General features: G+C 39.4%; 59 protein-coding genes and 4 pseudogenes (2 of these 63 running past the window's edge). 21 read left to right on the top strand and 42 right to left on the bottom strand.

Features of this window, described 5'->3' with window-relative positions; all coding sequences use genetic code 11:
- The 9 genes from hemA to pgsA all read right to left on the bottom strand — a co-directional run.
- Positions 1-401 carry the 5' portion of a glutamyl-tRNA reductase gene (gene hemA / locus V3I05_RS10535; protein ID WP_343353590.1) on the bottom strand. The gene continues 922 nt to the left of window position 1, outside the view, so the window shows 401 of its 1,323 coding nt (coding positions 1-401); its start codon is at positions 399-401; its stop codon lies beyond the left edge, outside the window.
- A gap of 9 nt (positions 402-410) precedes the next feature.
- Complete coding sequence (locus V3I05_RS10530) at positions 411-1,322, bottom strand: polyprenyl synthetase family protein (protein WP_295702018.1); 912 nt, start codon at positions 1,320-1,322, stop codon at positions 411-413.
- Positions 1,323-1,745, bottom strand: a complete 423-nt coding sequence (locus tag V3I05_RS10525; RefSeq protein WP_300448997.1) for a hypothetical protein — start codon at positions 1,743-1,745, stop codon at positions 1,323-1,325. It abuts the gene before it with no gap.
- Positions 1,738-2,001, bottom strand: coding sequence for a DUF2018 family protein (locus V3I05_RS10520; protein ID WP_295702014.1), 264 nt, complete (start codon positions 1,999-2,001; stop codon positions 1,738-1,740). The genes V3I05_RS10525 and V3I05_RS10520 overlap by 8 nt, the downstream gene beginning before the upstream one ends.
- Before the next feature lie 2 nt (positions 2,002-2,003).
- The gene (gene hisD / locus V3I05_RS10515; protein ID WP_343353587.1) at positions 2,004-3,314 is read right to left on the bottom strand and encodes a histidinol dehydrogenase; all 1,311 of its coding nucleotides are present in this window, start codon (positions 3,312-3,314) and stop codon (positions 2,004-2,006) included.
- Positions 3,315-3,453: 139 nt separating this feature from the next.
- Positions 3,454-3,843, bottom strand: coding sequence for a hypothetical protein (locus V3I05_RS10510; RefSeq protein ID WP_343353586.1), 390 nt, complete (start codon positions 3,841-3,843; stop codon positions 3,454-3,456).
- Between the two features lies 1 nt (position 3,844).
- Positions 3,845-4,510: a YggS family pyridoxal phosphate-dependent enzyme gene (locus tag V3I05_RS10505; protein ID WP_300448995.1), complete on the bottom strand. Its 666-nt coding sequence runs from the start codon at positions 4,508-4,510 to the stop codon at positions 3,845-3,847.
- Positions 4,511-4,519: 9 nt separating this feature from the next.
- Complete coding sequence (gene rseP / locus V3I05_RS10500) at positions 4,520-5,587, bottom strand: RIP metalloprotease RseP (protein ID WP_295702008.1); 1,068 nt, start codon at positions 5,585-5,587, stop codon at positions 4,520-4,522.
- A gap of 3 nt (positions 5,588-5,590) precedes the next feature.
- The gene (gene pgsA, locus V3I05_RS10495; RefSeq protein WP_300448994.1) at positions 5,591-6,130 is read right to left on the bottom strand and encodes a CDP-diacylglycerol--glycerol-3-phosphate 3-phosphatidyltransferase; all 540 of its coding nucleotides are present in this window, start codon (positions 6,128-6,130) and stop codon (positions 5,591-5,593) included.
- 165 nt (positions 6,131-6,295) lie between these two features.
- Here pgsA and corA point away from each other — a divergent pair, with 165 nt between their 5' ends.
- Both corA and V3I05_RS10485 read left to right on the top strand, forming a co-directional pair.
- Positions 6,296-7,264 (top strand): magnesium/cobalt transporter CorA, encoded by a 969-nt coding sequence (gene corA, locus V3I05_RS10490; protein WP_295702003.1) that lies wholly within the window; start codon positions 6,296-6,298, stop codon positions 7,262-7,264.
- Positions 7,264-7,995, top strand: coding sequence for a TerC family protein (locus tag V3I05_RS10485; protein ID WP_295702001.1), 732 nt, complete (start codon positions 7,264-7,266; stop codon positions 7,993-7,995). The genes corA and V3I05_RS10485 overlap by 1 nt, the downstream gene beginning before the upstream one ends.
- A 61-nt stretch (positions 7,996-8,056) precedes the next feature.
- Here the strand turns inward: V3I05_RS10485 and V3I05_RS10480 are convergent.
- The 27 genes and pseudogenes from V3I05_RS10480 to V3I05_RS10350 form a co-directional block, all read right to left on the bottom strand.
- A pseudogene (locus V3I05_RS10480) lies at positions 8,057-8,305 on the bottom strand (hypothetical protein); the annotation flags it as partial.
- 498 nt (positions 8,306-8,803) lie between these two features.
- Positions 8,804-10,897: a methyl-accepting chemotaxis protein gene (locus V3I05_RS10475; RefSeq protein ID WP_343353583.1), complete on the bottom strand. Its 2,094-nt coding sequence runs from the start codon at positions 10,895-10,897 to the stop codon at positions 8,804-8,806.
- Positions 10,898-11,119: 222 nt separating this feature from the next.
- Positions 11,120-11,677: a Fe-S-containing hydro-lyase gene (locus tag V3I05_RS10470; protein ID WP_300447035.1), complete on the bottom strand. Its 558-nt coding sequence runs from the start codon at positions 11,675-11,677 to the stop codon at positions 11,120-11,122.
- A 10-nt stretch (positions 11,678-11,687) separates the two neighbouring features.
- A complete protein-coding gene (locus tag V3I05_RS10465; RefSeq protein WP_295700601.1) occupies positions 11,688-12,533 on the bottom strand; it encodes a fumarate hydratase in 846 nt (281 codons plus the stop codon).
- Positions 12,534-12,593: 60 nt separating this feature from the next.
- Positions 12,594-13,406, bottom strand: a complete 813-nt coding sequence (locus V3I05_RS10460; protein WP_343353581.1) for a hypothetical protein — start codon at positions 13,404-13,406, stop codon at positions 12,594-12,596.
- A gap of 9 nt (positions 13,407-13,415) precedes the next feature.
- Entirely contained in the window at positions 13,416-13,694 is a 279-nt protein-coding gene (locus V3I05_RS10455) for a hypothetical protein (RefSeq protein ID WP_300732505.1), read from the bottom strand.
- 64 nt (positions 13,695-13,758) lie between these two features.
- Positions 13,759-14,916, bottom strand: a complete 1,158-nt coding sequence (locus tag V3I05_RS10450; protein ID WP_300447025.1) for an aminotransferase class V-fold PLP-dependent enzyme — start codon at positions 14,914-14,916, stop codon at positions 13,759-13,761.
- A gap of 15 nt (positions 14,917-14,931) precedes the next feature.
- The gene (gene oadA / locus V3I05_RS10445) at positions 14,932-16,731 is read right to left on the bottom strand and encodes a sodium-extruding oxaloacetate decarboxylase subunit alpha (RefSeq protein WP_343353580.1); all 1,800 of its coding nucleotides are present in this window, start codon (positions 16,729-16,731) and stop codon (positions 14,932-14,934) included.
- A 68-nt stretch (positions 16,732-16,799) separates the two neighbouring features.
- Positions 16,800-17,534 carry a YaaA family protein gene (locus V3I05_RS10440; RefSeq protein WP_300451606.1) on the bottom strand — a complete coding sequence of 245 codons (735 nt, stop codon included), beginning with the start codon at positions 17,532-17,534 and terminating at the stop codon, positions 16,800-16,802.
- Positions 17,531-18,649, bottom strand: a complete 1,119-nt coding sequence (locus V3I05_RS10435) for an RsiV family protein (RefSeq protein ID WP_300451609.1) — start codon at positions 18,647-18,649, stop codon at positions 17,531-17,533. Before V3I05_RS10435 ends, V3I05_RS10440 begins: the two co-directional genes overlap by 4 nt.
- A 339-nt stretch (positions 18,650-18,988) precedes the next feature.
- Entirely contained in the window at positions 18,989-20,473 is a 1,485-nt protein-coding gene (gene mqo / locus V3I05_RS10430) for a malate dehydrogenase (quinone) (RefSeq protein WP_300447014.1), read from the bottom strand.
- Positions 20,474-20,655: 182 nt separating this feature from the next.
- Positions 20,656-21,387 carry a bifunctional demethylmenaquinone methyltransferase/2-methoxy-6-polyprenyl-1,4-benzoquinol methylase UbiE gene (gene ubiE, locus V3I05_RS10425; RefSeq protein WP_295700583.1) on the bottom strand — a complete coding sequence of 244 codons (732 nt, stop codon included), beginning with the start codon at positions 21,385-21,387 and terminating at the stop codon, positions 20,656-20,658.
- A gap of 25 nt (positions 21,388-21,412) precedes the next feature.
- The gene (argH, locus tag V3I05_RS10420) at positions 21,413-22,819 is read right to left on the bottom strand and encodes an argininosuccinate lyase (protein ID WP_343353578.1); all 1,407 of its coding nucleotides are present in this window, start codon (positions 22,817-22,819) and stop codon (positions 21,413-21,415) included.
- Between the two features lie 9 nt (positions 22,820-22,828).
- Complete coding sequence (gene hemJ, locus V3I05_RS10415; protein ID WP_295700577.1) at positions 22,829-23,269, bottom strand: protoporphyrinogen oxidase HemJ; 441 nt, start codon at positions 23,267-23,269, stop codon at positions 22,829-22,831.
- Between the two features lie 167 nt (positions 23,270-23,436).
- Positions 23,437-24,708, bottom strand: coding sequence for a hypothetical protein (locus V3I05_RS10410; RefSeq protein ID WP_343353576.1), 1,272 nt, complete (start codon positions 24,706-24,708; stop codon positions 23,437-23,439).
- Between the two features lie 21 nt (positions 24,709-24,729).
- Entirely contained in the window at positions 24,730-25,866 is a 1,137-nt protein-coding gene (locus V3I05_RS10405; RefSeq protein WP_295700571.1) for an Opr family porin, read from the bottom strand.
- A 258-nt stretch (positions 25,867-26,124) separates the two neighbouring features.
- On the bottom strand, positions 26,125-26,322 hold the full coding sequence (locus V3I05_RS10400; protein WP_295700568.1) for a DUF5408 family protein: 198 nt from the start codon (positions 26,320-26,322) through the stop codon (positions 26,125-26,127).
- Entirely contained in the window at positions 26,319-27,131 is an 813-nt protein-coding gene (locus tag V3I05_RS10395) for a metal ABC transporter permease (protein ID WP_300742581.1), read from the bottom strand. Before V3I05_RS10395 ends, V3I05_RS10400 begins: the two co-directional genes overlap by 4 nt.
- Positions 27,124-27,912 carry an ABC transporter ATP-binding protein gene (locus tag V3I05_RS10390; RefSeq protein WP_343353574.1) on the bottom strand — a complete coding sequence of 263 codons (789 nt, stop codon included), beginning with the start codon at positions 27,910-27,912 and terminating at the stop codon, positions 27,124-27,126. The genes V3I05_RS10395 and V3I05_RS10390 overlap by 8 nt, the downstream gene beginning before the upstream one ends.
- Before the next feature lie 5 nt (positions 27,913-27,917).
- The gene (locus tag V3I05_RS10385; RefSeq protein ID WP_300446996.1) at positions 27,918-28,808 is read right to left on the bottom strand and encodes a metal ABC transporter solute-binding protein, Zn/Mn family; all 891 of its coding nucleotides are present in this window, start codon (positions 28,806-28,808) and stop codon (positions 27,918-27,920) included.
- Entirely contained in the window at positions 28,808-30,145 is a 1,338-nt protein-coding gene (locus tag V3I05_RS10380; RefSeq protein ID WP_343353571.1) for an SH3 domain-containing protein, read from the bottom strand. Before V3I05_RS10380 ends, V3I05_RS10385 begins: the two co-directional genes overlap by 1 nt.
- Before the next feature lie 12 nt (positions 30,146-30,157).
- On the bottom strand, positions 30,158-30,547 hold the full coding sequence (locus V3I05_RS10375; RefSeq protein WP_295700554.1) for an arsenate reductase family protein: 390 nt from the start codon (positions 30,545-30,547) through the stop codon (positions 30,158-30,160).
- 3 nt (positions 30,548-30,550) lie between these two features.
- Positions 30,551-31,042, bottom strand: a complete 492-nt coding sequence (locus V3I05_RS10370) for a low molecular weight protein-tyrosine-phosphatase (RefSeq protein ID WP_300451634.1) — start codon at positions 31,040-31,042, stop codon at positions 30,551-30,553.
- A complete protein-coding gene (gene mqnF, locus V3I05_RS10365; RefSeq protein WP_300859890.1) occupies positions 31,039-32,307 on the bottom strand; it encodes an aminofutalosine deaminase family hydrolase in 1,269 nt (422 codons plus the stop codon). Before mqnF ends, V3I05_RS10370 begins: the two co-directional genes overlap by 4 nt.
- 2 nt (positions 32,308-32,309) lie before the next feature.
- Complete coding sequence (gene mscS, locus V3I05_RS10360; protein ID WP_295700548.1) at positions 32,310-33,125, bottom strand: small-conductance mechanosensitive channel MscS; 816 nt, start codon at positions 33,123-33,125, stop codon at positions 32,310-32,312.
- 8 nt (positions 33,126-33,133) lie between these two features.
- Positions 33,134-34,366, bottom strand: coding sequence for a metal-dependent hydrolase (locus tag V3I05_RS10355; protein ID WP_295700545.1), 1,233 nt, complete (start codon positions 34,364-34,366; stop codon positions 33,134-33,136).
- Positions 34,367-34,391: 25 nt separating this feature from the next.
- A complete protein-coding gene (locus V3I05_RS10350; RefSeq protein ID WP_300451640.1) occupies positions 34,392-35,102 on the bottom strand; it encodes a cytochrome c biogenesis CcdA family protein in 711 nt (236 codons plus the stop codon).
- 158 nt (positions 35,103-35,260) lie between these two features.
- Between V3I05_RS10350 and V3I05_RS10345 the strand changes: the two genes are divergently transcribed.
- Together V3I05_RS10345 and V3I05_RS10340 are read left to right on the top strand one after the other, a co-directional pair.
- Positions 35,261-36,868 carry a DEAD/DEAH box helicase gene (locus tag V3I05_RS10345; protein WP_343353568.1) on the top strand — a complete coding sequence of 536 codons (1,608 nt, stop codon included), beginning with the start codon at positions 35,261-35,263 and terminating at the stop codon, positions 36,866-36,868.
- Positions 36,819-37,475: a hypothetical protein gene (locus V3I05_RS10340; protein WP_343353566.1), complete on the top strand. Its 657-nt coding sequence runs from the start codon at positions 36,819-36,821 to the stop codon at positions 37,473-37,475. Before V3I05_RS10345 ends, V3I05_RS10340 begins: the two co-directional genes overlap by 50 nt.
- Before the next feature lie 113 nt (positions 37,476-37,588).
- Here V3I05_RS10340 and ligA read toward each other — a convergent pair whose 3' ends face one another.
- Complete coding sequence (gene ligA, locus V3I05_RS10335) at positions 37,589-39,544, bottom strand: NAD-dependent DNA ligase LigA (protein ID WP_343353565.1); 1,956 nt, start codon at positions 39,542-39,544, stop codon at positions 37,589-37,591.
- A gap of 107 nt (positions 39,545-39,651) precedes the next feature.
- Between ligA and V3I05_RS10330 the strand changes: the two genes are divergently transcribed.
- The 3 genes from V3I05_RS10330 to V3I05_RS10320 are packed head-to-tail and all read left to right on the top strand — an operon-like array spanning position 39,652 to position 42,732.
- Positions 39,652-40,620: a chemotaxis protein gene (locus V3I05_RS10330; RefSeq protein ID WP_300446972.1), complete on the top strand. Its 969-nt coding sequence runs from the start codon at positions 39,652-39,654 to the stop codon at positions 40,618-40,620.
- Between the two features lie 42 nt (positions 40,621-40,662).
- Positions 40,663-42,411: an aspartate--tRNA ligase gene (aspS, locus tag V3I05_RS10325; RefSeq protein ID WP_343353564.1), complete on the top strand. Its 1,749-nt coding sequence runs from the start codon at positions 40,663-40,665 to the stop codon at positions 42,409-42,411.
- Between the two features lie 9 nt (positions 42,412-42,420).
- Positions 42,421-42,732, top strand: a complete 312-nt coding sequence (locus tag V3I05_RS10320) for a YbjQ family protein (protein WP_295700528.1) — start codon at positions 42,421-42,423, stop codon at positions 42,730-42,732.
- Between the two features lie 56 nt (positions 42,733-42,788).
- Here V3I05_RS10320 and V3I05_RS10315 read toward each other — a convergent pair whose 3' ends face one another.
- The 3 genes from V3I05_RS10315 to obgE all read right to left on the bottom strand — a co-directional run bounded on the left by V3I05_RS10315 (position 42,789) and on the right by obgE (position 44,968).
- Positions 42,789-43,130, bottom strand: coding sequence for an outer membrane beta-barrel protein (locus V3I05_RS10315; RefSeq protein ID WP_300446968.1), 342 nt, complete (start codon positions 43,128-43,130; stop codon positions 42,789-42,791).
- Positions 43,108-43,389, bottom strand: coding sequence for an outer membrane beta-barrel protein (locus V3I05_RS10310; RefSeq protein ID WP_295700521.1), 282 nt, complete (start codon positions 43,387-43,389; stop codon positions 43,108-43,110). Before V3I05_RS10310 ends, V3I05_RS10315 begins: the two co-directional genes overlap by 23 nt.
- Positions 43,390-43,924: 535 nt before the next feature.
- Positions 43,925-44,968: a GTPase ObgE gene (gene obgE, locus V3I05_RS10305; protein ID WP_343353562.1), complete on the bottom strand. Its 1,044-nt coding sequence runs from the start codon at positions 44,966-44,968 to the stop codon at positions 43,925-43,927.
- Positions 44,969-45,064: 96 nt separating this feature from the next.
- On the opposite strand from obgE, the pseudogene V3I05_RS10300 reads away from it, so the two are divergent.
- Positions 45,065-45,199 (top strand): annotated as a pseudogene (locus V3I05_RS10300) (glycosyltransferase family 2 protein); the annotation flags it as partial.
- Positions 45,200-45,435: 236 nt separating this feature from the next.
- Here V3I05_RS10300 and rpmA read toward each other — a convergent pair.
- Positions 45,436-45,693 carry a 50S ribosomal protein L27 gene (rpmA, locus tag V3I05_RS10295; protein WP_034589087.1) on the bottom strand — a complete coding sequence of 86 codons (258 nt, stop codon included), beginning with the start codon at positions 45,691-45,693 and terminating at the stop codon, positions 45,436-45,438.
- A 12-nt stretch (positions 45,694-45,705) separates the two neighbouring features.
- On the bottom strand, positions 45,706-46,020 hold the full coding sequence (gene rplU, locus V3I05_RS10290) for a 50S ribosomal protein L21 (RefSeq protein WP_295700511.1): 315 nt from the start codon (positions 46,018-46,020) through the stop codon (positions 45,706-45,708).
- A 128-nt stretch (positions 46,021-46,148) separates the two neighbouring features.
- On the opposite strand from rplU, the gene V3I05_RS10285 reads away from it, so the two are divergent.
- The 13 genes and pseudogenes from V3I05_RS10285 to V3I05_RS10220 form a co-directional block, all read left to right on the top strand.
- A complete protein-coding gene (locus V3I05_RS10285) occupies positions 46,149-46,976 on the top strand; it encodes a M23 family metallopeptidase (RefSeq protein ID WP_300732861.1) in 828 nt (275 codons plus the stop codon).
- A 15-nt stretch (positions 46,977-46,991) separates the two neighbouring features.
- Positions 46,992-47,996 (top strand): NAD-dependent 4,6-dehydratase LegB, encoded by a 1,005-nt coding sequence (locus tag V3I05_RS10280; protein ID WP_300446962.1) that lies wholly within the window; start codon positions 46,992-46,994, stop codon positions 47,994-47,996.
- A 79-nt stretch (positions 47,997-48,075) separates the two neighbouring features.
- Positions 48,076-49,128 (top strand): radical SAM/SPASM domain-containing protein, encoded by a 1,053-nt coding sequence (locus V3I05_RS10275; protein WP_300599622.1) that lies wholly within the window; start codon positions 48,076-48,078, stop codon positions 49,126-49,128.
- A gap of 14 nt (positions 49,129-49,142) precedes the next feature.
- Positions 49,143-49,395 (top strand): annotated as a pseudogene (locus V3I05_RS10270) (glycosyltransferase family 2 protein); the annotation flags it as partial.
- A 258-nt stretch (positions 49,396-49,653) separates the two neighbouring features.
- On the top strand, positions 49,654-50,436 hold the full coding sequence (locus tag V3I05_RS10265) for a glycosyl transferase (RefSeq protein WP_300450951.1): 783 nt from the start codon (positions 49,654-49,656) through the stop codon (positions 50,434-50,436).
- Positions 50,437-50,495: 59 nt separating this feature from the next.
- Positions 50,496-51,680, top strand: a complete 1,185-nt coding sequence (locus tag V3I05_RS10260; protein WP_343353559.1) for a LegC family aminotransferase — start codon at positions 50,496-50,498, stop codon at positions 51,678-51,680.
- A 1-nt stretch (position 51,681) separates the two neighbouring features.
- Entirely contained in the window at positions 51,682-52,326 is a 645-nt protein-coding gene (locus V3I05_RS10255; protein ID WP_300732870.1) for a NeuD/PglB/VioB family sugar acetyltransferase, read from the top strand.
- Positions 52,327-52,444: 118 nt separating this feature from the next.
- Positions 52,445-53,146, top strand: a complete 702-nt coding sequence (locus tag V3I05_RS10250) for a class I SAM-dependent methyltransferase (protein ID WP_343353558.1) — start codon at positions 52,445-52,447, stop codon at positions 53,144-53,146.
- Positions 53,147-53,149: 3 nt separating this feature from the next.
- Positions 53,150-55,105, top strand: coding sequence for a formyltransferase family protein (locus V3I05_RS10245; RefSeq protein ID WP_343353557.1), 1,956 nt, complete (start codon positions 53,150-53,152; stop codon positions 55,103-55,105).
- Positions 55,098-56,156 (top strand): methionyl-tRNA formyltransferase, encoded by a 1,059-nt coding sequence (locus tag V3I05_RS10240; RefSeq protein WP_343353556.1) that lies wholly within the window; start codon positions 55,098-55,100, stop codon positions 56,154-56,156. Before V3I05_RS10245 ends, V3I05_RS10240 begins: the two co-directional genes overlap by 8 nt.
- Complete coding sequence (locus tag V3I05_RS10235; protein WP_343353555.1) at positions 56,144-56,374, top strand: acyl carrier protein; 231 nt, start codon at positions 56,144-56,146, stop codon at positions 56,372-56,374. The genes V3I05_RS10240 and V3I05_RS10235 overlap by 13 nt, the downstream gene beginning before the upstream one ends.
- Positions 56,374-56,953, top strand: a pseudogene (locus V3I05_RS10230) (VOC family protein). The gene V3I05_RS10235 and the pseudogene V3I05_RS10230 overlap by 1 nt, the downstream one beginning before the upstream one ends.
- Positions 56,953-57,671, top strand: the 5' portion of a protein-coding gene (locus V3I05_RS10220) for an HAD-IIIC family phosphatase (RefSeq protein WP_343353552.1). Its footprint extends 394 nt past the window's final position; the window shows 719 of its 1,113 coding nt (coding positions 1-719); its start codon is at positions 56,953-56,955; its stop codon lies off the right edge, out of view. The pseudogene V3I05_RS10230 and the gene V3I05_RS10220 overlap by 1 nt, the downstream one beginning before the upstream one ends.

Below are 57,671 nucleotides of genomic sequence, written 5' to 3'. Positions count from 1 at the left end.
GCAAGTTTATAAGCACTCTTAAGCTGTCCTGTGATTTGCGTCTCCCCGATGACAAGGCTATCAAGGCTTGAAGCCACACCAAAAATATGATAAATCGCATATTCGTTCAAGCGCACAATCGCCATTTCTTTGATTTTTTCTAATGCCATAGTGCTAAAATGCGCAAAACACGCATAAATATGCTCTCTAGCCGCCTTTCTATCGTGCATACTCACATAAAGCTCTATGCGATTACAGGTGCAAAGCAAAATACTCTCTCTAATAGATTCGCACGCATTAATCTCTTGCAAAAAAGGGATAATCTGCGCTTCTTTTATGCTAAGCTGCTCACGCGTAGCAATATCCACATTTTTATGAGAAAAACTCACTACCATATATTGCATTTGAATCTTTTCCTGCATCACACTCTCCTAAAATGTCCGCTGCAACATCTGCTTAATCATCTCGTTAAGATGTTCATTGCCCTCATTAGCAATCGCCTCTAAAGCCTTATTTGCGTAAGATTGAGCTTTAGTAATACTTTTGCTTATAACATTATAATTACGCATTTGGGCTTGTATCCACGCTTCTTCTGCCTCATTTAAATCCACGCCACAATATGCACTTAGCCTTTCTTTATCACCATCATCAAGACAATCATACAAATCCATATAAGGCAAAGTCGTCTTACCCTCCTTAAAGTCGCTCATTGAGGGCTTACCGAGTGTTTGAGAATCTTGCGTAATATCTAAAATATCATCAATAATTTGAAAGGCTATGCCTAGATTTTCTCCATAGATTCGATAAATATGCTTATTTAAGCCTTTAAGTATCGCACCACACTCTGCTGCGGCAACAATTAGCGCGGCTGTCTTATCCGCACACATACGAATATAAGATTGCCTATCTGTGTGAAAGGCAGTAGAAAGTCGCACATCTTCAATCTCGCCAATGCTTAAGCGCACTACAGCAGAGGAGATACTTTGTGCGATTTCTGTATGAAATGCACTTAGCTCACAAAATGCCTTAGAATACAGCACATCGCCTAGCATAATGGCATTTTTATTACCAAATGTGGCATTGATAGAGGGTGCACCTCTGCGCGTTTGTGCATTATCAATCACATCATCGTGCAAGAGTGAGGCACTCTGTATCATCTCAATAAACGTACATACCCTTAATGCCTCTTCACTCATACCGCTAATACTTAGCAAAAGCTTACTGCGAAGCATTTTACCATATTGCAAATGTCCGCAAAGAGTACTAATCTCCTCATTATTGCATTCTGCAATGTATTCATTAATATAAGCCTTAATCCGCCCTATTGCAAGTTCCATATTCATTTATGCTCCCTCTGTTTGCAATAGAGAATCATCAAGCACAGCCACCCCCTGCCCTTCTATATACAGATTCAAATGCGCCTTTTCATCGCTAAAAGATTTAAAATACATCACCAAATGTGGCTTATCTTTATAGGCTCTATCCTCCATACCAAGCGGGATTTTATAAGCATTGCGTTGATAATCTGTGTAAAGCACTATTTGGTGATTAAATTTATCATAATTAAGATGGAGTACTAAACCATAGTTTTTGAACAACGTCCAGCGGAATCTCAACTCTTTTTGCACCCCACCGACCTTAAAATGTGCTGTATAAACTTGCTCTTTTTCAAGAGAAAGACTCTTTTTCCAAAGCCACACAGGAGAAGCTGCATGCATAGATTCAAAACATATCAAAAACAAAAAAATCAAAATGATTTTATTCATGATTGCTCAATATTTTTGCCATAGAATCTATAGCAAGATTATTTTTCATCTCTTCTAATTCTACAAGAATACTTTCATCAAAGCGAGATTGCTCGAGGGCGAGCTGTGCATCAATGCCCTGCTTATGCAAAAGCATTTCATAAATAGCAATCCGCTCTAGCAAAGATTCTAACTCTAAGCTAACAAGCGTAGGCGATGCATTATGTATAATCTCCTGCCATTTTTGCAAAGGTGTACCTTCAAAAAATGCGTCCATTCCTACTCCTTTTGTGATTTTATAGAATCTAATCGTGCTAAAACTGCTTGTGCGTGTGTGTCAAGAGATTCACATTGGGCTAATCGCGCACAAGATTCACCCATTTCTTTAAGTGCCTTGGCAGAAAAGGCAATAATAGAGCTTTTTTTGACAAAATTTTCTACACTAAGGGGTGAAAAAAATCGCGCGCTGCCGCCAGTAGGCAAGGTATGATTAGGACCAGCGAGATAATCCCCGATAGGCTCACTTGCATATTCTCCCAAGAATATAGCTCCGGCGTGTTTGATATACGGAAGCGCCTCAAATGGTGTAGCAGTAAGTATCTCCAAATGCTCAGGTGCAAGAGTATTAACTATATCTATACTCTCTTGTAAATTGCGTGTGTGTATCATCACGGCGCGATTTTCTATACTTTTTTGCGCGATGGCATTTCTAGGCATTGTGGGCAAAAATGCCTGAATATGCGAGCGCACAGATTCGATAAGTCGCATATCATCACTCACAAGAATGGCACTTGCCATTTCATCGTGTTCAGCTTGTGAGAGCAAATCATAGGCAACATAGGTGGGATTTGCGCCCTTATCAGCGATAATGGCAATCTCGCTAGGACCGGCTATCATATCGATATTGACCTCCCCGAACACCAGCTTTTTCGCACAAGCGACAAAAATATTGCCCGGACCGCTAATCACATCAACCTTTGGAATCTCCTTACAACCATACGCCATAAACCCTATGGCACTCGCCCCGCCTACTTTGTAGATTTCAGTAATGCCACATAAATGCAAAGCGGCGAGCAAAAGGGGATTAGGGCTATTGTGCGGTGTGGGGGAGCATACCACAATTTCTTTCACCCCTGCGACAATGGCTGGAATGGCATTCATCAAAAGTGAGCTTGGGTAAGCTGCCTTACCACCGGGTATATACAGCCCAGCTCGCTCTATGGGGGTAACCTTCACGCCGAGTATACTGCCATTATCTTCACAATCAATCCAACTTTGTGTTTTTTGCTTTTGATGAAAGGCGTAAATTCTATCATAGGCAAGGTGGATGGCGGATTTTAGCTCAGCAGATAGCTCATTATAAGCCTTAAGGCACTCTTGTGGCGTGATAGCTATATCTTGCAAAGTATGGGCTTCCCATTTATCAAACCGCGCAATATGTGCTTTTATAGCCTCTAAGCCATTTTGTTTTATCTCATCAAGTAAGGATTCTACGACAGAGGATACCTCTTTTATATCCATTTTGCCACGTGCTAGAAGTGCTTTGAAGCTAGTTTCAAAGTCTTTTGAGCGCACATCAAGGATTTTCATCATCTCCCCCATAATCATAAAGTAATTGGGAATTATATATTGCTACTCTAAACAAATGGGCTATATTGCTACGCCATTGCGACACATCAAGGGATAATCCTGCAAGCATCACATCTTAAAGGATAAAAAACGATAGATTCTATAGAGGAGTTGTGCGTATGAGATTATGACAACTAACGCACCCAGCGAGAATTCTTCCATATACGGCAGCGCCCTTTGCAATCTCATTATTCTTAAAAAACTTCTCTAATACTTCTATGTTTTCAACTTGCCGATTAATGATTCCACTCACTACATTGGTATCGCGTCTTTGCGATGCTTCAAGATATGTATTAGGATCAACTTGTCTTAATTCTTTATTAAGGATTTTAAATTTTTGCAAACCTTCATCAAGCCATACCTGATTACTATACAAAATGCCCTTTTCAATGAGACTCATTGCATACTCCATATCTTGCATAATGCACGTAAGTCTCCCTTCTGCAAATACCAAGCAAGCACATATACCCATAAGCCATAATATTTTCATCTTACTTCCTCTCAAATAATTTTGAGCCAATTCGCACGAGATTCGCCCCATACGCAATAGCCATTTCAAAATCCCCACTCATTCCCATAGAAAGTATTTTCGCACCCTTATCTTGCAAGGTATCAAACACATCACGAGTACGCTTGAAACTTGCTTCAATATCAGCCCTATTCTCACTATGTGCGCCAATACACATCACGCCTTCTAGCATAATACTAGGGCAAGTGCTCAAGATTTCTTCATAAATTGTCTTAGCAGTTTCTGCGCTCACGCCGCTTTTACTTGCTTCATTTGCCGCATTCACTTGCAATAATGCTCTTAGTTTTCGCTCTCCTAATCGCTTTTGCAATGCTTGAGCAAGTTTAAGAGAATCTAGGCTATGCAAAAGCGTGGGCTGCAAAGAAAGCAAAGTATTGATTTTATTTTCCTGCAAGGAACCAATAAAATGCCACTCTAATGGCAAATCCTCTAACTCCTCGCATTTAGCACGTAAATCTTGGACTTTGTTTTCTCCAAAGGCTCGTTGTCCGCATTCATAGAGTGCGCGTATATCTGCTTGGGTTTGATATTTACTCACTGCCACAAGCGATACGATATGATGTGCATTATATGCCAAACGTGCGCGTTCAATCCGCCGCAAGATTCTCTCAAGATTTAATGCTAACATCTGCTCTCCCTAAAATGACAAACGCAATATATCATTATACAATCCTAATAACATTAATGCCAAGAGTATCGCCCAGCCACAAAGTGTAAGATAATACATCACATTTTCATTCGGAGGGGTGTGCATAATCATCTCATAACAATTAAACATAATATGCCCTCCATCAAGTGCAGGGATAGGCAGGAGATTCAAAATCCCAAGATTTACAGATATAAGTGCAGTAAGCCAAAATAATGTAACCCAGCCGTTATTAGAAGCTGAGCCTATCACAGATACAATGCTCACCACGCCGCCAACCTCACTGCTAGGCACTACACCGCTTATAAGCTTTACAATACTCTGCGCGATGAGTGTGCTAGCCTTAAACGTCTCATCTATACCATAGCTTAGACTTTCTAAAGCATTATATTTGACCTCACCCGTAACACCACTGCTTGCAATACCTATCATATTACGCATAATAGGCTCACCAAAAATATTTTTACTCCCCTGCTGTATGGGAGTAAGGGTAGTTTCAAAAAGATAGACTACATCATTTGTATTTTTGCGTTCAATCTGTATGTGTAGCTCACCATCTGTGTGGATAATCATAGAATCCAACTCTTCCCACGTCTTTATCCCTTTACCATTAATGCTTAAGATTCTATCCCCTGCTTGTATCCCAGCTTTTTGCGCGGGGAAGTCTGCTCTCACTTCACCCACGATAGGTAGCAAACTTATCTTGCCCCCCATACCCACAGCCACATAGAGCATAAATGCCAAAAGCAGATTAAACAAAGGTCCAGCGAGTAAAATCGCTATACGTTGATAGGGGGACTTTGCCAGATATGAATCTGGCTCATTGTTTTGTGTTTTTGGATTTGTGTCATCTTGCCCTTTGAGCTTCACATAGCCACCAAGCGGGATAAGAGAGAGGGCGTATTGTGTGTGTCCTATATACACACTTGCTATTTTTTTACCAAAACCAATACTAAAGACTTCTACACTCACCCCACAAAGCCTTGCCACAATAAAATGCCCTAACTCGTGGAAAAAAACTAAGAAAGATAGAATCAAAAGTGCAATAAAAATACTCATAAATTAAAGACTCTTCATATATTTAAGTGTATAGTCTGCCCCAGAATACAATGTGAGTGCGACAGCAATCCACAGAAGGACTTCCCCGCCTGGAAAGAAATCGGCTAATAAAAATGCAATAGCAGTAATTTGTGCTCCTGTCTTATATTTACCAGTATTACTTGCTGCTACACTCGCTCCGCTTCCAGCCACCATTACACGCAATCCTGTGATAAAAAACTCGCGTGAGAGGATAAGAAACGCCGCCCACGGAGAAGCCCTATCCAACATCAATAATGCAATAAAAGCGGATAAGATCAGCATTTTATCCGCCAATGGGTCAAATACCTCACCAAAACGCGAGTGCAGATGATATTCGCGTGCAATATAGCCATCAAAAAAATCCGTCAAAGAGGCAATACAAAAAATCAAACAAGTGAGATAATTCACCCAACTTCTATGAACACAATCAGGCAAAATACTATCATAATGCAAGGCAACAAAAAGCAATAAAATAGCTAGAAAAATCCGCGATATGCTTAATATATTAGGGAGATGCTTCACTTAGTTCCTTTAAATCTCTTAAATCGTTCATTGAGATTAAGATTTTACAACGGATTCTTTAACTTAAGCGCAAAAGCGGCGAAAGTTATCGTAGGGTTGGGCGAGTTTTGCTACAATCACGCCTTTATAGCCATATCTCCAAATTTTAAACAAAGGAGGCATATAATGATTAATATTTTTATTAGGCGCAATGGGCTTATTGTACGTGAAAGCCTACATTTAAGCGATGAAAAAGTTAAAATCCTTCAAGAGCACGATAAGATTCTCTGGATTGACTTATTTCAGCCATCAAGCGAAGAAGTGAATTATATTTCATATACTTATAATCTTGAAGTCCCCACCAAAGAAGAGAGAGAGGAGATTGAACAGTCTGCTCGTTATTGGGAAGATAGCGGAAGTATTACGATTAATACCTACTTCCTTGTGCGCTCTTTAGAAGCTGAATTGCGTAATGAAACTATCACCTTTTTACTCTGCAAAAATATCCTTTTTACTCTACGTTATAGTGAATTCCGCGTTTTTGATGAGATTCAGCAAATCGTCCTTGCCACGCCTAAAGTCTTTGAAGATGGCTTTGATTTACTTGGCAAAATCTTTGAAATCCGTGTAGAGAAGGATGCTGATTTGCTTGAAAGCGTGGCGAAAAACACACGTACCTTGCGCAAAAGGGTGTTCAACTCCTCTGTAATTAATTATGATGAAATGCTAGAGGACTTCTCCTCCTTGCAAGAGCTAAATATGAGTGTGCGGGATTCTCTCTTTGATAAACGGCGCGCTATCACGGCATTACTTAAGAGTGATAAGGCAGATTCCGAAGTAAAGCGCAATATGGGTATTGTGCTAAAAGACTTAAATTCGCTTGTAGAATTTACCACAGCAAATATGTATGCCCTTGATAATATCCAAACCATTCTTACCAACCAAATTAATATCGAGCAGAATAAGACCATCAAGCTTTTTACAGTGGTAACCGTGGCAATGATGCCCCCTACGCTTATAGGGACGATTTATGGAATGAACTTTGATAATATGCCTGAATTGCATTTGGACTTCTCCTACCCTGTGGTATTAGTCATTATGATTCTCTCTACCATTTTTCCTATTATTTATTTTAAGAAAAAAGGCTGGATTTAATGGATTTTTTATTTAATAGCGTTTTGTATTGGGTTGGGGATTTACAAGCGTGGGTAGCTCTAGGCACACTTGTATTCTTAGAGATTATTTTAGGCATTGATAACCTTATCTTTCTTGCTATCATTATCGCACGTCTGCCAGAATCTCAACGCGATAAGGCGCGGATTATTGGCTTATGCTTGGCTATGCTTTCACGTATCGTACTGCTTGTATGTCTTTTTTGGATTATGAAGCTTACCACACCGCTTTTTCATATCGCTGATTTTGCCCTGAGCGGACGAGACATCGTGCTATTTTTGGGTGGATTATTCCTTGTATATAAAGCCACAGGGGAGATTCACGCTATGACTGCGCAAAAAGAAGAACACCACAGCACAAAACAATATGCTGCCTTTGGCTTAGTACTTATACAAATTATGGTGCTTGATATTGTATTCTCGCTAGATTCTATTATCACAGCAGTGGGTATGGTAGATATTCTCCCGGTAATGATTATTGCCATTGTTGTAAGCGTATTAATTATGCTATTTGCCTCTAAAGGCGTTTCACATTTTATAGAATCTAATCCAAGTATCAAAACCTTAGCCCTAGCGTTTCTCATTCTTGTAGGGGTAATGCTTATCGCTGATAGTGCGCATTTTCATATACCTAGAGGATATATTTATTTTGCTATTATTTTTTCTTTAGGTGTGGAGATTCTTAATATTTACTTTATTAAATCACGCAAATAAAAGTGAGGATATAGGTGTATAATTCCCTTAAGACTTTTGAATCTTAAGGGAATTATAATGCTTAGAGGCTATAAATATGGCGCGCACTGACATTATATGTATATCCTACCATAAGTTTCCCTGTCCATCCTTGTATGAAGTATCCTTGTTTATAGATATATTGCTCCTCAAAAGGCACACGAGCAGCAATCTCTTTGCCCTGATATTTAACAATCACCCTCCTTAAACCAAAATTGAAAGCAAAATCAAAGCTCGTCCTCGTTATTGGTATATCGCTAGGAATCTCATCAAATGCCTTTCCACCACAAGTATTTACCCAGCTCCTATTCCTACAAACACAGCAAAGTTTGTACTCCTTGTGATAAAGTTATAGAGTGCGTCAAAATTGATATATTTGCCCTTACATTTTCCCCACTTACTGCACTTTTATGCTTTGCATCGGTATAGATAAAGTTTGCAAATCAACGGAGTGAGAAAGCGCTTATATCCAGCTAGGATTTCAAAAGCTGCACCTTTTTCTTTAGAATCAATGTAATGACTATAATTTTGAGATAAATATTGGTCTTTGATATTAACAACACCATAGCCTGCACCCGCCTCGTTTTTTACTTAAAAGCAAAAAAGTCAAAGTTACATTTAGATTTTATATGTAAAAGTGCAATGATTAAAGAGTCTCCCCTATAATGACTTGGCTTGTAAAGATAAAGGGGATTGTCGTTAGGAGGATAACAAGACAAGCCATTTGTGATAAAATTTAAGAATCCTTAAAGATTCTTAAATGCAATATCCCTCTAATTCAACATCCCCCCTAAAACTTCTTCTTATTCACATCATCAAGTATATCTCTAGCTACACTATCTACTCTCTCACTGATTTGAGCACTTGCATTCGCTATTTCTACATTCTCTTGTGTTACAGATTCTAAATGAGAGATAGCTTCATTGATTTGAGTAACACCTGTAGTTTGCTCTCTAATAGATTCTCCCATATCATTAATACTTTGCACTAAAAGATTTGTATTCGCTTCTATCTCTCCTAGAGATTTTTGAGTTCTCTCTGCTAGCTTTCTTACTTCATCAGCTACCACTGCAAATCCTCTGCCGTGTTCTCCTGCTCTTGCTGCTTCTATTGCTGCATTAAGAGCAAGTAAGTTTGTTTGGTCTGCTATATCTCTAATAATACCTATAACATTTTTAATATCTTCACTTTGTTGAATGACTTCTCCTGTTTTACCACTTACATTTTGCATAGATGAAGTAATCTCTTCTACAGCTTGAGCAGTTTGCTCTAAGCTACTTGCTTGAGAGTTAGTGAGATTTGTGAGATTATTCACTGCTTCTTGGAGACTTTGTGCTTCTTTACTTAATGTATGAGCAAAGTTTGCAGAAGTGGTAAGCATTTTTCTAATTTCTTCTCCTAGAGTATTTGTAACAACTTCTACTCGTCCTTTTGCATCTTTTACTTCTGTGGTGAAATCTAACTTGGTGTAGGTGTCAAAGACCCTTGCTATTTCATTGGTATCACTGCCTATTTTTCTTTGTAAATCATCAAGCATATGATTAAGCACATTTTTGAGTTCATTAAGCTGTGGGTTATGAGGAGTTTCTGTGATTCTTGCTTTTAGGTTTCCTTCTTCGATGGTTTTAGCTGTAGCCACAGATTGCTCTACGGCTTTAGCATCTTGTGCTAAGCCTATTCTTGTTTTTTCTATGTTTTCATTGATTTCTTTTGCCATTTGCCCAAACTCATCATTTGCCTTTGGAATTAATAAGGTCGGTGGTGTTTCCACTTCATGGCGGATATACTTAAAGAAGTCAAAAAGCAAGTGCGAAATATTTCTTAATCTTGCAACGACTTGTGTGCGAATAAAAACAAATATTATAAGTGTTACAAGAATAACAACAACAATATTTGCAGCTATCATTATATATCTAAGCTTCAAAACAGATGCATAAATAGAACCCTCTGGAGCCGAAACAATGATTGTCCATACCGCTGCTGTATCATCACTATCGCCAATATGGACATTTGCCACAGCGGCATAGCTCATCTCACCTAGTAAATTAATATAGCTAAAGATTCCCTCAATTTGATTTTCAATTGCATGTTTGAGTTCATTCATTGTAGGACTTTGATTTACTTCTCGTAAAAATTTACCCAAAAATTCTTTTCTTCCGTGAGCAGCAATAGTTGAATCTGTCGCATACACACCCTTAAAGTCGCCCTTATAAATAGAATTTTTTGGGTCTTGGAGTATGGCTGAAATACTTGCCAAATCAATAAATACACCCAAAACCCCATATACAACACCCTTTTTATCAATAAGAGGCTGATTTATCCCCATACCAAAATATTCTTTACCATCAATAGTTTGCCACGAGGGTGAACCTACCACTGGTTTCCCTGTCTCTAAAGCTTTTTTCACACTCTTAAAATTTGCAATGGATTCACTTGCTTGAATAATGTAACTTTCATTATCCCCATCGCTAATGGCTAAAACCATAAAATCACCATTAGGCAACCTGTGCTTAGGATTTACAATCCTCTCACCTCTGTATCGCTCATCTTTGGCAATATATATATAAGCAAAATTTCCCCATTCATTGCTATCAAACATATCTATAACATCATTTTCTAAAATACTCTGTGCGCCATTTTGCACATCACGTAATATAAACCCTTTTGAGGCGTTCATAGCAGTATAGATTCCATTAAAAATCCCCTCTGCCCAATTTGCCTCGCGTTTGGCGGCATTGATAAGCATTTTATTTGATTCTTCTTCTTGAATATTATGTGAAATTGTTACAATAATTGTTGTAACAATAAACATACAAACAACCAATATACTTGAAAAACCAAGCATAATCTTTGCACCAATATTTAAAGAACGAAAAAAACTCATTGTATCCTCCTGCATTTTTAAACTTTGAATTCTAGTATAAAAAATAAAAAAATACCATAAAATATAAAAATAAATTTAATTTTATTAAAAGTAGAAAGAAAAGGAGACAATATTTAAAACAATAATACAAGCTAAAATTATGGAATTCTCAAAATAAGGCAAAGCAAGATTTATCTAAATAGCCCTTAAACTCCTTCAATAAAGGAATCTATGGGGAAAACGCTAAATTTTCTTATACGGAGCTTGCCCTACTTCATAGTAATTATTACCCTCTGCATCAATAGCGACAATGGCAGGGAAATTTTCAATCGTAAGTCTAGCGACTGCTTCAGGTCCTAGCTCGGGATAAGCTAAAACCTCGTATTTTGTGATACATTTAGAGATGAGTGCCGCTGCACCACCCACAGCTACCATATACACAACCCCGTGTGCCACCATAGAATCTATCACTTCTTTGTTACGATAGCCCTTGCCAATCATTCCGTGAATACCCTGCTCAATAATCGTAGGCGTGTATTTATCCATTCTCCCGCTTGTCGTAGGTCCTGCTGAACCAATCGCATTGCCGGGCTTTGCGGGAGTAGGTCCTAGATAATAAATTGTCTCGCCTTGCAAATCCACAGGGAGCTTTTCTCCTCGTGCTAATGCTTCGGTAAGTGCCTTATGTGCTGCGTCACGTGCGGCTAAAATAGTCCCACTGATAAGCACACTCTCTCCTGCCTTAAGGCTCTTCGCCACCTCTTTGCTCAAAGGTGCAGTGATTTTTTTTGCTTCTGCCATTTTTCCCTCCTCATAGTTCAATATCTGCGTGTCTTGCGGCGTGGCAGTTGATATTCACTGCCACAGGCAATCCTGCAATATGTGTAGGATACCACTCTACATTCACAGCAAAGGCGGTTGTCGTGCCTCCTAGCCCTTGTGGTCCCACACCTGTTTTGTTCGCAATCTCTAGCAATTCCTCTTCAAGCTTTGCGTATCGTGGGTCTGGATTTTGAGAATCTATCTCCCGCACTGCTGCTTGTTTAGCAAGAATCGCCGCCTTTTCCATCGTTCCGCCAATGCCTACTCCAATCACCATAGGTGGACAAGCATTAGGTCCTGCGAGTTTTACCGCTTCGGTGAAAACCTTTTTCACGCCATCGATTCCATCAGCTGGGACAAGCATTTTAAGCACAGATTTATTTTCGCTTCCAAAGCCCTTAGGGCAAACCTTCAAACGCAATTTATCGCCCTTAATAATGCGTGTGTGGATAACAGCGGGCGTATTATTTGTCGTATTTTTGCGCTCATAGAGGGGTTCAGCCACGACTGATTTACGCAAGTAGCCATTTGTATAGCCATCGCGTATGCCCTCATTTATCGCATCTTCGAGATATCCCCCAACGATATGCACATCTTGCCCAATTTCTACAAATACTACAGTCATACCCGTATCCTGACAAATAGGCATCATATTATCTTTAGCAATTTTGCCATTTTCGATAAGGGTATCAAGGATATTTTGCCCTAAGGCTGATTGCTCTGTCTTTTTTGCCTCACTAAAAGCGTGGCGGATATCGGGTGTTTGGATACAGCACGCGTCAATGGCAAGTTTTGCAACAGCGGATTTAATATCCTCATATCGCACTTCTCTCATATTCTCCTCCTTGTATTTGATAAACCACAAGATTTTACTCTACTCAAAGTAAATCTTACATTAAAACCATTTATTGAATCCAAAGCCAAATTCTAAGCCAAGCATTGCCTGTGTCGCCTGTGGATAGACACTAGAGACGCCATCGCGATTAATGACACTAAAAGCCGCAGCATCTAAATGGGTAAGCGTGAGATGAAGCTTACTATAAAGCCCATAGAGCTTGTTTTTATGCAATCCTATAAAAGCGCGGATTTGATGATTGTTGACTTCTAAGCGGGAATAACTTGTAGAAGTGCCAAATCGAGCAGGTGAGTATTTTTGATACGTCTCAGGATAGGTATAAACCCCATAGAAGCCATAAAGATAAGAGATTCCATACTCTAGGGCGAGATTATTTTGCATTAAATATGAGCCGCTTAATCCAAGCCCCAATGCAAAAAGTGCAGAATCTGGCACGCCATATTTTTCATCAAAAATAAAACCCCCTAAGCCCAATACCACACCTAGAAAAAGTGGATTTTGCATATCATTTTTTACATTTTTGCCTAAAAATATCGTGCTATCTATATATGCACCATAGGTATTAAATCTATCCTTATCATAGGCTATCACATTATTGTTACCATTCTTTACATTGGCATTAAGGAAGCCAAAGGTAAGATTCCACATAAAGCCATATTTTGCGCTGTATTGAGAAAAAAGTGTATTTAAAGTAATGCCAAGCATTGACATATCGTGTAAAGAAGTATTATGAATCCCCGCTAATGCACCTAGCCCGATTTTATAATCGCTGCATTTAAATTCATCGCAGCTATACTCCGCCCTAAGTATACAGAGAAAGCAGCACAAGAGGGCAAAGATTCTGTGAAGCATCGATTAAAACTACCAATTTATAGGCGGACTTGTAAAACTAATATCCTTACAACTTTTGTTGAATATGCAATTAAGTCCCCAAGTAAGCCCTGTAATACCTATTGCAGTTAGCCAAAGCTCGCCTTTTGTTTCCTCCATTTCTGCATTATCTAAAAATGCTACATTTACTTCAGCATTGCCAAAGAGTAGCTCTTTATCGGTATTTGAAAGTGCTTTTTGAGATTCAATTCCACTAAGAGTAGCCACACAAAAAGCCAAAGCCAAACCTATACTCAAAAACTTTTTCACAAGAACCTCCTTAAAGTTTTTATAGATATTTATTGTAATATGTTTTAGATAAACTATGGTTTCTTTAAACATAAACTTTTGCTAAAAATTCTATAGCTCTCAATGTCTGCTCTATCTCTGCGTGTGTATTAAACGCTCCTATACTTAAGCGCACACTTCCCCCACACTCGAAGCTCCCCATACTCTTATGCGTTAATGGTGAGCAGTGCAGCCCCACACGTGAGAGAATCCCAAACTCCCTATCAAGTCTCAATCCCACCTGTGAGGGAGAGGCATTAATAATATTAAAAGACACATTAGCCACACATTGTGGAGATTCTATCTCATAAAGCAGGACACTACTTATCGATTTTAAACCCTCATAGAGCTGCCTATATAAATCCATTTGCCTTGCGTGAATCTGCGCTATGCCCCCGCTTTGCTCTATCCACTCTAGCGCAGCTCTAAGCCCAGCAATAGCGCACATATTAGGTGTACCACTCTCATATTTATCAGGTAAGAATCTCGGCTGAATGCTCTCTTCACTTTGTGAGCCTGTGCCACCCTGCATAAAGCTTTGTAACACATTTTCATCAAAGGCAGGATTCAAACTCATAAAACCTAAGCTACTAGGTGCATACAAGCCCTTATGGCACGAGCCACAAATAATATCCGCATCATTTGCTGATAGTGGCAAATGCCCTATGGCTTGGGAACTATCAAGGATAAAAATCACCCCATACTTTTTGCAAAGCGTATAAATCTCTGCTATGGGTAACACCGCGCCACTTACGTTGTTTGCATACACACATACGCATACCCTAGCATTTTGTAAGGTAGATTCTAAATGCGATAGATGAATAGCGCAGGTTGGGCTTGATTGGATTATCTCTACTTGAATGTGACGTGTGTTTTTTAACTCCATAAGCGGACGAATCACACTATTATGCTCTAAGCTTGTAGTTACTACCCTATCATTTTCTTGCAAGATTCCATACAATGCGCTATTTAGCATCATCGTGGCATTTGCACCAAATATTACTCGCTCCTCTCTGCTCTGCCCTAAGAGTTTTGCCAAAGCCACACGCGCCTCATATAGAATCTGCCCAGAGGCGATAGATAGGCTATGAGCACTTCTTGCAGGAGAAGCCCCAATATGGCTAAGATAAGCACTCACGCTATCTATCACGCATTGAGGCTTAGGGAAAGAGGTAGCAGCGTTGTCTAAATAAATATAATCCACATAGAATCCAATAGACTAGCCAAGCAACATAATCGCCACATCGCTCCCTATTTGCATACCCTGCGTGGCATAAATCTCTTTCACCACGCCATCTATGGGGGATAGCACTTCATTTTCCATTTTCATTGCTTCTACGATGGCTAATGTATCGCCTTGATTCACCTTATCGCCTACTTTTACCTTAATCTTAGTGAGTGTGCCGGGCATTGGGGATTTAGCGTGTCCGGGAGCAGTAACTTGAGGTAACGCACCTGCCTTTTGCTCTTTTTGAATCTTACCCTCTAGGGATTTATCAACACTCTCCACAAACACCTCTTTTAGCTCACCATCAACACGGATAAAAAACGGACGCACTTCATCTGTCTTTTCTCCGCTGCCCTCAACCTTAATCGCATAATGTTCGCCATTAACGACAATTTCAAATTCTTTAGGCAGTTTATCATCACATCGCTCCTCAAAGGATTCTAAAGGCTCTGGGCTTAGGGTATTGCTATTGCGCTCTTGTAAAAATGTCTCCGCAATAGAGCCAAATATCGCATAGGATAGAACATCTTGCGGGCTTTTCGCAAATGCTTTACTCTCCTCTTTTGCCTTCTGTAATTCAGGTTTTAGTAAATCGGCGGGGCGCACAGAGAGCATTTCCTCACCCTCATTTAAAACTTTTTCAACCAAAGCTTGATTTAAAGGTGCAGGGGTGCGTCCATACAGCCCTCTAATCACATTGCGCGTTTCAGTCGTAATCGTCTTATATCTCTCTCCCATTAGCACATTTAACACCGCCTGTGTACCTACAATTTGGCTTGATGGCGTTACCAAAGGCACATAGCCAAAATCCGCGCGGACATTGGGAATCTCACGCATAACTTCGTCCATTCTATCAAGCGCATTTTGCTCTTTGAGCTGATTTGCCATATTAGAAATCATACCTCCAGGGATTTGGCTAACAAGCACACGTGTATCAATTTGATTATATTGGGATTCAAATTTCTTATACTTTCTGCGATTTTTACGCAAAATATCTGCTGCCTCCTCCATAGGAACTATATCAAGCTTACTATCCCATTGCGTGTCTTTCAATGTGGCGACCATAGATTGAGTGCAGGGGTGGCTTGTGCCTTCACTCAAGGCAGAATTTGCTAAATCTAAGACATCAACTCCAGCTTCAACGGCCTTTAAATGGGCTCCAAAGGCAAAACCAGCCGTAGAATGCGTATGCAAACTCAAAGATACATTAATCTCTGCTTTCAAGGCTTTGACAAGCTCATAAGCCGCAAATGGCGTAAGTAATCCAGCCATATCTTTAATAGCAAGAGAATCACAGCCTATAGACACAAGCTCCTTAGCATAGCTCACAAAACGAGCAATACTATGCACGGGCGAAGTCGTGTAGCAAATCGCCCCTTGTGCGTGTTTGCCATATTTTTTAACACTTTCAATGGCTTTTTTAAGGTTACGTGCGTCATTAAAGGCATCAAAGATTCTAAAAATATCCATACCCGCCTCGGCAGAAAGCCGCACAAACTCCTCCACCACATCATCGGCATAATGGCGATAACCGATGAGATTTTGCCCCCTTAGCAGCATTTGCAAAGGTGTTTTAACACATACCTTTTTAAACTCATTTAACCGCTCAAAAGGATCTTCTTTAAGATAACGCAAACAGGTATCATAAGTCGCCCCGCCCCATACTTCTAAACTATGAAACCCAATAGAATCAAAGATTTTTGCTGCTTCTATTAAATCCTCTGTTCGCATACGCGTAGCTAAAAGTGATTGATGCCCATCGCGTAAGCTATTTTCTGTGATTTTTACCATAAGCCCACCTTAAGTTGAAATGTATGAGAGATTCTATCGCATTTGATATTATAAAACATAGAATCCCGCTAAGAGAATGCCTCATAAGTTAATATAGTAGCATTTTGTGAGTGCTGAGTAGAGAGAAGTTTGAGAGAATCTAGCTTTAGTCCTGCTAATTGCTCAATGCTAGAAATACCCTGCTGTGCTATTGCCCTTGCATACAAGCCACGATAAAACTTTGCATAATGGCTCACTTTCTTACCATTTTTGAGAAACACCACTTGAGCAGATATTTTACAATGCTTCAGGGGATAGACCTTGATATATGCTTCCGCACGTAAATCTAGCACTTCACAATCTTGAAAAAATATATCAAGTGCAGGCTTTAAGCCCTCATAGAGCGTTTTTAACGCAAAAACCTCTCTACCCTTGCCTTGATGGAGATTATAGTATGCCAAAGGCTCATCTGCCCTCACCATACCAAAGAGATTGCTAAAAATATAAAGATTCTCGCGGATATACTCTTGAGCAGCACTCTCTAGGCTTTCAAAATCTAATGCCTTATACGCTACACCGCTATAAAGCCTGATAGCCTCCAATGTAGGGGCTTGAAGTAGATTTTGACAAAGGGCTAAATCCTGCAAATCAAGGCTCTTACTCCCAAAAACCGCCATAATCTCACTTTCACTTGCATTATGTAAAAACTGCAAATATGCATTCAAAGCATTTGAATGCAAAGTATCTGCAATATGTGAATTAAGGCAATATGGGCTATTGTGAGGGATATTTTTAGATTCACTAGGGGCAAAGAATATTTTCATTGGAATAAATACCCATAGGGAGATTGCATATTGGCATAATCTTTTAGTTCCTTATATGAAATCCCAAGGGTGATAATCCCTGCTGCATAAGGGGTTATGTCATATTCCTGCCATACAAAGACAATCCCTCTTTCATTCATAAAAAATACTTCGGGAATCTCGACTTCATCGAGATTAAAAAACATATCCTTACCATACTCTTTCACAAGATGTTCAATGATTTTTGTCCGCACTTGCACTAAAGATTCAGCCCTAAAAAGGCTCTTTATGTCTTGAGGCAAAGATTCTCCACTTTGCACGCTAAAGGCTTGCATATTCATACTTTTACTGCCGTGTGCGCCACCCTCATAGCGATATGTATCATTTCTAAGCATAATGATATGCTTATCAACAAAATATACAGACTGCTGCTGTATGCTATCTGTATCCCATTGCATATTCTCATCATAATCTTTTACTACCTCTGCTTGTAATGCTTCGCCCAAAGCCTTTGTGTCTTTATTGTCATTGAGGGCTGTGTTTATCTTCTCACAACTTGCAACACTCATTGTGTTGTTGCATTTGATGATGGGACGCTCAATATATTTGTAGTATTTTTTCTCTTGTTTATTTTGCGCCTCAAAAGAAGCATTTATCACATCCGCTTGATTAAGTGGCATATCCATATCTTGGGTTAAAATAAAGACTGAATGCTCATTTTCACCCTCAAACTTATCTAGTCCCTTATCGCTAGGGGTTTTTTCCTTATCACTCCACTTACCTTTCACACTTAGCACATTGTGATCAATATGAAAGGCTAGATTCTCTATTTTATACACAGCATAATGATAGGCATCATCGACAAAAGTTATCCTCGCTTGCATATCTAGTGCATTTAGAGTATCTTTATGATAAAGCGCTATCGGCGGGTAAGCTAAAGTCAAATAAGCTTTAATGGGCTTTTTATCGAAAGTGCCTTTCATAACAAATGTTCGCTTCTCATTTTCACCAAAATGCAAAATCTGCGTTAGTTCCTGTGGATTTAAGTGCTCAAACTCTGCTTCTTTATGCGAATCCCCACAACCCACAAACCACACGCCTACACATAACATTACAAATATCACCATATAACGCATAAGAATCCTTGTATTTATTTATAATGAATCATACCTTCTTTAAGGTAAGTGTTTTTAAATAGAGCATAACACAGATTTTTATTTACCACCCCACGAGATTTGCCTTACTTAATGTATAAAAATATAGCCCTATACAATAAAAGTAAAATACTACACTCTACAAACCCTAGAATCTTAAGAATAGAGTTTTTAATCTTGGAATATACCAATAATGAAATACAATATATTTTGCCCATACGCTAGATTTATCATTTTATAGAATCTTTAACTTTAAAAATAAGTCAAAGATTCATTTAAAACTCTTGCGATGAAAATGCAATAAAGAGAATGTAATCTTAATTAAATAGCACAAAATGGCATTTGAAGAACTTGCGCTGTTTGAGAGCGACATTCGTTAAAATGTGTGATATTCTCCTCAAGTGAGCGCTTATAGGAGGGCACCATTTGGATTAGTTTATCTTTCCACTCATTTGATTGCATTTCTGTGCCAAAACAACGTTCAAGCACTTGCAACATAATATCCACCACCGTAGAGGCTCCCGGAGAGGCACCAAGCAAGGCTGCCAACGAACCATCACTTGAAGTAATCACCTCTGTGCCAAATTGCAAACTTCCTCTGCCCTTAGCATCTTTTTTGATAATCTGCACCCTCTGTCCTGCAAACATTGCTTTCCAATCTTTCAACTCCGCAGCCGGCATAAATACATTGAGCTTTCTCATACGCTGCTTATTTGACATCAAAATTTGCTTAATAAGGTATATCGTAAGTGGCATATTATCGATTCCTGCCTGAACCATAGGGAGAAAATTGCTTGGTCTTACTGATAAAGGAAAATCAAGCAAACTGCCACGTTTGAGGAACTTTGTATTAAATCCCGCATAGGGTCCAAAGAGTAGTTCCCTTTTGCCATCAATAATACGTGTGTCTAAATGTGGCACTGACATAGGGGGGTCACCAATAGAAGCCTTACCATAGATTTTAGCGTGATGTTTATCGATAATCTCTCGATTTTTACACACAAGCCACAGCCCTCCTACAGGGAATCCACCATATTCTTTGCCTTCAGGTATGCCACTCTTTTGCAATAATGGAAATGAACCGCCTCCACCGCCTAGAAATACAAATTTCGCCCTAATCTGCTTTCTCTCTCCACTTTGCTTATCTAGCACATCTAGTCGCCACTTATTGCCCTCTTTTTCTAAATCATACACTTTATGATTTACATACACATCAAAGCCATCTTTTTGACTAAGCTTATTTCTAAACTGCCGCACCATTTCGCCAAAATTAACATCACTACCCTCTTCCATATAAGTAACGGCTATGTGCTGCTTATCATCTCGCCCTTCAAGCAAAAGCGGCGCCCATTGCTTAATCTGCTCTCTATCTTCGGAATAGTACATATTGGCAAACAATGGAGAGGTTTTCAATGTCTCATATCGCTGCTTCAAATAAGGCACGATATGATCTACCACAAAGCTTAAATGCGGCACAGGATTAATAAATGTGCGTGGCTCTTTGAGAATCCCTACTTTCACGCAATATGCCCAAAACTCCTTGCTTAGCTCATACTGCTGATTGATTTTCAATGCTTTAGTAATATCAATACTGCCATCTTCTTTTTTAGGCGTATAGTTTAACTCACATAATGCCTGATGTCCTGTCCCCGCATTATTCCAAGTCATACTGCTCTCTAATCCCACATCTTCAAGCATTTCATATATACTAATATGTGTAGAAGGACTAAGTTCCTTTAACATCGCTGCTAAAGTAAGGCTCATCACGCCCCCACCAACCAAAACTACCTCTGAATCCTCACTCATTCCTTCTCCTTACTTTCGCGCAAACTCATATCTATTTAAGATTCTCATTGTAAAATTCTCCTTATAGTAAAGCATTTTTGTAAATAGATCTTACAAAAAGTAAAATAAAATGATACCTTGTTACTAAAATAACATTTTATATCCATATTTCAGTTTAAAATTATTGAGAGCTTTACTTATTTTTAAGATTTGATACCTATATATAATGTAGAAATATCCGCACTATATCCTTTCACAAAATAGCTGCTCACACCTCGTGCCTGAAGCTTTTCCTCTAGTTGCTCAATACTCACAAAATCTTTGATAGAATTAGGCAGATACTTATACGCTGCATAATTACGCGAGAGTAACCCCCCAACCAAAGGCAGAATCTTGCGTGTATAAAAGCGCATAAGAGATTGCAAAAGCCCTTTTTTTTCATTATTCATAAATTCTAAAATTACCAAAACCCCGCCACTTTTTAGCACACGTACAAATTCATCAAGTGCCTCATCAAGTGCCACGACATTGCGTAATCCATAAGCAATAGAGAGGATATCCACATTTGCAGATTCTATGCCAAGAGCCTTTGCCTCGCCAACACTAAGTTGCAATCTATCCTCTGTAAATAAAGGGTTAAGCTTTTGCCTTGCGACTTCAAGCATTCCCCTTGATGGGTCAATCCCGCACATTTTTACAATCTGCTTATGCACCTTTTTTGACTCTTTATCCCAATGCCACAACATATCGCCCGTGCCACACGCCACATCAAGCACACAGCCAATTTCATCTCTACCCAACGCCTCAAATGCCTTCTCACACGCTACCTTGCGCCATTTAACATCTATGCCTAGGCTCATCACGCGATTTGCCTTATCATAGCTTGGAGCAATCTCATCAAACATACTTACGATTTTTTCTTGCTTTTTACTCATATCTACCCGCCTGTTTTGCTAGATTCTATAGTGCTTGTTCTAATTGTGCCTTGATATTTTTGACAAAATGCGTGAGGGCTTCTATTTGTGCGTGTGTTTGAGAAGTAGCAGTGCCGCCCAGGGTGTCGCGTGCGTTCATTGAATATTCTAAAGACAGCACCGCCTTTACTCCTGCTTTAATACGTGAATCTAGTGCCATAATCTCCACCTCATTTAAATCACTTATATCCACACCCTTAGATTCTGCATAAGCCACCACCTGTCCAGTAATATGATGTGCATCACGAAATGCCACATTGCATTCCCGCACGAGAAAATCCGCTAAATCAGTCGCGCTCAAATGCCCTTTTTTTGCCATTTTATACATATTATCTGTGCGAATCTCCATCGTGCAGAGGCATTCCCTAGCGATTTTTAAGCAAATCATTACATTTCTAATCGCATCAAAGACGCCCTCCTTATCCTCCTGTATATCTTTATTATACGCTAGGGGCAGTCCTTTCATCACACTTAAAAGCCCCATTAAAGCCCCATACACACGCCCACTCTTACCGCGCAAAAGTTCAGGCACATCGGGATTTTTTTTCTGCGGCATAATCGAGCTACCCGTCGCATACGCATCACTTAGAGTGATAAATGCAAATTCCTGTGTGCTCCATAGCACGAGTTCTTCAGCCACACGCGAGATGTGCATCATTATCATAGAAAGGCTATAAAGCATATCAAGGGCAAAATCCCTATCACTTACAGAATCCATCGCATTAAGCGTAGGTGCGCTAAATCCTAGCTCTTTAGCAAGAAAATTTCTATCATTTTTATAGGGTGTTCCTGCTAATGCCCCACTCCCAAGCGGACAGAAGTTATTACGTTTAAAATCCGCTTCCAATCGCTCTATGTCGCGCTTAAAATTACACGCCCAAGCCACGAGATGAAAGCCAAAGCTCACAGGTTGAGCGTGTTGTAAATGTGTGAATCCGGGCATAATGCTTTGTGTATGTGCCTTTGCGATTTCTAAGATAGATTCTATAAGTTCTACAAGCAAAGATTGAATAATGAGATTATGCCTTAATACGTAAAGCCGAAAATCAAGCGCGACTTGGTCATTGCGACTTCTTGCGGTATGGAGCTTTTTACCCACATCACCAATAAGCTCTGTAAGGGCAGATTCTATTGCCATATGTATATCTTCATCACCTGCCTTAAACTCAAAACGCCCCTCTTCAATGGATTGAGCGATACTCTCTAAGCCTTTGCAAATCGCCTCTACCTCATTTGGTGCCAACACACCGATATTACCAAGCATTTTTGTATGAGCTTTTGAACCACTTATATCCTCACGCCACAAGGCTTTATCAAAAAAAATCGAAGCATTAAATTCCTCTAAAAGTGAGCTAGATTCTAAACCAAATCGCCCTCCCCATAACTTCGCCATATTGCCTTCCTAGAATGGTTTGCATACTGCTAAAATAGCAATAATGATAAGTAAAAGTGTGGGAATCTCATTAAAAAATCTAAAGAATTTATGGCTTCTTTTGCAGCTGCCATTCCCCAATGTCTTAATAAAATATCCGCAGAGTAAATGATAGATTACAAGTATTATCACAAATGTGAGTTTAATATGTAGCCAAATACCCGAAGTCGCCACTTGAAGTAATGAGGGGTGGAGGGTAATCATTGCTATGCCTGTAAGCAGGGTAAGCACAATAGCGGGTGTGCCGATATATTTATAAAGTTTCACTTCTTGTATTTTAACAACACTCACAAAGCCCTCATTGTCTCTATTTTGTGCGTGATACACAAATAATCGAGGTAAATAAAATAACATCGCCATCCACGATACAAGCACGATAATATGAAATGCTTTGATATACGCATACTCCATCTTTTCTCCTTGTTCTACTCAATGCAACAAAAGCGTTATTATACATTGTTTTGAAGCATTTTTAAGAAAGTTTTTTTCTAAGAGATTTTAGAGCGTTAAGAAATGGGGGACAATAAGGAGGGGGGGGGTACTAGGCTAAACTAGCCTAGTAAGATTGTTAAGATAAATTAGAATCCAAGCTTAGCAAAGACATAAGCAGAGTCTTGCCATTTAGTTCCATCAGTAATACCTGTTAGCGCACTGCCTAGAGTAGTATCATCGTTGCTACCATAACCTGTGCCTACATAGCCACCACCGACTGAAAAGTGCATTTGCCCACTTTCCCATAGTTTAAAAGCAACGATAGCAGAAATTTCTTTGTAGTTACCACCTGCATAGAGCAAGTCAAGTGCTATACGTTTAGCTTCTAAACCACCAAAGACATACCAAGTTGAAGCATTATTGTTTATACCCAAGGAATTACCCACTCCAGCACCACATAACAATCCTGCTCTATAGCCATAGAATCTTGCCCTATCACCATAGTTAAGCAAGAAAGTATCTTTACTTGAAGTGATATATCCTGCTCCAAGCTTCCATATCTCGCTAAAGCGTAATTCTTCATCAAGCCAAAAAGTAGTGCCACTATTGCCGCTGCCATCTTTTACAAGATTTGTTGTGCTAAATATACCTCTTAACGTAGTAATAGATTTTAATCCGCCATCGCCAAGCTCAAGTTGTGCCTTTGCTCCAGCATTAAGAACATCTATACCACCGCTATTTGCTCTTGTATCCGTGCTTGTAAGATATGAAGCAAAAGGTGAGATTCTAAATGCGCCAAAATTCACATCTACGCCTCCAGAGACAAGCTCACCTTGATGGTTTTTTTGCCCTTGATATGTATCAAAGCTTGAAAGCTCATAACCTATTCTATTGAAGGCTTGTCCTGCACCAAGTTGTGAATTTCTCCAATATGCCCAGAGGCTCACAGCTCCACCATCAACATTTAAAGCCGCACCTTGTGTATTACCATAAATCCAATCTACACCTGTATAGTTCTTGCGGTCTTTACCCATATAAAATTCACCAATATCAAAGCGTCCGCCAATTACTCTTAAACGTCTGCCATCATAGCGCAAATATGCATCAGATACATCAACATTTCTAGGAAACGCTATATCGCCTACATTCTGGGGGCTATCACCTGTAGCGTAGAATGGATAACCACCCCATGCACCAAGCCCTATGCTGAAGGCTGAGCCTAAACCTACCTCTACACCTACTCTTGCACTCACATTAGCATAAGCTCTTTGCACTTCCTTGCCATTATTTTGCACGCCCAAACCACCAAAACCTTGATGATAGAACGCACCTAAATGTCCAAAGGGTGTTACTTCTACAGCACTTGCACTTGCAGCCATTGCACCCACGAGCGCGAGTGATACATAGACTTTTTTCATATACTCTCCTTATAAAGTAGTTTAAAAACTAACCTGTCCAAATACACGGGCTAGCAAATAATTCCTGCCATCATTGGCGAAAATAGAATTATCGAGCGTAAAATCGGCATTATTTATCATTCCTATAACTTTTACACCCAATTCAATATTATATTGGGGTTCAGATACAAGCCCTATCTCCCAATTAAAGATATGTTTAGTCCCAATAGATGTATGACGGATAGCCGAATCAAGCTGTATATATTGCTTCAAGTCATATTGTAAAAATGCGTAAAGTGTAGTAGCATCATTATAAAATAAACCTTCTCTTCTCTCAAAATAGCTACTTTGCCCAAAGGCATCAATACCTCTTGCACCATTTTCAGTAACAGAAATCACACCTCCACCGACATTAAAGCCAGACCATTTTGCACCACCCTCTAGCCATACAAATCCACCATCACCATTTGTAACAGCATAATCTATAACCCGATCGCTTTTACTCACAAAAGAAAGAAAGTGCATTTTACCATACAGCGTAGCCGATGGTGCAGGGACAGCAACAAGCACCTTAAGCCCAAACGCGGTAAAATCGCTAGGGGCAGCATAGATATAAGGTGTAATTTGCAATGGGGAATCTGGCAATGTTGCAGCTGCACTCAAGTATAGAGATCCCACACCCCCAAAAGGATTATAAAAGTCGTCCATTCGATAATTTGTAACATAAGCACTTCTATTCGCCCAAATAAAATCAATCTTAAGATTCTCTATATCCTCATAGCTTAATGCCGCACCTTGTGTATAATACTTAATCCATTCACTATCAATAGCAAAACGTCCCAGAGATGCGCTAATACGATTAGGATTTGTAAAGTTTGCATAGAGCTCTGTAAAAACGAAATTGCTCTTCACTTGCGAAAAATCTCCAGTATTGAGCTGAAAAAGCTTTGTAGCAGCCCACATAGAAGCACCAAGAGCCACACCACGTAATCGCCGAGTTTGATAGGCAAGTGAAACATTCGCATCGACAAAACTAGGCGCACCACCTGTCATACCTTGATAATACAACCCCATATGCCCACTTGGCTTCCCTGTAAGGAGTAATTGTGCGATGTCATTTGTATATGCACTCTGCAATAAAGCACATATAAATACAAAAATACGTAATGCTCTTTTCATAAAATCCCTTGAATTTCTCAATCCTTTTAGAATCTCACTTTACGTAAATGTATTAGCAAAAATAATTCCATATCAAGCCATCATCATAGTGCCCTTCATCAAGAAGGAATGTTCAAAGCATTAATAGCAATACATTTATTCTCTCTATTTAATGCCTGCAAATAATCTTGTTTTTTCATTTAAGCCAAAACAAGAAAGAAAACTCACTCTCTGCTATCTTAACGCTCTGCTGCCCTATCCTCTAATCAATGCAAGATTCTACTCTTGTGGTATGTATCGCGTAATTCCCGCTTGTTCTTGTAATTCCTTGATTTCCTTACTCATCGCAGCAGTAGCACTTGCCTGAATGATAAGTATGTAGATATTAATAAGGCTTAAAAGCAAAGTAACAAACACGCAAAAAAGCGCGATTTTTACCGCTCGTTTGGCAATCTTTTGACTTTCTTCTTCTTTCATAGAATCCTCCTTATAAATTTGTGAAATATAATAGCCCCAAACATCGCAAATGCAAGTAAAACAACGATACACGCCCCTATACTGACATTACACCAATATGCGACAAAAAATCCCACCCATATAGAAATAAGCGAAATGAGCCACGAAATACACATCATAAATGCTAATGAATGCGAAAACAAATGAGCGATATAAGCGGGGATTGAGAGAATAGCTAGAATTAAAATTAATCCTCCCACACTCATTGAAAGCACTACTCCTATGGCAATAAGCACGAAAATAATGCTCGTCCAAGCATATACATTTAAGCCCTTAAGTGTGCAAAACTCATTATCATAAAAAAGTGCTAACATTTCATAATAATACAATGCCACAAAAAGCACTAAAAATACATCAAAAATACCCATAGCAATCATTTCTTCTAAGCCCACAGCCAAAAGAGAGCCAAAAAGATAGCTTGATATGTCGCTATTATAGCCGGGTGTGATGTCAATAAAAATTACGCCTATTGCCATACCAAAAGCCCAACTCGCCCCCACATACGCATCAAGCCGCTCTTTTTGATATAAAAACGCATAAGAAAGAAATAAAGCCATTATCACGCCAAAGAGCAATGCTCCAAATGTCGTGCTAAAGCCAAAAAATAACGCCGCACCCACACCGCCAAATGCGCTATGTGCCACACCTCCTGCGACAAAAACATTTTTATTGGCGACAATGATTGAGCCAATAATCCCACTGCAAATACTTACCAAAAAGGACATAAAAAGTGCTACCCACACAAATTGATAGGAGAATATTTCAGCCATTTGCCGCTTCCTTGGCATTTGTCTGCGGTGCCAAAGACACATTCAATTGAGAATCTTCGCTTAGATTCTGTACTTTTTGCGCAAAAGAGTTAAGAATATCCACCTCGCAAATATGCCCTTTTAAGTCCAAATCGCATTGAAGAATATTATGAGTAAGCGCGTATTTATTCACATAAAGCACCTTTTTTGCATAGCCTAGAATAAAGCTAATATCGTGGCTCACTACGATAATGCTTATATGTTTATTAAGTTTTAAGAGTAACTCATAAATCTCCCCTTGCGCCTTGACATCGACACTTGCAGTTGGCTCATCAAGGATAAGAAGCCTTGTGCGATTAACTAAAGCGCGGGCAATAAGCACCTTTTGCCTCTCTCCACCTGATAAAGCGTTAATAGGCTTTTGGGCAAGATGGGCGATATGGAGCTGCTCCATTGCATCTTGCACCGCTTTGAGATGTTTGCGGACTCTAAAGCCTAATATGCTAGGCTTTAGCAAACCTAATGTAATAACATCTCTCACACAGATAGGAAAATTCATATTGAAATTTGTATTTTGCGGGACATAGCCAATTTGTGTTAATTCCATACCCTGTGCAAAGCTTATGGAGCCACTTTGTGCCTTAAGAAGCCCTAAAATAAGCCTTACTAATGTGCTTTTACCTCCACCATTTGGTCCAATAATCGCCCAAAAATCCCCATCTTGCACTTCAAAATTCACATTTTCAAGCACATTATGCGATGTGTAGGCAAAACTAAGATTCTTAATATCTAAAAGCGACATAACTTCTACTCTTTAAAATATTGCTGCATACACGAAGCAATCTCATCTAATGCGAGATTAAGCGCGATTTGACAGGCATTGCTTTGCAGGGACAAAAGCCACGATGGAGCCAAAGGGTCAAGCTCGATAATACGTAGATTAAGCTCTTTAGCCAACATCTCCACACGTGATTTTGCATATTGAGGTTGGATAAAAATGGCTTTTATATGATGATTTCTAGCATATTGCATAAGTGCGCTAAGCTCCTTACCCTTTGGCTCCTTGCCCTCATTTTCTAGGCTTTTTTCATTTAGGTTAAAATCCTTAGCAAAAATCTCAAAGGCTGGGTGATAGACGATAAAATGCTTTTGTGCCTGTGGAGTACCAAAGAGCAAACGCGTTTTGTCCGTGATAGTTTGCAATGTTTTAATAAGCTCTGTGCTATTGTGTTTGAATATATCCTTATGCGCCACATCTGCTTTGCTTAAAATATCCGCGATAAAAGCCACTTGTGGTTGCATACTTTGTGCAGAGAGCCAAATATGCGGATTGTGTATGGGTATATGGGTGGTATGTGCGTGGCTTTGCGGCATTTGTGCAAGCGTAGAGAGATTGTAATATATGAGTGAAGGATTTGCAAGGCTAAATCGCTTAAGCCACGGGGATTCAAAGGGCATACCTACGCCAAAAAAGATATCCGCTTGAGCGATATACTTCATCTGCGCGATACTTGGCTCATAAATTTCTGGGGATTTTCCTTGAGGAACAAGCACTTCTACTTGCACATATTCGCCACCAATACGTTCTATCATCTCTTTTTGCGGCAGCACACTCACTATGACTTTGATAGATGTAGCTTGGAGCATAGCAAAACAAGTGCATAGAAGAAACACATATCTTAGATAGGTAAGTTTCATTACTTTGCTTGTATTTGCTTGGCAAGGATTGAGAGGTCAGACATTGCACCGATTTTATCAATAAGCAGCGGCGATTTCGCAAAAGTGCCATTATGCTCCTCACCTACGTGAAGCGTGGTAATCACTACACCACCTAACATATTCTCATATTTTTTGCCTGTGGTTACGCTCCACACACTATGGGCGATAAGTGCTTTCCCCTCAAAGTGCCCAATATAAAGCATAATATGTCCACTCTGCCATAAAAGCGTTTGATAGGGTGTAGCATTAGCGATAATAAAAGCTTCTTTTTCCTCACGTGTAAGCGTGCTTAAATCAACGCTATTTTTGCCATAATTCACTTGTGCTTTAGAATTGCGCGGTAAATGTATGCCATATTGGGAGAAAATATCCCGCACAAAGGCAGAGCAATCGCGATTTTCAAGCAATCCTCCCCAGCCATATCGCTGCCCTAGCATTGCATTAATAGTTTTAGCGATGTTTTGCGTATCTAATTCAAGAGGAAATGGGCTAAAATGCGATTTTAGCCCATAGAGAATCTTCTGCTTTGCATTGCCATTGGGCATTCTTGTATATGTAACAAGCGCGATTTTATCACCCTTTGTATGACTTCCTGTTTTAAGCGCAAAGATTTGCCCGATACGCGCTTGTGTGGCAAAATCACCCTTTGCATTATAGAGCAGAATTTTATCTTCAATGGGTGTAACATATTGTTTAAATCCTCTAATCTCTTTAATCTGCTCCTTGCTTAATATACCAACATGCTCTGCTTTCACCCAGCCATACACAAAGCTTGATTGAATATGCACCCACGATTTATCGCGGCTTGTATGTGTAATCAGCACCGGTGTGCCAACAAAAATCAATGAGTTTTGCCATCTATCAAAAGGATAGCCATCAGGCTTATTAAACATAGGTTTAATCGTAGGCACAGCACGCACATCAGTGGTAGTAGTGATAATAGCCCTAATGGCTTTACTTGGGTAAGATTCAATATCCATAGAATCTAAAATTTCTTTTGTATAAGAGAGAGGGTTGGCTTGTAGATTCTCTCCAAAACCCGCATTTTTAAGCAGTGAAGGCTTAATCCAAAATACTTCATTTACATTAGGATTAGGCTTTTCCTGCCAGATAGAATAATATTTTTCCAAATAATCATTTTTAAGCACAGCAAGAGCCTTGCTATCAACTTTTATTTGAGAAGATTCATCAATATAAATAAGCGCATCTTGGGGAAGCTGTTCTAAATCCTTGATTTTCGTGATTTGAATCACCTTTTGCGAACACGCACTAAGATAAAGCACATAAAGCAAAAGGGCAAAGATTCTATACTTCATTTACTCACTACCTTAAAGTTTTTTATTTTGATATGTATGAATAAGCCCTATAATCGCTTCTTCCTCATAGCCGATAATAAGTGTCTTGTCATAGGTAATCACAGGACGTTTAAGAAGCAAAGGGTATTGCGTGAGTAATGCTATCTGCTCCTCAATCAATGCCTTAGAATCAGTAATTAGCCCCTCTTTAATCAGTCCTTCTTTTTTAAGATTCTTATATGTTGTGCCTTTGGTATTTAGCACCTTGCCAATGCCCCTTTGCTCTATCCACCCACGAATAAGCGGAGCAGAAGGCACTTGCACCTTTAAATCAATAAAGCTAAAGGGAATGCTATGCTTGTCTAAAAGCGTGGTAGCCTTTTTGACACTGCCACAAGTTTTAATACCATAGAGTGTAATCATTCTTTACCCTTTTGTGACTAAATCTTGGGATTCTACCATAGGATAATATATAGAGAGTAGATTCCGCACACAAAACTCTAGCATTTGATAGATTTTCTCAAAGCTCTCCGCGTCCCTATATTTATAAGGGTCGGGTATGTCCGCGCCCTTTAGTCCAAAATCTCCAAGCTTTTTCACCTTTGATTTATCAAAGCCAAGTGCGAGTAAATCCGCATAGTTATGCCCATCAAGCGCGATAAGCAAATCAAAGCTATCATCGGCATATACGCTCACACGTCTGCCCTTAAGCTCATCAATACTAAATCCGTGCGCCTTAGCGACATTACGTGAGCCTACACAAGGTGACTCATCGATATGCCACCCGCTCGTCCCTGCAGAATCTACCTTAAGATCGATATTATGTTGCCTTACTAGTTCCCTTGCAATCCCCTCCGCTAAGGGAGAGCGGCATATATTACCTAAACACACAAATAATATACTTTTTATCGCGCTCATATTACTGCCTTTGCATTGACATAAAGATGTGTGGGCTTAGTGGCGTGGAGGATAAAATGCAGAGGGGCTTGGTTTACGTGGTTTTGAGCTTCATTGTAAAGTGAATCTTTGAAAGCAAAAATAGCAAAGTCGACATTTTTACCCGCTTGTAATATACCATTATTTAGTCCTAAAGCCTTTGCTCCGTGCAATGTGGCATTGAGAATTAATGCTTTTCCAAGGGCATTAAGATTCGCTTTTTCATAGGCATAGAGACTCACTCGCAATTCATCAAGGAGATTGACATTATTATTTGAGCTTTTGCCATCTGTGCCAATGGCTAGAGGAATGGCAGCAGATTCTATAAGATGGCGCGGGAAAAAGGCATTGTTCAAGAGACGATTACTGCGCGGACAAGTGATAATGGCTGCCTTAAGTGTCTCTATATGCTCTACTTCTGCAGGGCTAATATGAAGGCAATGTGTGAGAGATAAGGGTTGGTTTTGCAAAGGAGAAAGCATATCTAAAAAGCTCTGTGGTGTATAGAATCTACTAGGATTTGCTAATCCTGCTAATCTTTGAAAAAAGCCCTTGAAATAGCCGCTATTATCTCCAAGCCATTGGGCTTCTTGTGGAGATTCTAAAAAATGCGCAGAGAAGGGCAAATGCTCTTTATGAGCAATTTCTATAATTTTTTGTGCCATTATGGGGTGGAGCGAATAGGGTGAGTGCAGAGCAAGCGCAGGGATAAAGGTCTCATTTTGAAGCTCTTTAGCTCTATAAAATCGTTCTAAAAGATTGCCATAAAGCATATCTATTGCACTTGGATTACTCCCTATGGCTTCATTAAAATACACCACGCGCAAAGGACTTCGAGCAAGGAAGGGCATATCGCCCCCATAGCTACTTATCGCCCCCACGCTCCCTACTCCTGCGCTAAGCTGCTCATTAATACCTTGCGTGATAATAGATTCCATATCATTATGTGCTAAGACACTATCGCGTTGAGACATCAAGCTATCGAGCCATTCGCCAAAATCGCCATAGCAAAATTGCGCCAAATGTGCACCAAACTCAAAATGAATATGTGCGTTAATAAGAGCGGGTAGAAGGACACTATTGTGAGCAAACTCCGCTTTCGCGTGAGGATAGAGGGCGCATAGCTCCTCATAAGTGCCTACTTCTAAGATTCTATCTTTGTTTGCTTCAAATGCAATCCCGCCATTATGGATAATACTAAAGGATTCATCACATACAAATACCAAGGACGCACCAAAAATATGCACTATCAATCCGCCTTTATGATATTCACATCAAGCTTATTATACGGAATCTCAATGCCATTTTTATCAAGCTGAGCTTTGATAGATTCTAACACTTTGCATTGGGCGTTTAGCACTCCAGATTCAAGCTTCACCCAAAAGCGCAAGGTAAAGTTTAAAGAGCTTTCCCCAAGCTCACTTAAGCCGATAAAATATGTCTGTGCTAAATCCACTTCAGGAGTGTTTTGCAACACATCATTGATAATATTTTTCACAGATTCTACATCACTTTGATACCCCACGCCAATGATTAAATCGATACGTCTTTGCTCATTGAGCGTAGTATTTACAATATTTGCCTTAGCGATATTGCTATTAGGCACAATCGCAAATTTGCCATCAGTGAGGCGCAAATGCGTGGTAAAAAGATTGATTGCCTCCACATAGCCCGTCATACCACTAATTTCTATCAAATCTCCCTGCTTAAAAGGGCGGAGAATGATGAGTATGATACCACTTGCCACTGATGAGAGAGAATCTTTAAGCCCTAGCGCGATAGCCACACCCGCTGTGCCAAGCACAGCAATGATAGAGTTTGTCTGCACACCGATAGTGCCAAGTGCAGCAATGATGATAACCACAATAGAGAGAATAAAAATTACCTGCGAGATGAATTGTCCTAAGATTGCATCACGTTTGGCAATGGCTTGAGAGATTTTCTTTCGTATAAAACGCGAGAAATAATATCCTAAAACAAGAATAAGTGTTGCCTTTAAAAGCGCGATACCTAGTATTTGAAGCTGCGGGATTGAACCTATGAAGTAATTTTCAATATCTTGCATAATTATCCTTATATACGTGAAGTATGGAGGGTTTGAAGGCTAAAGAGTGCCTCTACTTTACCATAAAGCTCCTGCCCATCATAGGGCGAGAATGTATCGTTAAAGACAAAAGATTCATTAGGATTAATGATAATAAGCTCGGCGATTTTCCCCTCTGCTAATACCCCTTTATTGAGGTTTAGAATCTGTGCGGGGATATAGCTTGTGAGTTGAGAAATGAGTGGGAGGGGAATATTATTAGCTTTATGCAGATAGGTATAAAGCAGTGAAAAATATATTTCGAGTGCGTCTATGCCAAAACTTGCCATTTCAAAGACTTGGTCTTTTTTCGATTTGAAATCCGCACATTGTAGGCTTGTCAAGGTGCTTACTTGCCCCTTTTGTAACAAAGATAGAATCTGTGCAAGTGATGACTTATCCACTAATGGAGGATTAATTTTTGCGGCGGTATTGTAGTTTTCGCATAAACTTTCATCAAGCAATAAATGATGTATAGAAGTTTGCGTGTAAAATGTCGCCTGTATGGAAGAATGCAAGGCAAAATGATGAAGTATATCAAAGCTACGCGGATACACAAGCGTATCAAAAATAAGCTTTATAGGCAGTGTGTGGAGCATTTCAGCGATTTTTGCTACTTCTTTTGTTTGACTAAAAGCAGGGATAGAGGGTAGCCCAAGCGATGCACTTAGAAGCCCCTCATTCATCACGCCATCAGCTACACTTCTATCTTGACAAAAGCAAATAAGCGGAATATCCAGCATTTGCGCGTATTGAGCGATTTTCATAAGGCTATGGGCGTCAATATCGCTTTGAACAAATATAGCGCGTCCGCCACTATGATACAAGGTGCTAATATCGCTAAGTTTGCCCTCTAAGTTGAGCGGATTGATAGCAGGGAGAAGGTGGATAGGAGATTGGCTATTAAGATTCTTAATCAGCTCTATGGAGCCGCTTTCGCTACAAGTAGGCGTTGTTCGGGGATAGAGCAATATGCTTCCTACACCGCCTTTTAAGGCTTTTTGCGCAAGGGAGAGGAGATTTTTCGTGCAGAGAGAGAGACTTTTAGGTGCTACATTTAAATCAATCATCGCAGGAAGCAGGAGTTTGCCTTGTAAATCAAGCACTTCCTCACCAGGTAGGAGGGAGAGTGATCCAATTTGCGTGATGATTCCATCTTGGGCGCGTAAATCGCCTGTTTTTATACCTTGATAATCACAAAGGGTTGCATTTTTAAATAGCACTTTCTCTCCTTTTGAATATCTTTAATTATGGTAATAAAAAATCTGTCTTTTGGGCGATAATAAGCACACCAATGAGTATAAGCAAAATACCAGAAATCACCTCTATGGGTCGTAAAAATGCGGTGAGCTTTTTCAAGAATCTTAACGCAGCATTAATAAAAAGTGCGACTAAAAAAAACGCTAAACCTAATCCAAGAGTGTAGCATAGCATAAGCCAAAAGGCGTGAGTGGGATTAGCAAGTGAGAGGGTAAAAATCGAGGCGAGGATAGGACCCACGCAAGGACTCCAGCCGATACTAAAGCCAATACCAAGCACAAAGGGCGAGAGGAAGCCAAATCGCGTATAGTCAAAATTGTGCTGAATATGCCTGTGTAAAAATGTGTATTTAAAATGAAACAAAAAGTGAAGCCCAAAGAATATAATCACACACCCCGCCAAATAACGCAACCACGAAGCAGTAAAAATCTCTCCAAGTGTAGATGAGGCAAAAATCCCAAGTGTGATAAACACAAGTGAAAATCCAGCGATAAAAAGTAAGGAAGTAAGAATGATTTTTCCCTTATGCGCGGTACTTGTATGCTGCAAGTCAGATATACCCACGCCTGAAATATATGAAATATAAGGAGGAATAAGTGGCAAAATACAAGGGCTTAAAAATGTAAGAATCCCAGCAAGTAGGCTTACCATAAAAGGCATAGAGCCATAAAGCGTTAAAAGTGTATCGTCTAGATTCATTGCTTTCCTTTGTGTCTTATGAAGTATGGCATTATATCCAAGCGGGATAATATTTTTGTAAATTTCACTTTAAAAGCACAATTTTTGCTATAATTCCGCCTTACATTTTCATTAACACATTCATTAAATACAATGATTGAGACAAAGGGTAAAACACTATGAATCACACAAATACAGATAGCGGTGATTGCCTCCAGAGCGAAAACGCACAGGGCAAAGCTACGCAGAGGGCGACACATTTAGATAATGCAAATACGCAAGATTCTATCCCATTAGAGCAAGAAGGCAAAGAAAAGGGCTTTGAGGAATTTGGCTTAAAGGAATTTGTGCTAAAGGGCATTAAAGAGGCGGGATTTAGCACACCTAGCCCAGTGCAAGAACAAAGTATTCCTATTGTTTTGCAAGGTAAAGACCTTATCGCACAGGCACAAACCGGTACAGGCAAGACAGCAGCATTTGCTATCCCTATCCTTAATGCACTCAATCGCAATCAAGAGATTGAAGCACTTGTCATCACGCCCACAAGGGAACTTGCTATGCAAATTAGCGAGGAGATTCTAAAGCTTGGGCGTTTTGGACGTATTAAAACCATTTGTATGTATGGGGGGCAGAGCATTAAGCGGCAATGTGATTTATTAGAAAAGAAACCAAAGGTGATGATAGCCACACCCGGTAGGCTGCTAGACCATTTGCAAAATGGACGCATAGCGCATTTTGCACCACAAATAGTCGTGCTTGATGAAAGCGATGAAATGCTTGATATGGGCTTTTTAGATGATATTGAGGAGATTTTTAAATTCCTACCTAATACGCGACAAACTCTGCTTTTTTCAGCTACAATGCCTGAACCCATCAAGGCTTTGGCAATGAATATTCTAGATAATCCCGCCTTTGTGAAAATCACGCCTACAGATATTACAAATAAAGATATAGAGCAGCAATATTACATTATCAACGAGGGAGAGCGTGATGAGGCGGTAGTGCGCTTGATAGAAACACAAAATCCCACAAAGAGCATTATTTTTACACGTATGAAAAAAGAAGCAGACGCATTAGCGACAAGGCTTATTAATCGTGGCTTTAAGGCGATGGCATTGCACGGAGATATGGAGCAATGGGAGCGACGAGAGAGTATGAAAGCCTTTAAGCAAAACAAAATCGAATTGCTTGTCGCTACCGATGTAGCATCACGTGGGATAGATATTAGCGATGTGAGCCACGTATTTAATTATCATATCCCGCTTAACCCTGAAAGCTATGTCCATCGCATTGGGCGCACAGGACGTGCAGGGAAAAAGGGAGTAGCTATTACCCTTGCTACGCCGCTTGAATATAAAGAGCTAAGCAAGATTAAGAAAATGACAAAGGCAAAGCTTACGCTTTGTGAGATTACACAAGAATATAGCGATGACGCCTTTTCACAGGAGCTATCTCAAACAAAGGTAAGCGATAAATCAGTGATGATTTATGAAAAGCTTAAAGACAAGATAGACACAACACAGCTCTGTTTGAAACTCATTTCACTGCATTTAGAAAAAAACAGCAACGCAAAGATTGGATTTAGTAAAGAGCAAATCGCGCAGCTTGAATCCGTGAATGAAGCAGGGGGGCAAAAAAGAAGTGGGAAAAAACCCCATAGCACAAAGCCACATCGCACGAGAAAGCCACAAGGCAATGCTAGAGATAGCAAGGCAAAAAGCAAAGGCAAAAAGCGATATGACGATATTGATAGAAGCCAGCCTTATACAGGCAGTATTTGGGGGTAGAATCGTGTTTGTGCGATATGCAGTGAAACTTGTGCTTGCAATAGGAATGCTATGTCTGCAAGTACAGGGCTTAGACTTCTCCACTGCACCTATCCCTGCGGATAATCACACTTTTGGGAGTTTAAGCATTGGTGGGGTGCATTCTAAGATTTGGCACACATCAGGCAATAGAACTATGCTACAAGACTACGAGAGTGCGCGTAATGCGGTGATTTTTGGTTTAAAGCGAGGTGTTATGCTAGGCAATTCTAAAGCCTTTCTTTTGAATGCGTGGATTGATGGAAGTGCAGGATCGGAAAACAAAAATGGATTTTATGCCTTTTCTTTGGGCGGACAAATGGGATATAGATTTTTCAATGGACGTGTAATATGCTTAGTCGGCGGCGGCTTTGAGATGAGTAATTTGGCAATGCCTGATGTTGATGAGCAATATAATATCTATGGTGGATTGGTGAGGGCGGAGCTGTTTTTTGATATAGCGCGTGGATATGGATTAAGTATAGGGTATCAACAGGGCTTTAACTACAAGAGCAAAAAGCTGCTTGATGAGCGATTTGACACATCGCAGATTATGCTTACTTTGAGCTATTATGATTTTAGTATATAAGGCTAGTCTAAATACTACAAAACAAATTCCTTTCTGCTTGGCATTTTTTACTCGCAAATAAATAAAATCTCTTAAATTTATTTTACAAAACTCATCACCTTATCTTAATTAACTCATTCTTCCGTAAGAAGGGTGAAAAGCTCTGCTTCGTTTAATGTCTTTATGCCTAAATCTTGTGCTTTCTCTAGTTTGCTCCCTGCTTTTTCTCCATAAACGACAAAGTCCGTCTTTTTACTCACGCTTGAGACAATCTTTGCGCCTTTAGATTCTAAAAGTGCGCTGATAGTATCGCGTGGTTGGGAAAGTGTGCCTGTAAGCACGATAGTTTTACCATAAAAAATATGGCTACTATCAATTTGTAAAATCTCTATACGTGGCTGAATGATGGCAAGTAATTGCTCAATAAGTGCCTTGTTTGCTCGGTTAAACTCAATAAGGGAATACGCCATCTCCTCCCCGAAGCCATCAAGACTCATCACATCTTCTAAAGATATGTTAAAAGTCTCTAAGCCAAATTTTTGCGCGAGTTTCTTGCTCGCTCCTTCGCCAATATGTTCAATCCCAACTGCATTGATAAACCGCCACAATTCCACACCTATAGTATCTTGTATCGCATTAATGAGGTTTTGTGCGCGTTTGTCTTGCCAACCCTCAAGAGCTAAAAGCTGCGTAGTATTCAAGGTATAAATATCTTTGATATTCCGCACAAGCGCATTTTCATAGAGTTGAATCACGATTTTTTCACCCAAACCATCGATATTTAGTGCCTTTTTGGATGCAAAATGAATAATAGATTCTATCACGCGTGCCTCACAGCTAAGATTTTGACATTTGATAAAAACCTCTTCGACAAGGAGTTCCTCACCGCACACAGGGCAATGCGTAGGTTTAACAATAGCCTTTTGTGTGCCATCACGCAAACCTACAAGGGGCTTAATGATTTTCGGTATCACATCGCCACTGCGGATAATAATCACTTCATCGCCAATCATAATATCCTTGCGCTCAATCTCGCTAAAATTATGCAAAGTCGCACGTGCAATCATCGCCCCCTCAATCTCCACAGGCATAAGCTCTGCCACAGGCGTGATAATTCCCGTGCGCCCTACTTGCAAACTCACAGATAAAATCTTGGAGCTTTTTTCAATCGCAGGGAATTTATACGCACAAGCAAATCGCGGGGCTTTAATCGTCCAACCTAGCTGGTGTTGGGAGGCTATATCATCAAGCATAATAACCATACCATCAAGCATAATCGCATAACTATTGCGTTGAGAAAGGAGAAGGTTATATATGTCCTGTATATCCACCTTATCTTTGCAATGCTTCAAAAACGGCACAGGTATGAAGCCAAAGCCTATAATGCTTTGCAAAGCGTCATAAAAACTTGCAAAATGCTCTAGTCCCGCCCCAATACCCCAAGGCATAAAGCGTAATTTACGTTGAGCAGTGATTCTAGAATCTAGCTGTCTTAAACTCCCTGCAGCAGCGTTTCGAGGATTGGCAAAAAGACTTTGATTGTCTTTTAATCGCTCTGCATTGATAGATTCAAAATCATCTTTAGCAATGACTACCTCCCCACGTATCTCAATATCCCCCATAAAGTCGATTTCAAGCGGAATGCTTTGTATCGTTTTTGCATTTTGCGTTACCAATTCTCCCTCTATGCCATTTCCTCGCGTAGCCGCACTTATGAGTTTGCCCTGTGAATAAAGTAGATTCAAACTCGCACCATCAAACTTAGGTGAGCAAGTGAAAGTCGCGTGAGGATAGACTTTGTAGATTCTTTGTAGCCATTCATCTAGCTCATCAGTATTAAACACATCTTCTAAGCTCCACATACGCTGGATATGACTATTTTTACTAAAAGATTCTAAGGGTGTATCACCCACGCGCTGGGTAGGAGAGGTGAAATCAATAAGGTGAGGATTGCTTTTTTCAAATACTAGGATTTGGTGATAAAGCTTATCATATTGCTCATCAGTAGCTATTGGCTCATCAAGCACATAATAATGATAAGCCATTTTCTTTAGAATCTGCACTTGAGTGTGGTATTCTTCACTTGTCATAAGAGTTTTCCCTTTAAAATTTGGGTTTAGTGCTTAGAATTTATGTATTTTGCGATAGAATTATATCATTTTTAAATGTTATAATTTTTAAGTTTTGGAGGCAGATATTGGCAAAAAAGCAAAATGAAATAGACAAAACCACTTCATTACATCTCAATAATGAAGTGCAATTTTTGTGCTTCACATTAGAAGAAGAAAAAGATGGCACAAATCAGCTTTATGCAATGAATGTATTTAAGATACGTGAAATTATTTATTATGATAATGAGCTTACTGAAACAGCGGGAGACAATAGCGGTATCGTGCTAGGCTATCTTACCGTGCGTGATGAGACTATACCGCTTGTAGATATGCGTCGATGGCTATATTATAGCAAAGAACACCCTGATAGAGACTTGCGGGAATTTTCGCTTGATACTAAAAAAAGCTTAGTGATTATTTGTAGCTTTTCTAATAGCACGGTAGGACTTAAAATTATGGGTGTGAAGCGCATTATCCATAAAAGTTGGAGTGATATAAATGTTGGCTCGGAATTTGGTATTGATGGAGATTCTAAAATTACAGCGACAGCAAAATATGATGATGGCTCTGTGATACAAGTCTTAGATGTAGAACGAATGCTCACTGAAGCCTTCCCCTCTGTCAATGCTGCAAATGAGCTCGAACTCAATGATATTGCGGCAATTTCAAGTGATAAAGTCGTGCTATTGGCTGAAGATTCTAAATCTGCGGCAAAATCTTTACAAAAAATCATCGAAAAACTCGATTTAAGATACTTTAGCTTTCCTAACGGCAAGGCTTTGCTTGATTATTTGCATAATCCGGGTGTGGCTGCAAATATCGGTGCGGTTATTACGGATTTGGAAATGCCTATTGTATCAGGCTTTGAAGTATTAAAACGTATCAAAGAAACACCTGCAACTTGTCATATCCCTGTGATTATTAACTCTTCAATGAGTAGTGATAGTAATCACCAAATGGCAGAGCGGCTTAATGCTGATGGCTTTATTACCAAATCAAATCCTATAGAAGTAGAACAAGCATTACGTCAAATTCTTGTAGGCATTAATCTTTAAAATTGCATTAAAATCCTCTATTTCATTTTACAAGGGTAAAGTATGTTAAGAACTCATTTATGCGCAGATTTAGGAGAGGAGCATATAGGCACAGAGGTGCAAGTATGCGGCTGGTGTAACACATATCGCGACCACGGGGGTGTGGTATTTATCGATTTGCGCGATAAAAGCGGTATTGTTCAGCTTGTGTGCGACCCAAGCAGTGAGGCACATCATATCGCTTCAAGTGTGCGTGATGAATATGTGCTTATCGCACGAGGCAAAATACGAGCTAGAGGGGAAGGATTAGAGAATCCAAAGCTCAAAACAGGCAAGATTGAAATCGTGCTTTCCTCACTTGTGATAGAAAATAAATCCCCTACCCCTCCCATAGCTATCGGCGATGAAAGCGTGAATGAGGAGCTAAGGCTCAAATATCGCTATTTAGATTTGCGCTCAAGCAAGGCTTATCATATCTTTCAAACCCGCTCTAATGTCGCCATTGCCGCACGGAATAGTCTGCACAAAATGGGCTTTTTAGAAGTGGAGACACCTATACTCACGCAGGCTACACCAGAGGGTGCAAGAGACTATCTCGTGCCTTCACGTGTGCATCAGGGGGCGTTTTATGCCCTGCCTCAAAGTCCGCAGCTGTTTAAGCAGCTCCTTATGGTAAGCGGCTTTGATAGATATTTTCAAATCGCGCGTTGCTTTAGAGATGAGGATTTGAGAGCGGATAGGCAGTCAGAATTTACGCAAATTGACATTGAAATGAGCTTTTGCGAGGAAAATGACATCATCACAATGGCAGAAACGCTCCTTAAGGATATTTTTGCCGCTTGTGGAGAGCAGATACAAACGCCCTTTATGCGTATGCCTTATGCGGAGGCAATGGAATCTTATGGGAGCGATAAGCCCGATTTGCGCTTTGAGTTGCCACTTATAGAAGTGGGAGATTTGTTTATAGAATCAAGCAATCCTATCTTTCAAAATATCGCTAAAGATTCTAAGCAAAATCGTATCAAAGCCCTTTGTGTCAAGGGTGGGGATAACTTCTTTTCACGCAAGACTTTGGGAGAGGCAGAGGAGTTCGTGCGTAAATTTGGTGCTAAGGGATTAGCATATATCCAAGTGAAACCTGATGAGTGTAAGGGACCATTGGTAAAGTTTATTAGCCAAGAAGCCCTAAACGCACTACTAAAGCGCGTAGGTGCGGAAATAGGGGATATTATATTCTTTGGTGCGGGGGCGAAAAAAGTCGTGTGGGACTATATGGGGCGATTACGGCTTAAAATCGGTGCGGATATGGGGCTTATCGATGAAAAATTGCGTAAATTTCTATGGGTAGTGGATTTTCCTATGTTTGAAAAGGAGGATGACAGGACAAAGGCATTGCACCACCCTTTCACTATGCCAAAGGATTTGAATAAAGATGATGTGGAAGAGATAGAATCTATTGCCTATGATGTCGTGCTAAATGGCGTTGAGTTAGGTGGTGGGAGCATTAGAATCCATAAAGATTCTATACAGACACAAGTTTTTAAGCTGCTTGGGATAGATGAAGCAGAGGCACAGGAAAAGTTTGGCTTTTTGCTTGAAGCCCTGCGCTATGGTGCGCCACCTCACGGGGGGATTGCTATTGGCTTTGATAGACTTATTATGCTTATCACTCAAGCACAAAGCATACGTGACGTAATTGCCTTCCCCAAAACGCAGAGGGCGACTTGTCCGCTTACAAACGCTCCAAGCCCTGTAAGTGAGGAGCAGCTCAAAGAGCTTCACATACGCACGAAAATCACACAGATGGGATAAAGAATTGTTATGAATCTTTATAGCGTTGATTATCTACCCTCACAGAATTATCAAACACTCGGGCTTGTCAAAGGCTCTATGGTGCAATCAAAGCACATAGGACGTGATATTATGGCAGGACTTAAGGGCATTGTAGGCGGGGAGATTAAAGGCTATACTGAAATGCTTAATGATGCTAGGCATATAGCCACCACGCGTATGATTGAGGAAGCGCGTAATCTTGGGGCAAATGCCATTATTGGCGTTCGCTACGCTACTTCATCGGTGATGAGCAATACTTCAGAAGTGCTCGTATATGGCACAGCTATCAAGATTCATTAAATATCCCGTCATAAATACCACTATGGACGGGACATCTTTAAATAGAAAATACTTGATTAAAAGTTAATAATATACCTCGAGCCGACATTATAGGCACGAGAGCCTACGAACTCCATCTTGCTATTTTCAACATTGCCTGAATACAACGTGTGCAACAAGAGAGGCACCCTTATGATGGCTTCTAAACTCAGTCTTTTATGTATCACACTACGCAAACCGACATTTAAAGACACATCAAGCCCCGTTTTATTAGGGCTTAACCCAACGTTTTCAATTTCATCTACAACCACACCGCTCCAAGTATTTGCTCCTACGCCTACACCCAAAAATGCTCCAAGACTAGAATATCCTGTATCGATAAAATTATAAAGTGCATCAATATTCACACCATAATTCATTCATTGCATTAGTTTCACCTGAACGTTCATAAGTTGTAAAACTCGCATAGGTAAAATTTGCATAATAGCGTAATCCAAAGTTTTGAGTGAAAAATTGCTTATACCCAGCAAGAACATCAAAGCTTAATCCCGCGCCATATCTTTTACCATCACCATCGATAATCACGCCATTTGAGGTAATTTTAGCAGAAGCCGACCCGTGCCCTATACCCGCACCAAAAAATGCACCGCTCTCCTCTGCCATTGCCACAGAAGCCATAGAGGCTGCTAAACTCAAAGCCAAAAACCGAACTTACATAATGTTTTTTCATCACATTCCCTTTGCTATAGGCTATTTCTTAACGAAATACCTAAACATTCTACCCCCCCCCCCCCCTATTTTTGCTTAAAAATAGGGGGGTTTGTTACACCTTATTCAAAGTGTAACAATTTTTTATCTATCCTCATCCTTACTAAAACTCTCAAAAGCACTAGACTTATAGTAATTGCGTCATACAAAAAACGCATTTGAAACAAATTCCCACGAAAAACCTCTAAAATTCCATCAGTATTCATTCAGTATCTCATTTATAGAATGTAGATTGCTCTTAGCCTTCCCTCACAACACAAGCGAACAAGAGCTCTTCTTTTAGCTCTCATTTTCCTACTACAGAATGCTCTTTACCCTATACAAAAGAGAAAAAGAAATACAAAGAAGATATTTCACAAACAACCTAATACACGCTAAATACTTCTAACAGGCTAAATTCAAGGGATTTTAATCTTTACTTAAAAATAAATTCCAAAACGTTATATCAAGCTAGAATCCCTCTTTTTGTATCTTTGAGCGCTTCCATAATGTAAAACTTAAGCTCTTTTAGTCCCATCTTTTGCAAACTCGAAATAGGTAGGAGGAAGCTTTGCGGATTACCTATATGGGCTAAAAATATCTGCAATTCCTCATATTCTTTACAAAATTTATCTCTAAACTCCTCGCCCAAATGCTGTATATCACTCTTTGAAAGCACTATGCCAAAGGCTCTTTGAGCCAATATTGAAGAAAATTTTTTTAACTCCAAAGAGAGAATCTCCCATTGTTCCTTAAGACTTTGCTCCCGCATCGCATCTAGCACAAAAAGTAAGAATCCCGTGCGTTCAATATGCTTCAAAAATGCAATACCTAGCCCCCTACCCTCACTTGCCCCCTCGATAATACCCGGAATATCCGCCATTACAAACGCATTATATTCATCAATGCTAACCACGCCAAGATGTGGCACAAGCGTGGTAAATTCATAATTTGCCACCTCTGGCTTTGCATTTGATAGCACGGAAATAAGCGTAGATTTCCCCACATTTGGGAATCCTACCAACCCCACATCAGCAATCAGCTTAAGTTCTAATCGTATATGCCTCTCCTCCCCCTCTAAACCACTTTGCGCGTAAGTAGGAACTTGATTTGTGGCGTTTTTAAAATGCGCATTGCCCAAGCCACCCTTGCCACCCTTAAGCAAACGCACACGTTTAGGGAAAGTATCCATATCAACAATTAGCTCTTTGCTCTCATGGTTAAGAATCTGTGTGCCAGGCGGCACTTTAATCGTAATATCCGTGCCTCTTTTCCCACTGCAACGTTTTCCCTGACCGGGCTGCCCATTTTTCGCCTTATAATGCCGCGCACCACGGAACTTTGAAAGTGTATCAGTATTATTATCTACCTCCACATACACATCGCCGCCATCGCCGCCATCGCCGCCATCAGGACCGCCATGTATGACAAACTTTTCCCTACGGAAGCTCACTGCACCCGCTCCACCCTTACCCGAAGCGATAAAAATATCTACACTATCTACAAACATTATCTACCCTCGCATTAAACTCACAATACTAGCACGAATCCACTAATAATATTTTGGATTGAATACAATACGCTACATTTTGATTAAGGACTCCCTATGCATACAAACCACAAAGTCGCTATTATAGTGCCAATCTATAATGTAGAAGAATATTTAAAAGATTGCTTGGATTCTATAATAAATCAAAGCTATGCAAATCTAGAAATCATTTTAATAGATGATGGGAGTAGTGCTATATATGCCTTTGGAGGGATATGTTTTGAATCTGATCCAAAATATATACGAGATTTATTAAAACCTTTAGAACCTTATATGCAAAAGATAAGTTTCAATACAAAGATTGCTTATTTTTATCCACGATTGTATAGAGTTTTACGTTTTTTCAAGTCGTATGTGAGGCAGGGGGAGTGAAAGAAAAAGGAAATAAGGCTAGGGTTAAAGATACGCCCCAGCCTAAATACCATTTCTTACGAAGCGGGGATAACAGAAACTTTTTTGCGATTTTTATCTTTTTGCTGAAATTTCACTATCCCATCAATCAAGGCATAAATGGTATGATCCTTGCCTAAGCCTACATTATCGCCCGGATGCACTTTTGTGCCTCTTTGGCGGATGATAATATTACCCGCTCGAACAAATTGTGAGCCAAATTTTTTTACACCTAAACGGCGTCCGGCTGAATCGCGGTTATTTTGAGTGCTTCCCTGACCTTTCTTATGTGCCATAATCGCTCCTTGCTATTTTGCTATAATATTTAGAATCTTCACACGAGTAAAATCGCGTCTAAAGCCTCGTTTTGTCTTGCTGTCTTTTCTTCTACGTTTTTTGAATGTAACGACCTTTTTGCCCCTGCCCTCGTTGATAATTTCCGCCTCAATCTTAGCACCCTTCACAAGCGGAGTGCCAATCTGTGCATTATCTCCATCGACAATAGCTAAAACTTCGTTCAATTCAACCTTTGACTTTGGCTCAAGGCTCATTTTGTCAAGCAGCACAATGCTCCCAACGCTGACCTTGTATTGTTTGCCTCCATTCTTAAATATTGCATACATTGCATTTCCTTATGAATTGAAGTATTTTTGCATTGAAACAAAAGCGCGATTTTAGCTTAAAATTCTTTAATCTAAGCTTTGAATTGCTATAATCTATCATAATAATTTTTCTCTCTTAAAGGGGTGTTATGCATTTGGTTTTTACATATCTTTTTATTGCTTTGTTTTTGGGGATAGCGCCTTTTGTGTCCGCTAAAGAGTCTTTGGCTGAAAATACCGCATATAATGGCACGGCTTTTATTTATCACGCGAATAAGCCTGCATCGCTCACCTATGATAAAAAATTGCTCCATTTTATAAGCCACCCGAGCAAAGCAGATGAGTTTATCGCATTTGTGCCGATTGGCTATTATGACAAAGATGTGAAATTTATCAAAAGCGACACTAAAAATGTCGCAAAAATCACTATTTTGCAAAAGGCATATAAAAAGGAGCAAATCACCGTAGCACAGGATAAAGTGAGCTATTCACAAGAGGTAGCAAATCGCATTGAGAAAGAAAGAAATGATATGCTGAAAGTCTATCGCACTATCACTAAGGACAGATTATGGGATAAACCCTTTATCGCGCCTCTAGATTCTGTTATCACTAGCCCTTATGGAAGTGCGCGGGTGTTTAATAATACGATTAAAAGCTATCACGGAGGCACAGACTTCCGCGCTCAAATTGGCACAGACATTAAAGCAAGTAATGATGGCAAAATAGCGCTCGTGCAAGATCGGTATCTTTCAGGTAAAACCATTGCTATTGACCACGGAGAAGGACTTGTAAGCGTATATTTTCATTTAAGTGATTTTAATGTCAAGCAAGGAGATATAATCAAACGTGGGCAAATCATCGCTAAAAGTGGCGATACAGGGCGCGTAAGCGGAGCGCATTTACATTTTGGCATCGTAATTAATGGCACAAATGTCGATGCGATGGACTTCATCGAGCAAGTCAATGGATTATTTTAAATCAAGGATAAAACAATGCAAATACTTATCACTGGGGCTGATGGCTTTATCGGCTCACATCTCACACAAGCTATTTATGAGCAAACACAAGATTCTACCTCTCCATTTTATCAAGCCCATATAAAAGCCCTTAGCCTTTATAATTCCTTTAATTCGTGGGGTTGGCTTGAGGATATAGAATGCCTTGATTCTATTGAGGTGCTTAGCGGGGATATAAGAGACCCTCATTTTTGCAAACATATCTGTAAGGATATTGATATAGTCTTTCATCTTGCAGCACTTATTGCTATCCCTTATTCATATACTGCACCAGATAGCTATGTCGATACAAATATCAAAGGTACTCTTAATATTTGCCAAGCTGCATTAGAATCTCAAGTCAAACGCATAATACACACTAGCACAAGCGAAGTATATGGGACAGCTCTCTATGTTCCTATAGATGAAAAACACCCATTGCAACCTCAAAGCCCATATTCTGCAACAAAAATTGGGGCTGACGCTATTGCTATGAGCTTTCACAATGCCTTTTCTCTGCCACTCACAATCGCCCGTCCTTTTAATACCTATGGTCCTAGACAAAGCGCAAGGGCTGTTATCCCAACAATCATTACTCAAATAGCCAGTGGGGCTAAAAGTATCAAGCTTGGTGATACTACGCCAACACGCGATTTTAACTATGTCAAGGATACTTGTCGCGGTTTCATCGCACTCTCTTTAGCACAAAACACCATAGGAGAGACTATAAACATCGGTTCTAATAGTGAAATAAGCATACACGATACATTGCTGCTTATCAAAGAGATAATGAAAAGCGATGTAGAATTTATTACGGATTCTCAAAGAATACGCCCACAAAAAAGCGAGGTTTTCCGTCTATGGTGCGATAATACGAAAATAAAAGAACTGACAGATTTTAGCCCTGCTTATACGTTAAAAGAGGGTTTAGAAGAGACTATCGCTTGGTTTAGCAATCCCGCCAATCTTGCTAAATACAAAAGCAATATATATAATATCTAAAAAGGAGTTTCTATGCTTTCATCACAAAATCAAGTTAATCTCGCTACGCTTTTAAATCCCGCAAAAATACTTCCCCATTATGAACGTATCAGCACAAAAGTTGCTACGGGGGGGGGGGATAGTAAATACTCTTCCTCCTATTGCGGTAGAATTTCACTGGTGCGCAAGCTGTAATTACAACTGCATACATTGCAGTTATGGACAAAGAAGACAAAACAAATCTCGCCTAAGCCACGAAATCATCACCCAAACCATCGCCGACTTAAAAGAGCTAGGCACAAAAGCAGTATATCTCTCTGGTGGAGGAGAGCCAACCACACTAAGCAAATGGGATATATACGCACAAAGCCTTATTGAATCAAATATCGAAGTAGCACTTATCACAAATTCTGTCGCTATAAAGCCCGAGCATTATGCGCTTTTGCGGAAGTTTAACTACATCGCAGTATCAGTATATTCCACAAAAGAGGAACAATACAAAGCAATTGTCGGCTCAAATCACTTCTCCGGGCAATTTGAACTCCCAAGCAAGCTCAAAACCAAAGATTCTAAGCTCATCGTAGGAGCGCGTTGCGTTATCAACTCTATCAACTATAAAGAAATTTTCAATACTTACCAAAAGGCTATGGAAAAGGGATTTGACTATATCATCTTTATCCCCGCAGTGGATTATGAAAAACGACGTATTGACCTCACACAAGAGCAAAAGGATAATGTATTAAAGCAAATTGAAAAAGGCTTAGCAAATATCAATCCCGCAACGACAAATCTAATCAACGTAAAAAATAATGGTATCAAACATTATAGTAGCTCCTACCTCCCCAAACTCCAAAAAAGTATCATTTGCAATGCAATAGCAATGCGAAGTAATGCCTTTATCAACTATGATGGTGAGGTATATTTATGCCAACCCCTTATTGGTAATAAAACATATTCTCTAGGGAATCTCAACCAAACAAGATTCAAAGACTTATGGAATGCTCCAAATCATAGTGCTATTATGGCGCGTCTACACGAAAAATTTGCCAAAGGTGAATGTGAAAATTGCCGTGCTATCTCATATAATATCTGTATTGATGAGCTATTACAAGGTATAAAACCTGCTATAATCCCAAATGATAACTTTTTATAGCCAAAGGACCCCCTATGCATACAAACCACAAAGTCGCTATTATAATGCCAATCTATAATGTAGAAGAATATTTAAAAGATTGCTTGGATTCTATAATAAATCAAAGCTATGCAAATCTAGAAATCATTTTAATAGATGATGGGAGTAGTGATAGAAGCTGTGAAATAGCTAAGGAATATTTTTATAAAGATTCTCGCATTACACTTATATGTAAGAGTAATGGAGGACAAGGAAGTGCAAGAAATGTAGGAATAGAATATATAAGTGATGGCTTTTGTCTTACTCCCCTTATGCAAGAGCAAAGCTATTATGTATTTAAAGCTTCTTTAAAAGATAATGCCTTAAGTGCAAATAATATCAACTACCTTACAGGTAAGCCATTAGAATGTATGGGGGGGGGGGCATAAGAATAATATAAATTCTTTTAAGCCTATTGATTATAGTATCAACTCCTGTATTATCTTTTCTCATTCTTCTTATCCCCCTACTGATATAGGATATATTCATTTTGTAGATGCTGATGATATGCTTACATTAGATTGCATAGCTTTATGTATAGAGCAAATTGGTAAATGTGATATGATATGGCACGATACAGAATATGTCTATGAAGATGGGATAGAATCTCTAAGCTATCCTTCACTTTTAGAATCTTTACATATTTCACAAGCAGAAGCTATAGATAAAATATATAGCCCACTTGATGTATGGCAGCATTATGAAGGATTTTCGTGGGTGCATCAAGGAATGTTTCATATTCGCCTTCTTGATTATTTGCGCTTTAGTCCGCAGATTCAAAGTGAAGATGCTTTGTTTGGTATGATTTTATTTGCTAAGGCTCAAAAGATTAAAATCGCTACAAAACCTTTATATATCTATCGTTTTCATACATATTCTACGAGCGAGCATAATTTACAGACAAACACCCCTCTCAAACCATATCCAAACTATATGAGCGATATTGCCTATACTTTTTGTAATCGTTACAAAATCAAACATTATCATTTTGCCTATTCTTGCACTTATATTTGTTTAGGGCTTTTAGCTTTTATAGATACTTTTCCTAAAAATCTTAGCGAATATGAAAAAAAGCTTAGAGATAGGCTTATTGCATTTTTACAAGTGAGGGCTATATATGCCTTTGGAGGGATATGTTTTGAATCTGATCCAAAATATATACGAGATTTATTAAAACCTTTAGAACCTTATATGCAAAAGATAAGTTTCAATACAAAGATTGCTTATTTTTATCCACGATTGTATAGAGTTTTACGTTTTTTCAAGTCGTATGTGAGGCAGGGGGAGTGAAAGCTTAAAAAATTGTGTTACAATATATACCACACATCACTTATAAGGATTCTGCAAAAATGAGCAATCAAGCATTCAAAGATATTTTTGCCTTTATTCGTGAGCTTTATACTATGCCAGAAGGCTTTATCCCCCTCCACGAGCCACGTTTTAAAGGGAATGAAAAGCAATATTTGATAGAATGTATAGAAAGTAGCTTCGTATCAAGTGTAGGGGCGTTTGTAAATGCTTTTGAAGAGCAAATCGCTGCCTTTTGTGGAAGCAAATATGCTATCGCTACGACTAATGGCACATCAGCCCTACACGCTTCGCTTTATGCACTAGAAGTAAATGCTACCTGTGAGGTTATCACCCAACCTCTTAGCTTTATCGCTACAAGCAATGCCATAGCTTACACGGGGGCTACTCCTGTGTATATAGATGTCGATATGGAGAGTATGAGTCTCTCCCCCATCGCGCTTCAATCTTTTCTTCAAAAATATGCCCTCAAACAACAAGATGGGACTACTATCAATAAAAAAAGTGGCAAGACTCTCAAAGCCTGCGTGCCTATGCACACCTTTGGACACCCAGCAAGGATACAAGAGATTAAAGCAATCTGTGATGAGTGGAATATTCTGCTTATTGAAGATGCTGCAGAAAGCTTAGGCAGCTATATTATAGACAATCAGCACAAAATCCACACAGGAGTGATTGGAATCTGCGGAATCCTAAGCTTTAATGGTAATAAGACAATTACTTGCGGTGGTGGTGGGGCGATTCTTACACAAGATGAAGCCCTTGCCAAACGTCTTAAACACCTCACCACAACGGCTAAAATCCCCCACCCCTATGAATACAATCACGATGAACTAGGCTTTAATTATCGTTTGCCAAATCTCAATGCAGCTTTATGCGTAGCGCAAATAGAGCAACTCCCTGCATTTTTAGCAGATAAAAATAATATTGCGCAGGCATACAAATCTTTTTTTAGCTCCATAGCTAATATTGAGTTTATTTCTGCTCGAGATTCCACACAGCCAAACTTTTGGCTCAATGCCATAAGGCTTCCCTCTCAAAAAATGCGAGATGAATTTTTAGAGCAGAGCAATGCGGTGGGGATTATGACACGTCCTATATGGAAGCTTAATAATGAATGCAGCGCATATAGACATTGTCAAAGCGATGATTTAACAAATGCTAAAGCCCTACAAGCAAGTATTGTAAATCTCCCTAGCAGTGTTAGAATCCACGCAAAGCCTTAAAATGCCTCACAAACCCTATATACTCATCATCGGTGGTGGCGGACACGCAAAGGCTTGCATTGATGTTATCGAGCAGGAAAATAAATATCATATCTGTGGAATCATCGATAAAAATGCCTTGCAAAATGGTTCTACGCATTTGCTCGGATATCCTATACTTGGCAGTGATGATGATTTACAAACACTTTTTAGTACGATTCAGTATGCCTTTATCGCCATCGGGCAGATTAAGACACCCTCCCCTCGCCTACGCATTTACCAAAAGCTTAAAAGAATTGGTTATCATCTGCCATCTATTATTTCGCCATTTGCTTATGTGGCAAGAAATGTAACTATCAAGGAAGGCAGTATTATTATGCACCACGCGCTTATTAACTCTAATGCTTCTGTCGGCAAGGCTTGTATTATTAATTCAAAAGCCCTTGTTGAGCACGATTGCAAGATAGATGACTTTTGTCATCTATCTACGGCAAGTGTTGTAAATGGTAGTTGTCATATTGGCGAGGGGAGCTTTTTAGGAAGCAATATGATTTTAGCCCATAATACGACTATCCCTTCTTATTCGCTCCTCTATCACAATCCTCTAGAATCTCATTATCTCACAAACAAAAAAGGTATTTTTTCTAACGGGGGGGGGGTAAGTTAAACATTTTTTCTATTCTTACCCATCATTCTAACCCTCTCTATCATACTACTTCTTTTTTCTTTTCTCATAATACATCTTATTTCACTTCTTTTGCTTATCAAGCTCAAAGGAAAGCCGTATGAATGAATTATCTATTCAACAAAATCAAACCTTGTGGGAAGAAATGTTTAAAAATAAAGAATGGGGTAAATACCCGAGTGAGCCGCTTATCCGCTTTATTGCAAAACATTTTTACAAAGTGCCAAATCGTAAGGATATAAAAATCTTAGAGCTTGGCATTGGCGGTGGGGCGAATATATGGTATATGGCAAGGGAAGGCTTTAGCGTAAGTGGTATAGAATGGGCGCAAAATGGTATCAATCAGTGTATAAGACGTTTTGAAAGCGAGGGCTTAATGCCCTATTTAGATTCAATGCAATGTGGAGACTACCTCTATGCACTTGATAATTTTAAGCCTCAAAGTTTTGACGCTTGGATTGATAGTGCTTCACTCTGTTGTAATGACTTCGAAAAAACGCAGAAAATTATCCACAAAACTATAGAAAAGCTCAAAATAGGAGGAAAATTCTTTTCACTCACGCCATCTGTTGGCACATTTGGTTTAGACGAAGATAAGGACTTGGGCTATCATTTATGTAAGCCTACGCAAGGCTGCTGTGCAAATACCGGCATTGTAAGATTTAGCACAAAAGAGGATATAGAGACACTTTATAATGGAGCAAATTACCACATCACACATAGTTACGAGGTGCAAACTTTAGATGAGGGGACACTCCTTAATGGTCTTTTCATCATCGAGGGTCTAAAGAGGGGAGAATAGCTAATGATAAAAAATACCCGTTCAAAGCACTTTCTCTTTGTAGGCAATCGCCTTGAGGTATTACAAGCTATGCTTGAGCAAACACTAAATCTCACAATATGTATTCAAGCTAAAAGCTATGCAGCCCAAATATTGCAGCAGACATTAAGCCCCCCCCCTTACAAAACCTGCTATTATGAATTTTCTAACAAAAAAGAGCTCTTATCACTTATAGAATCTATTCAGTTTGATATTCTTGTAAGCAATGGCTGCCCCTATATTCTGCCTATTTCACAACTTGCTAAGCCACATCATACTTTTGTGAATTGCCACCCATCACTTCTCCCCAATCTTAAGGGCAAGAATCCTATTAATGGCGCGATTCTCTACAAACAGCCAAGTGGAGCTACTTGCCATATTATGACAGATGAGATTGATTCTGGAGCAGTCATCTCGCAAGTGCCTGTATATAATGACTTCAACACGCCATTATCCTTACTCTATCAAATGTGCTTTTTAGCCGAAAAAGAGGCATTTTTACTCGCATTAAAAAGAGACTTTAAGCCCTTAAATGCCCTCCATATAGATTCTAAGCCTAACATAGCATACTACACGCGACAAGATGATGATTTATCACTTAATTTTTCTACCCAAAGCACACAAGAGATTATAAATAACGTAAAAGCTTTTGCTAAACCTAATCAAATGACGCATTTAGCGCACAATCCATCTTTGCACTTCATAGAAGCAATACTCATCAAAAATGATTTTTTAGAATCCACTTTCCAACAAGCCGCTATCAATGATGTAGTGCTGCATTATGATAATCATATACTTTGCAAACGAAAAGAAGGATTCTTGCAACTAACGGGGGGGGGGGATATGAAAGATTCTAAAATACCCCTTAACCTTAGCTCTCCTCAAGATACTCCCTTAGAGCTAGACATATCTCAAGCGCCTATCTTTCATTCTCAAGCTTATGTGTCATCTCTACTTGATACTCATAAAAAACCTTTTACATTCTCTTTCACACAAAACAATCAGTATTTCTCAAACACCGCCATTATAGAGCCTATCCCTCATACACCCTATTATGATATGAGCTCTCCTTATGGTTATGGCGGCTATATGAGTAATTCCTCTTCTTTAGTATTTCTTAGCACTGCGCTTAAAGCACAAACTCAAAAAGCACACGAACTAGGCATTATCGCTGAATTTATACGTTTCCACCCATTTCTTCCCCTCACGCGATATTTTGCGCCATTGCTTGATTTTTTCACTAAAGAAAAAGATATTGTTATCGTAAGCACCCATTTACAAACACGTTGGGCGCATTACTCCTCACGTCTAAAAGGCAAATTGCGCAAAAGTCAAGCATTACTTGATATTAGACAAAGTGGTGATATACACACTTTTATTACTCTCTATACTCAAACTATGCAGCGCAACAACGCAGATAGTTTCTATTTCTTTAGCCCCTCTTATTTTCAGTCCCTGCTTGATATGCCAGAATCTATTATGCTTGAAGCACGATATAAAAATGAGGTTGTGGCAATGGGAATTTTCTTGTTTGATAAATTATGTGGCTATTATCATTTAGGAGCGAATGCCCCTTTAAGCCTAGATAGCAATCTTAATGCGATGGGAGCGCTTTTTGAAGCTTTTTTTGAAATCGCTTATAGCAAAGGGCTTCAAACTTGTATCCTAGGAGGAGGGAGGAGCAAGGATAGCGCAGATTTGCTTTTTACCTTTAAAAAGCAATTTGCCACTTCGATTCGTCCCTTTTACATCGGAGGATACATTTATGACAAACTCGCCTATCAAAACCTAAGTGCAGATACAAAACATCTGCCTTTTTTTCTCTCTTATCGATTTAACACACCATCAGCCATAAAGCTGCGGGGGGGGGGGATAGAGTATATTTCTTTACATATTCCTCGTGTAAAGCTTTATTCTACCAAGAGGAGGAAGTATGCGTGAGCTAACTCCCCTTAAGATTGGATATTTTGCCGATGGAATCTGGGCGCACAACGCCCTTAAAAAGCTTATTCTCTCTCCATATTTTGAAATTTGCTTTATTGTTCCTCGATTTAATAACACTGATACCATCTTAGAAAATCTAGCACTTACATATCATATTCCCTATATCAAAACGCAAAATATCAATTCACACGATTTTATGGAGCAAATCGCCCCTTTTTGCTGTGATATTTTCGTCTCAATGAGTTTTAATCAAATTTTTAAAGAACCTTTGATTTCTCTGCCTCCTCTTAAAACTATCAATTGCCACGCGGGCAAATTGCCATTCTATCGCGGGAGAAATATCTTAAATTGGGCGCTCATCAATGATGAAAAAGAATTTGGCATTAGTGTGCATTATGTCGATAGTGACATTGATACAGGAGATATTATTTTACAACGTAGCTATCCTATCAGCGATTTAGATGATTATTCTACTCTTTTGCATACGGCTCATATACAATGTGCGGAAGTATTATTTGACGCACTTATGCTTTTGTATAATGGCACTGCTTCGCCCACTCCACAAGATTCTATACATCAAGTTGGATTTTACTGCCCCGCTAGGTGTAAAGGAGATGAGTGGATTATATGGAATCAGCCTTCAAGAGATATTTTTAACTTTATTCGCGCACTTAATGCACCAGATTTAGGGGCATTAGCCCAAATAAAAAAGCAAGATGAGATTATCAATATCCGTATTTTTAAATCCCATCTTATAGAGAATGCCCCCTCATATATCGCTACTCCCGGGGCTATCGTAGGAGTTATAGCACACTCAAAGGATATGCCAACGCTTATTGTAAAGACACAAGATTCTACCCTCGCGCTTACACGTTATGAATCTTCTTATACACCAAGGCTTGGCGATAGATTTTTAAATGCGCAGCAATTAGCGGGGGGGGGGGCAGTAACACTCTTTTCCCCTCTCTTATTCCCTTCTTTTTCTCTACCTCATATTTTTTTATACCCAGCTTCATCTTTTCACAAGGAGTTTTTATGCAAAACGTAAATGAAAGAATCTATGCCATTTTAAATAGCATACTTGAAATGCCCGTAAATAAGCAAACCTCCATCAGTATGCAAAATTGCGAGCAATGGACTTCTCTTGCTCATATTGACATCATTATGAATATTGAAGAGGAGTTTGGCATAGCTTTTGGTGCAGATGATTTGCCAGACTTAAACACACAAGAAGCATTGATTGATAAAGTAAAGGAACTCCTTTAATGCAATCACTGCCTCTACTTAACCTCCCTATCCATCATATTGGTGTAGCGACAAAAAGCCTTGAAAGCGAAAAGCACATATTTCAATCACTTGGATTCACGCAAGAAGGTAGCTTTAGTGATGAAAGGCAAGGTGTGCGTGGCGTATTTATGACACTTCATCCTTGCAAATCCTCTTTAGCATTTCAATGGAGATTTGAACTCTTAGAAAACTTAGAGGGAAGCAAAAGGCTTGATAACTATCTCAAAACGCATAACAAGCTCTATCATATCGCCTTTGAGACACATAACATAGAATTAGATATGCAAAGCATTCTTAATTATGATTTCTCATCTCATAATGTTTTAGATTCCCGCACTCACAGCATAGAATCTTATGAAAAAACAGCTAATAGTAATGCTGGGGGGGGGGTATATGCAAATAAATAATACCCTCCCTAAGGCTATGCAAAAACCTATCGCTTATGGCAAATCTCGCTTACTCATTCCACCTATGGAAGCAGAATATTTCGCAAAACTTTGCTTTATTATGCTCCCCAATCGCCTTTTAATAGAGCTTGTTGAACCAAAGGATAAGTAATGCAAATGACACAATATGATATTTTTAGTATGGAGCTTAAGCGCACTGCCCTCCTTTCTTTAGCCAAGCATATCCCGCTAGAAATATTACAATCCATACATATCAATATCCACAGAAATCACGCCTTTGAGCCAATACAAAGCGTTATCGCGCCATTTTTACATTATGCAGGTTTGAAAGCACCTTTTCATTACAGCGATTATGATGATAGCCTTAGTTTTTCATCTCTTGCATCTCAATCCCACAATGCCGACCTTGAAATCATCTATATCGATAAAACCCGCTATAACCTAGATAATGTAGCCTTTATGCAATTCCTTAAAGAACGCTCCCTCGCATTACGCACCCTGACTAAAGCTCCTATTATGATAGCCCTGCTTGATGATAGCACTTTTGTCACTCTCTTAGAATCTCAATATGCACACGATATACAATCCCTGCAAAATCAACATATTTTTTGCTTCTCTCTTTATGCCCTCTATACCCAAAGAGAGCAGTTTATAACTCTAGAATCTCATCATCTCATCGATGAAGCCAAAGAAAGCATAAGTGGCACACGACTAAGCAATTATGGAAGTCTTGCCATAGCGCAGATTCTAGGCTTAAAGCTTATACCCGCTCTCACACTGCCTACTCTCAAGGCAATTGTTTGTGATTTAGACAATACCCTTTATGGTGGAATCTTAGGCGAAGATGGTATCAACTCTTTGCAATTCAC

Source organism: Helicobacter mastomyrinus (assembly GCF_039555295.1).
In the GTDB taxonomy this organism is placed as follows: domain Bacteria; phylum Campylobacterota; class Campylobacteria; order Campylobacterales; family Helicobacteraceae; genus Helicobacter_C; species Helicobacter_C mastomyrinus.
The sequence above is the reverse complement of the archived record's forward strand: the minus strand, read 5'-3'. Positions and strand labels throughout refer to the sequence as shown.

What these genes read in the sequence shown, in the direction of transcription:
- V3I05_RS10530 (WP_295702018.1), bottom strand. Translation starts at nt 1,322, where the DNA reads ATGAATATGGAACTTGCAATAGGGCGGATTAAGGCTTATATTAATGAA.
- V3I05_RS10525 (WP_300448997.1), bottom strand. Translation starts at nt 1,745, where the DNA reads ATGAATAAAATCATTTTGATTTTTTTGTTTTTGATATGTTTTGAATCT.
- V3I05_RS10520 (WP_295702014.1), bottom strand. Translation starts at nt 2,001, where the DNA reads ATGGACGCATTTTTTGAAGGTACACCTTTGCAAAAATGGCAGGAGATT.
- hisD (WP_343353587.1), bottom strand. Translation starts at nt 3,314, where the DNA reads ATGAAAATCCTTGATGTGCGCTCAAAAGACTTTGAAACTAGCTTCAAA.
- V3I05_RS10510 (WP_343353586.1), bottom strand. Translation starts at nt 3,843, where the DNA reads ATGAAAATATTATGGCTTATGGGTATATGTGCTTGCTTGGTATTTGCA.
- V3I05_RS10505 (WP_300448995.1), bottom strand. Translation starts at nt 4,510, where the DNA reads ATGTTAGCATTAAATCTTGAGAGAATCTTGCGGCGGATTGAACGCGCA.
- rseP (WP_295702008.1), bottom strand. Translation starts at nt 5,587, where the DNA reads ATGAGTATTTTTATTGCACTTTTGATTCTATCTTTCTTAGTTTTTTTC.
- corA (WP_295702003.1), top strand. Translation starts at nt 6,296, where the DNA reads ATGATTAATATTTTTATTAGGCGCAATGGGCTTATTGTACGTGAAAGC.
- V3I05_RS10485 (WP_295702001.1), top strand. Translation starts at nt 7,264, where the DNA reads ATGGATTTTTTATTTAATAGCGTTTTGTATTGGGTTGGGGATTTACAA.
- V3I05_RS10475 (WP_343353583.1), bottom strand. Translation starts at nt 10,897, where the DNA reads ATGAGTTTTTTTCGTTCTTTAAATATTGGTGCAAAGATTATGCTTGGT.
- V3I05_RS10470 (WP_300447035.1), bottom strand. Translation starts at nt 11,677, where the DNA reads ATGGCAGAAGCAAAAAAAATCACTGCACCTTTGAGCAAAGAGGTGGCG.
- V3I05_RS10465 (WP_295700601.1), bottom strand. Translation starts at nt 12,533, where the DNA reads ATGAGAGAAGTGCGATATGAGGATATTAAATCCGCTGTTGCAAAACTT.
- V3I05_RS10460 (WP_343353581.1), bottom strand. Translation starts at nt 13,406, where the DNA reads ATGCTTCACAGAATCTTTGCCCTCTTGTGCTGCTTTCTCTGTATACTT.
- oadA (WP_343353580.1), bottom strand. Translation starts at nt 16,731, where the DNA reads ATGGTAAAAATCACAGAAAATAGCTTACGCGATGGGCATCAATCACTT.
- V3I05_RS10440 (WP_300451606.1), bottom strand. Translation starts at nt 17,534, where the DNA reads ATGAAAATATTCTTTGCCCCTAGTGAATCTAAAAATATCCCTCACAAT.
- V3I05_RS10435 (WP_300451609.1), bottom strand. Translation starts at nt 18,649, where the DNA reads ATGCGTTATATGGTGATATTTGTAATGTTATGTGTAGGCGTGTGGTTT.
- mqo (WP_300447014.1), bottom strand. Translation starts at nt 20,473, where the DNA reads ATGAGTGAGGATTCAGAGGTAGTTTTGGTTGGTGGGGGCGTGATGAGC.
- ubiE (WP_295700583.1), bottom strand. Translation starts at nt 21,387, where the DNA reads ATGAGTAAAAAGCAAGAAAAAATCGTAAGTATGTTTGATGAGATTGCT.
- argH (WP_343353578.1), bottom strand. Translation starts at nt 22,819, where the DNA reads ATGGCGAAGTTATGGGGAGGGCGATTTGGTTTAGAATCTAGCTCACTT.
- hemJ (WP_295700577.1), bottom strand. Translation starts at nt 23,269, where the DNA reads ATGGAGTATGCGTATATCAAAGCATTTCATATTATCGTGCTTGTATCG.
- V3I05_RS10410 (WP_343353576.1), bottom strand. Translation starts at nt 24,708, where the DNA reads ATGAAAAAAGTCTATGTATCACTCGCGCTCGTGGGTGCAATGGCTGCA.
- V3I05_RS10405 (WP_295700571.1), bottom strand. Translation starts at nt 25,866, where the DNA reads ATGAAAAGAGCATTACGTATTTTTGTATTTATATGTGCTTTATTGCAG.
- V3I05_RS10400 (WP_295700568.1), bottom strand. Translation starts at nt 26,322, where the DNA reads ATGAAAGAAGAAGAAAGTCAAAAGATTGCCAAACGAGCGGTAAAAATC.
- V3I05_RS10395 (WP_300742581.1), bottom strand. Translation starts at nt 27,131, where the DNA reads ATGGCTGAAATATTCTCCTATCAATTTGTGTGGGTAGCACTTTTTATG.
- V3I05_RS10390 (WP_343353574.1), bottom strand. Translation starts at nt 27,912, where the DNA reads ATGTCGCTTTTAGATATTAAGAATCTTAGTTTTGCCTACACATCGCAT.
- V3I05_RS10385 (WP_300446996.1), bottom strand. Translation starts at nt 28,808, where the DNA reads ATGAAACTTACCTATCTAAGATATGTGTTTCTTCTATGCACTTGTTTT.
- V3I05_RS10380 (WP_343353571.1), bottom strand. Translation starts at nt 30,145, where the DNA reads ATGAAGTATAGAATCTTTGCCCTTTTGCTTTATGTGCTTTATCTTAGT.
- V3I05_RS10375 (WP_295700554.1), bottom strand. Translation starts at nt 30,547, where the DNA reads ATGATTACACTCTATGGTATTAAAACTTGTGGCAGTGTCAAAAAGGCT.
- V3I05_RS10370 (WP_300451634.1), bottom strand. Translation starts at nt 31,042, where the DNA reads ATGAGCGCGATAAAAAGTATATTATTTGTGTGTTTAGGTAATATATGC.
- mscS (WP_295700548.1), bottom strand. Translation starts at nt 33,125, where the DNA reads ATGCAAGATATTGAAAATTACTTCATAGGTTCAATCCCGCAGCTTCAA.
- V3I05_RS10350 (WP_300451640.1), bottom strand. Translation starts at nt 35,102, where the DNA reads ATGAATCTAGACGATACACTTTTAACGCTTTATGGCTCTATGCCTTTT.
- V3I05_RS10345 (WP_343353568.1), top strand. Translation starts at nt 35,261, where the DNA reads ATGAATCACACAAATACAGATAGCGGTGATTGCCTCCAGAGCGAAAAC.
- V3I05_RS10340 (WP_343353566.1), top strand. Translation starts at nt 36,819, where the DNA reads ATGACGATATTGATAGAAGCCAGCCTTATACAGGCAGTATTTGGGGGT.
- ligA (WP_343353565.1), bottom strand. Translation starts at nt 39,544, where the DNA reads ATGACAAGTGAAGAATACCACACTCAAGTGCAGATTCTAAAGAAAATG.
- aspS (WP_343353564.1), top strand. Translation starts at nt 40,663, where the DNA reads ATGTTAAGAACTCATTTATGCGCAGATTTAGGAGAGGAGCATATAGGC.
- V3I05_RS10320 (WP_295700528.1), top strand. Translation starts at nt 42,421, where the DNA reads ATGAATCTTTATAGCGTTGATTATCTACCCTCACAGAATTATCAAACA.
- V3I05_RS10315 (WP_300446968.1), bottom strand. Translation starts at nt 43,130, where the DNA reads ATGAATTATGGTGTGAATATTGATGCACTTTATAATTTTATCGATACA.
- V3I05_RS10310 (WP_295700521.1), bottom strand. Translation starts at nt 43,389, where the DNA reads ATGGCTTCTGTGGCAATGGCAGAGGAGAGCGGTGCATTTTTTGGTGCG.
- obgE (WP_343353562.1), bottom strand. Translation starts at nt 44,968, where the DNA reads ATGTTTGTAGATAGTGTAGATATTTTTATCGCTTCGGGTAAGGGTGGA.
- rpmA (WP_034589087.1), bottom strand. Translation starts at nt 45,693, where the DNA reads ATGGCACATAAGAAAGGTCAGGGAAGCACTCAAAATAACCGCGATTCA.
- rplU (WP_295700511.1), bottom strand. Translation starts at nt 46,020, where the DNA reads ATGTATGCAATATTTAAGAATGGAGGCAAACAATACAAGGTCAGCGTT.
- V3I05_RS10285 (WP_300732861.1), top strand. Translation starts at nt 46,149, where the DNA reads ATGCATTTGGTTTTTACATATCTTTTTATTGCTTTGTTTTTGGGGATA.
- V3I05_RS10280 (WP_300446962.1), top strand. Translation starts at nt 46,992, where the DNA reads ATGCAAATACTTATCACTGGGGCTGATGGCTTTATCGGCTCACATCTC.
- V3I05_RS10275 (WP_300599622.1), top strand. Translation starts at nt 48,076, where the DNA reads ATGAACGTATCAGCACAAAAGTTGCTACGGGGGGGGGGGATAGTAAAT.
- V3I05_RS10265 (WP_300450951.1), top strand. Translation starts at nt 49,654, where the DNA reads ATGCTTACATTAGATTGCATAGCTTTATGTATAGAGCAAATTGGTAAA.
- V3I05_RS10260 (WP_343353559.1), top strand. Translation starts at nt 50,496, where the DNA reads ATGAGCAATCAAGCATTCAAAGATATTTTTGCCTTTATTCGTGAGCTT.
- V3I05_RS10255 (WP_300732870.1), top strand. Translation starts at nt 51,682, where the DNA reads ATGCCTCACAAACCCTATATACTCATCATCGGTGGTGGCGGACACGCA.
- V3I05_RS10250 (WP_343353558.1), top strand. Translation starts at nt 52,445, where the DNA reads ATGAATGAATTATCTATTCAACAAAATCAAACCTTGTGGGAAGAAATG.
- V3I05_RS10245 (WP_343353557.1), top strand. Translation starts at nt 53,150, where the DNA reads ATGATAAAAAATACCCGTTCAAAGCACTTTCTCTTTGTAGGCAATCGC.
- V3I05_RS10240 (WP_343353556.1), top strand. Translation starts at nt 55,098, where the DNA reads ATGCGTGAGCTAACTCCCCTTAAGATTGGATATTTTGCCGATGGAATC.
- V3I05_RS10235 (WP_343353555.1), top strand. Translation starts at nt 56,144, where the DNA reads ATGCAAAACGTAAATGAAAGAATCTATGCCATTTTAAATAGCATACTT.